Origin of the sequence: Chryseobacterium gossypii (genome assembly GCF_041361455.1) — a bacterium.
Lineage (GTDB): Bacteria > Bacteroidota > Bacteroidia > Flavobacteriales > Weeksellaceae > Chryseobacterium > Chryseobacterium gossypii.
The window spans coordinates 57,672-115,342 of record NZ_JBGCUR010000002.1; the positions used below are offsets into that span (position 1 = coordinate 57,672).

Genomic DNA, 57,671 nt, shown 5'->3' on the forward strand with positions numbered 1-57,671 from the left:
CTTTTGCTGTTGCCGTATTCATGTAGCAAAGGTATGGATATCTTTTTGTTTAGACAAGTCTGTATAATTTATTTTATCAATACTTTTCAGCAGAAATTATAAAGGAATAGATCAGTCCTTTTTGAGCAATCATATTCTCACTGTGCCTCCAATTAATTAAACAATTGCTTAAAATTCAAAGGAGTCAGGCTTGTTTTCTTTTTAAAGAGCTTGTTAAAGGATTGTGAATGCTCAAACCCTAAATGGTAGGCCACTTCTGAGACGGAAAAATCAGTGGTGGTAAGATATTCTTTAGCCTTTTCGATCAGTTTTTCATGAATATGCTGCTGAGCGTTCTGTCCTGTAAGACTTCTCAACATATCGCTTAAATAATGGGAGGACAGATTGAGTTGCGAAGCCAGGAACTCTACGGTAGGAAGCCCCTTCGTCAAAGTCTCCTGTTTATTGAAATATTCGTCCAGCAGATGTTCCATCCTGGTAAGCAGATCATTGTTTACTATTTTTCTGGTAATGAACTGTCTTTTATAGAAACGGTTGCTATAATTGAGTAAAACCTCAATGTAAGAAATGATCACATCCTGGCTGATCTCATCAATGGGAGTATTAAGCTCATCGCGGATATTATTCAAAAGGCCTACAATAATGTTTTTCTCTTTTTCAGACAAGTGCAGGGCTTCATTGGTATCGTAAGAAAAGAAACCGTATTTTCTGATTGTCTTGGCCAGAGGATAGGTTCTGAAAAAGTCAGGATGGATAAGCAATGTGTATCCGTAGTATTCAGCATTCTCTTCAGTGGACAATATCTGGTTGGGAGCAGTAAACATCATTCCGCCTTCATTGAAATCATAATAGCCCTGACCATATCCTATTTTGCCGTTTTCAGAATACTTATAGGAGATCTTATAAAAATTCAGAATAAAATTTCTGCTCAGCATTTCTTTATTCACTTTCATCTGGGTATTATCGATCAGGCTGATCAGGGGGTGAAGAGGTTTAGGAACATGCAGAATATTATGCAGATCCGATATGGAGGAAATCTTAAAAGGAACATTTTCTTTCTTTTCCATGATATAAAGATATTGATTTTGAAAAAGCAGTACAACTAACAGCTGTACTGCCTGAATAAGTATGACTAAATAAATTGTTTTCCAAATTCTTTTCTGAAAGCTTCAGCTCCCAGTTCCAGACGCTGCGCATACAAGGCTTTTGCATCTTCACCGGCAATATATCTCAGCTGGTTTTTCCCATCTGTGGCCGCTTCATATACCACTCCGGCAATAAGTCCGGCTTCCGAGGCACCGTCCATCATATGATCCGTATTGGAAAACATGGTATTCATCATGGATTCATATTCCGGATGGGTTCCCGTATCCAGAGAGCGGCTTATGAAGTCTGTTTTGATGCCTCCCGGAGAGACAGTCTTCACATCAATCCCAAGTTTATTAAGCTCAAATGCCAAACTTTCGCTCCAACCTTCCAAAGCCCATTTTGTAGCATGATAGGTTGAGCTTAAAGGAAAGGCGATCAGTCCTCCGATGGAAGTAGTCGTGATGAACATTCCTTTTCTTTTTTCCCGGAAATAAGGAATAAAAGCTTTTGTGACACGGATCACTCCCAGCAAATTGGTATCCAGCTGTCTTAATATCTGATCATCAGTCAAAGCTTCCAGAGGACCTATCAGGCCATATCCCGCATTGTTGAAGACCACGTCAATATCACTGATTTCAAGTGCTTTTGCGGCTGCCGACTGTATCTGCTCCAGGTTGGTAACATCCAAAGGCAATACGGTTACATTCTCTAATTTCGTAAGTTCAGTTTCTGATTCCGGATTTCGCATGGTGGCAATTACACTCCATCCCTGGCTTTGAAATAGTTTTGCGGTAGCCTTCCCTAAGCCTGTTGAAGCACCGGTTATGAAAATTGTTCTCATTTTTTATTGTTTAAATTACAGGACAAAGGTCTGATTTAAGAGAAAATATCAAGTTGCCAAAACGGATTATAATGTAGCCAAAATGAAAAGACCACCACATTCAAAAAACCGATAAGTTCTCTTATCGGTTAAAAAAAACAAAAATTGATATGGATATGATTGGATATGTGTTTTTTTAGATCTTATTCAATATTGATTTTGACAAGACAAATTTATATTTATTTAGACTTAATAAAAATAATATAAGTCATGACATTTATCAGTTTACCTATATTTTTACAAAAATCCATTTTTAAATGTCAGAATAAGATACTGCAATAATAACACAATTTACTTTTTTGAAAATTCTCCGAAATGCCAGAGGATACCCGAAGGATCATGCACAAAACATTCTTTTCCCCAGGGCATTGTTCTTACCGGCGTGAGCCTTACCTTTTCATATTTCAGGGGAAGATCAAGGGAAACGAGCTCCTGCCAGAATTTGTCCGTATCTTCAACTTCTGCAAAAATCATGGTATTGTCTGCCCAGTCTTTTATATAGGCATCCTGCAGATAGAATGAAATTTCATTCTTACTGAATAATGAAAGTCTCGGTTCCAAAATAGCTTCTTCAAATCCCAAATCTTTGTAAAAGCGTCTGCTGATCTCAAAGTTTTCTGCTCCTATGAAAGGTCTGATTGATCGTAAGTTCTGCTTCATTTTAAATATCATTAAAAAGCCCATAGAATTTACTACAGGCTGCTGTTTATAAAACTATTACTGTTTACGGTCAACTACAATCCTGTCCGGCCTGTTTGCAATATCCCAGGCTGTTGTGAAGATGAGCTGAACCCGTTTCTCCAGTAAGGAGTAGTCGATCTTTTCCACATCATCAGTAGGCTTATGATAATCCTCATGGATTCCGTCAAAGAAAAAAGCTACGGGGATGTTATTCTTGGCAAAATTATAATGATCCGATCTGTAATACAGCCTGTCAGGATCGTTGGGATCATCATACTTATAATTCAGCTCCAGATTATTGGTTTTTTTATTTGCCGCTTCGTTGATCTGTTTCAATTGAGAGCTCAGCATATCGGATCCTATCACATAGACATAGTTTTTGCCCCTGTTTTCAGGATCGTCCCGGCCGATCATGTCTATATTCAGATCTACAACCGTATTGACCAGTGGAAATACAGGATGGTCCGTATAATATTCCGAGCCAAACAATCCATGCTCTTCTCCCGTCACATGGAGAAACAAAACTGATCTTTTGGGCCCGTTTCCGTTTTTTTTAGCATGTTGAAATGCCTTTGCAATCTCCATTACGGCAACCGTTCCGCTTCCGTCATCATCCGCTCCGTTATAGACCACACCATTCTTCATGCCTACATGATCATAATGGGCAGAGACCACAACAATTTCATCGGGTTTTTCGGTACCTTCAATGAATGCCAGGATATTTTCTGAGTCGGGAAGATTGCCGCCACCCCTCTGCTTCATAAAGTCAGCCGGTACTTTCTGATAGTACGAGCCCAAAGCTTGTGGGTAGGAAATGCCAAGGCTTTTATAATAATTTACGATATACTCTCCTGCTTTTTTCTGTCCCGGGCTGCCGGTATCCCTTCCCTCCATCTCGTCAGAAGCGATGACATAGAGGTTTTTCTTCAGATCATTGGCATCGATCTTCTTATAGGCGGATAAAAAAGCTTTATTGCCTTTTATTTCAGCTGTTCCAGTCCGGACCATTCCTTTTTCAGTAATCCCGGCTGTTCCACAGGCTGTCAATATGGCAACAGAAAATAGTGGAATAAGTAATTTTCTCATTTTTTCGGATAATTTGTTTAAAAGTAACAAAAATTATTTAATTATTAAGAAATTGTTATTTTTCATATATTTGATATAAATGCCTGCTGATGGAAAAAATTTACGGGTTTACACATTATTCTTTTTTTACCGAAATGTCTGAGCTTGCCTCGAAGCATAATAGCTTCGACCTGTCTCTCGGGTTACCGGATTTCGATATAGATGAGCGGCTAAAATATTATCTGAAAGAATCCGTGGATTCAGGCAATCACCATTATGAACCCCTGGCAGGAAATCCCCTGTTGATAGAAAATATCATTAAGTACAATTCCAGGAGAAAAAACAGCATCATCCTTAAAAAAGAGGAGATAAGTATTGTACCATGTGCAACCTTTGCTTTATATACTTCACTGAAATCCATTTTAAATCAGGGGGATGAGGTTATTGTGATACAGCCTTCTTACTATACCTACGGGCCCTCCATTGTAATGAACGGAGGAAAACCCGTCTATTATGATCTCGATAAGGATTTTGCCATAAACTGGGAAAAACTGCAAAATTGCATTTCGCCGAAAACACGAGCCATCATTGTTAATTCCCCTCAGAACCCTACGGGGAAATTATGGATGCAATCAGACTGGGACCAGCTATATGAACTCGTCAAAAACCGGGAAATTTATCTGGTATCTGAGGAAATCTACGATACCTATTATTATGACGGGCTTGAGCATTACAGCTCATTCCTTCACCCGGAATTAAGAAAAAGGACCTTTTGCATTTTTTCATTCGGTAAGATGTTTCATTGTACGGGCTGGAAGATAAGCTACTTATTAGCTCCGGAAGATCTTACGGCAAGGTTCAGATGCCATCAGCAATATATTTCCTATAGTGCCAATGCGCCGGCTCAATATGCCGTGGCTAAGTACCTGGAAGTTTTCGATCCTGCCCTGAATCAAAGACTGATGCAGGCTAAAAGAGATATTTTTAACGAATTGATTACGGAAACTCCCCTGCAGGTTGAGCATAAAAGCCAGGGAAGTGTTTTTCAGGTGGTCAATTTCAGAAACGTTTCCAAGACCATGAGTGATGTAGAATTCTCAAGGTGGCTCACCACCGAAAAAAAGGTTTCCTGCCTGCCGTTGTCAGCCTTTTATAATTCCAGACAGGATTCTGATTATATCCGGTTCAGTTTTGCCAAAAAAGATGAAGTCATCATTCAGGCTCTGGAACATCTAAAGAAAAACCTGTAATAAAAAAGCACCGCTTTGCGGTGCTGTATATTTATTTATAATGCAAGGACCCTGACATCGATCCTCCTGTTTTTCGCTTTACATTCATCTGTGTCGTTGGCTTCACAGACCGGATACTGGGAGCCATAGCCTTCTGCTTCCACCCTGTCTCCCGTTATGCCCATCTCCAGCAATTTAAGTTTCGCTGTCTGGGCTCTTAAGTTAGAAAGCTTACGGTTACTCTCTTCATTACCCGTATTATCCGTATAGCCTCCCAGTTTAATCCTGAGATCGGGATAAGCTTTCATAATTTCTGCGAGATTGTTAAGCTGCGCTTCCGATCCGGGTTTCAGATCACTCGATCCGGACTGGAAATAAAGGTTTTCTATAGTATACCAGTTATTCGGGTCCAGGAGAATCTGGTCCTTCTTTTTGATCGCGTTATACATCTGATATAGTTGGCTTCCATCTCCCATGGAAATGGTCTTGCCTCCTTTAAGTTTTATTTCCTGCATATTCCCTGTGTCATATACAAAATCTCCGTTTTCATTCAGATGACCTTTTACTTCTTTTGTAATAAGAACTGCTGCCAGGTCTTCATTGCTTTGCGTAGAATAAGTCGCTGATGCACCTGTAAGGCTTTCTATCTTTGCCTTTCTGTTCGCTTCAATTTTGTCCTTATGGAGAACCGCCAGTGTAGGAGCGATTACTAATGAAACAATAGACATCAGCTTGATCAGGATATTCATGGAAGGCCCCGAAGTATCTTTAAACGGATCTCCTACCGTATCTCCTGTTACAGAAGCTTTATGGGGATCTGAACCTTTGTAATAGGTCTGCCCGTTGATATCAACTCCTTTCTCGAAAGATTTCTTGGCATTGTCCCATGCTCCTCCGGCATTGTTCTGGAACATCCCCATCAAAACACCACTCACCGTGGCGCCTGCCAGAAAGCCTCCAAGCACTTCCGGCCCGAAAATAAACCCGATCAGGAGGGGTGAAATAATGGCAATCGCTCCCGGAAGCATCATTTTTCTTATGGAGGCATCCGTGGAGATCGCAACACATTTTTCATATTCAGGTACACCTTTCCCTTCTAAAATTCCCGGTATTTCACGGAACTGCCGTCTTACTTCTTCCACCATAGCCATAGCAGCCTGGCCAACCGCAGTGATGGCCAGAGAAGAAAATATGAACGGGATCATACCTCCTATGAACAGTCCGGCTAGGACATCAGCCCTGTAAATATCGATCCCGTCGATGCCTGCAATCCCCACGAAGGCGGCAAATAATGCTAAAGCCGTTAAGGCGGCAGAAGCAATGGCAAAGCCTTTTCCCGTTGCAGCGGTAGTATTGCCTACAGCGTCTAAAATATCTGTTTTCTCACGCACTTCTTTCGGTAATTCACTCATTTCTGCAATTCCTCCCGCGTTATCCGCGATCGGTCCGAAGGCATCAATAGCCAATTGCATTGCCGTAGTGGCCATCATCCCCGCAGCAGCGATAGCAACTCCGTACAGCCCCGCACACAGGTAAGATCCATAGATTCCACCTGCTAACACGATAATCGGCAATAAGGTGGATTCCATACCTACGGAAAGCCCCCCGATAATGTTCGTGGCATGCCCTGTAGAAGATTGCCTAACAATACTTGAAACAGGTCTCTTGCCCATTGCCGTATAATATTCTGTAATGATGCTCATTAAGGTGCCTACTACCAATCCTACCATAATAGATCCGAAAACACCCATTTTAGAGAATTCATGTCCTCTTAGGACCATGGTTTCCGGTAAAAGGTAGGTTACCAAAAAATATGACGCTATGGCCGTGATTACAATACTGCCCCAGTTCCCCAGGTTTAAAGCATTTTGAACACTCGAAGTGGATGAGTCTTCGTTGTCATTGATTCTGACAAAAAAGGTCCCTATGATTGAAAAAATGATCCCTGTTCCGGCAATCAGCATTGGTAAAAGAATAGGCGCAAAGCCTCCGAAAGAGTCATCGGAAATAGTCTCTCTTCCCAACACCATAGTGGCCAGAACCGTAGCTACGTAAGATCCGAACAGGTCAGCGCCCATCCCGGCTACATCTCCTACATTATCCCCTACATTATCGGCAATTGTTGCCGGATTTCTGGGATCATCCTCCGGAATGCCCGCTTCCACTTTACCCACCAGGTCCGCTCCTACATCGGCAGCCTTCGTATAAATCCCGCCGCCAACCCTGGCAAAAAGGGCTATAGACTCGGCACCTAATGAAAAGCCTGTCAGGATTTCAATGGTTCTTTCCATTTCGTGGGAATCTACGGTTGAATCCGGAGCAAAGATCTGTCTGATAATTAAAAAGAGGGCTCCTAACCCCAAAACAGCCAGTCCTGCTACCCCCATTCCCATCACGGATCCACCGGTAAATGAAACCTTAAGGGCCCTTGAAAGTGAGGTTTTTGCGGCTTCCGCTGTCCGTACATTGGCTTTTGTGGCAATTTTCATACCTATAAAGCCTGCTGAAGCGGAAAAAATAGCGCCTACAACAAAAGCGATTCCGATGCTCCAATGGGAGTTCGGGTTGCTCATTCCCATCACCGCCAGCAAAACAGCTACAATCACTACGAAATAGGTTAAAATCCTGTACTCGGCCTTTAAGAAAGCCATAGCACCGTCAGCAATGTGTCCGCTGATAATTTTCATTTTTTCATTTCCGGCATCCTGCCTGCTCACCCAGTTGCTCTGAAGAAAAGTGTAAAGCAAGGCCACGACACCAAAAATAGGTACTAACGCAAATAGATCCATAGTTTAATATTTTGGTAATAGAAAATTAAATATAATAAATAATTCTCATTAAAAAATTAAAAATGTTCTGACTATTTAAAATCTATCAGCCACCCTTTAATAAAGTGCAAAGAAAAAAGGATAAATGAAAACCCATTTATCCTTGTATATTTCGTTCTGTAAGGGAATTATCCCCCGTATTTCTCTGAATAATCCTGTTGCGAAGCTTTGATCACCTGTCTTGCATGCTCAGCTCCATAGATCTCCTGGATTCTGCATTTTGCAGGTTCATCCGGTAAGTTCTTATAGGTCAGGAAGTAATGCATTAATCGTTTAACTTCTGCTTCCGGCAATTCTGAGATATCTCTGAAATGTCCGAATGCATGGTCACCGATCATTACGGCTACGATTTTATCATCAGCCTCACCTCCATCGATCATTTTAAAGCCTCCGATCGGAATAGCTTCCATCAGCAAGCCCCCTGCATGGATATTGTGAGAACTTAGCACGCAGATATCCAGAGGGTCATGATCTCCCATCGTCACATCCTCCGCACCTCTCTCAATGGCCAGTTTCATTACTTCATTGTTACAGTAAGTCCGTGGAACAAAACCGTACAATGCAGGAATGATGTTAGAAAATTTCTGAGGCCTGTCCACCTTCAGGTATCCTGTTTCTTTATCTACTTCATATTTAATGGTATCTGAAGGAACGATTTCCACAAATACGTTGACAACGTTTGGCGCATCTTCTCCTGCAGAAATTCCATGCCACGGATGTGCTTTAAAATTTGGAATCATTATTTATTATTTATTTTTTAAGTTATTATTAAAATTTCTCTTCTTAAATTTTCTATTGTTGTGGCAATATAATCTTCACCGCTCATATAATTCATGATGAATACTGTTTTGAATTCATCCAGGCTCGGATTATTGTTCAGGCTTTCATAGGTTTCATGCAGCAAATCTATTACAGCCATCTTGCAATCCACAATATGTTTCCATGAATTTTTTGTTAAATAAAGCTGTTGTGAAGCATTATACTCAAACTCCTCATTTATTGTCTTTTCCGCGAGAAAAATAAATTCATGAACCGCCAGCCCCTTATCAAACTTCTCGATGAGGTTGGAAGGCTTGATCCTTTCCAGGAATAGCGTCATTCTTTCGTAGGCATGGGCTTTGTTTTCAGAACCGGACTTCACGGTAAGGAGCCTGATCTCCTGATTTTTCAGGTTGATATAAGTATATACAAATTGTCTCAGCAATACCAGAAAGGGAATTGCAATAACTAATGTAAAAGCATAAGGCAGATATCCTGAAAAACTTACCATAATTTTAGGTGGCAAAATTACTAAATATTTCTGAATTATAGCTCATTAAGATGGGCTTTATATAAAAGTATAAACGGCTGCTCATCCTATGAAAATCTTTTGAGGAGCTTGTTCTCCACAAAACTGTAATCATGCAGTTCTGCACCGAAGCTTTTGAAGAATATTTCAATACCACGGATATTGCTTCCCATAAAATCAAATGATCTTTCCCCGATGTAAAGATTGAGGATCCTGTCAATAAGAAAAGATGCCCCGTCTTCATCTTTATAAGCTTCATCATTGATCAGTGCCAGTAAGGACAGCTGCTCCGGTTCTGAGACCAGAACGGCAAGATTGATGAGTGTTTCTCCCGAATAAGCGCCGCAAAGCTTTAGGGATCCGTCAAGGCTAAGAAACCTGAGATAGCTTTTAAACTTCTTAAAGTCCGATTTTTTTGGAAGCCCTTTAAAGTTTTTTTCAATGAACCCAATGCAGTCATCTCCGGCGGTAATCTCCTTATACAAAAGGTGTTGAGCGCATTTAACCGTAGATTTTCTTCCCTTGAAATATCCTTTTCTTCTAAGAGTTGCATAGTCTGAAACCGGTATAATATAATTTTTCCTCTTTTCGAGGTCCGCGGAAAACGTATTTTTATGATTGAAGGAATAAAAGAAAACTCGGTAATTCCTTTTCAAAAATCTCAAGAATTCACCATTCATTTCCCGGTCATCCGTATGGGAAAAAACGCCCAGCTGCTGGCAAAAGAGCGGCATATGAACGAGCTTGACGCCGAATTTGATCTTTATATTCACCGGCATTACCGCTTCATAATCACCATAAACCAGAATATGCCAGTTCCCGGAAAGTTCATCTAAAACTTCCTTTCTTGCATACCAGTTCCTCTGCTCAGATCTTTCCAAGCATTCGGAGTATTTCCTGAAATCGATCTCATTGTACTTTATCTTTCTGATCATAAGAGTCCTTTGTCTGAGAAACTGAAATATGCTTCCTGCGTCACGATCAGATGGTCTAAAAGCTGGATATTCAAAAATACTCCTGCCTCCTTGATCTTGTAGGTGATATTCATATCTTCTTTGCTGGGCTTCAGGCTACCCGAAGGATGGTTATGGGCAATGATAATTCCTGTTGCAAAATGTTCCAGAGCCGTTTTGAATAAAATGCGGACATCAACAATAGACTGGCTTATTCCTCCATGCGTAAGTTGTGAAATATGGATAACCCTGTTACTCTGGTTTAAAAAGACAGCCCAGAATTCTTCAGTCCGCAGGTCTGATAAATGATTTTTTAAAATATTATAGGCATCATCACTATTGGAGATCACAGCCCTGTCAGGGATTTCCTGGCCGGCCCTTCGCCTTCCTATTTCCAGGGCTGTTGCGATAGATACGGCTTTTACTTCACCAATTCCTTTAAATTTCATCAGATCTTTAGCTGAAAGCAGACTCAGCTGGTGCCAGTTGTTATTCACCGAAGCTAAAATCCTCCTGGCCAGTTCTACTGCTGTTTCATCTTTATTGCCGCTTCCCATGATAATAGCCAGCAACTCTGAATCCGAAAGTGAATTTTTGCCTTTAAGCAAAAACTTTTCCCTGGGTCTGTCATCTCGGGCTAAAAATTTGATGGGCATGATAATGATATATTAGAATATTATTGTTTAAGTTAATAAAACGCATATAAAATAACGGGCCGCTCTGATTGATCGATATACCTGGATGTCTGATCAAATGCTTTTCTGGAAAGCATAGGACACCCTAAACTTAGGCATGCGGGAGCCCGAGATTCCCGATCGGGGACACATTCGTAAGAATGGAGCACAATAGCCCTCTGCAAGGCATTGCTGTTTGTACTATCCAGACCTTTTAGCCGATAAGACTTCCCGAATTTACCTGTATAGCTTCCAAGTATCTCATACTTGCCCAATGAAGACTGATAGGAACCTTCTATATTGCTGAATCGCAGAACATCCGAATTAGGGACCACTGATCCTGAGCCATGAGAAACGATGGCACGTTGTAATACCTTATCATGTTTCAGGTCATAAACGAAATAGCGATATTGCCCGGAATGTATCTTAAAGTTGATGAAAATGGCCAGCTCCTGATTATAATGTTCCCTGCCATTCAAATAGCTTTTGATCTCCAAAACCTTTGATTTCGGCAAATAAGTCATCGCTTCCTGCGATTCTGCTTTTGAACAGGAAACGATAAATAGGAACAGTAAGATCAATTGTTTCATCATCAGTGTTGGCTATTCAATAATCATCCCGTCTTTCATCACTAATTTCCGGTCTGTGATTTCCGCCAGGTTCGGGTTATGCGTTACAATAACAAAAGTCTGGTTATATTTATCTCTCAGGTCAAAAAATAATCTGTGCAGGTCATCAGCATTCTTGGAATCCAGATTCCCCGTCGGCTCATCTGCATAAATAATTTTAGGAGAATTGATTAAAGCTCTCGCAACAGCTACTCTCTGTGCTTCACCTCCTGATAGCTGATTGGGCTTGTGATGCAGCCTTTGCTCTATCTTCAGGTCTTCAAATAAAGCATAAGCCTTTTCAATGGCATCTTTTTCATTCGCTCCCGCAATCTTTGTCGGCAGCAATACATTTTCCAGCGCCGTAAATTCAGGCAGCAGCTGATGGAACTGGAATACGAAACCAATATTCTGATTTCTGAATTTGGAAAGCTGTTTATCATTCATGTTGATAAATGATTCTCCCGCAATTGCTATTTCCGTGTTATTTTGCTTAGAGTTGGTAGGCTGGTCCAGGGTGCCCAGGATCTGAAGAAGCGTGGACTTCCCCGCTCCCGACTCTCCCACAATGGATACCACTTCACCTACTTTGATATGAATATCTACTCCTTTTAATACTTCTAAATTTCCATAAGATTTATGGATATTCTTTGCTCTAATCATGATTCAAAAATAGTGAATATAAGTAAACTTCATACAAAGCTACACAACTTTTTTAACCCCGTATTCAATAAATAACGCTTCACATTAATTTTTTAAACCAATTTTTAAAAGTTTAAATACAACATTAATACAAAAGCAAAAAACCTCTCCAATTGAGAGGTTTTTATATTTTGAATATCAATAGAAAATTACAGTAACAAGGTTAATGGATTTTCCAGATAAGTTTTCAGTGTTTGTAAGAATTCAGCACCTGTAGCACCGTCTACCACCCTGTGATCGCATGCCAATGAAAGCTTCATGATATTCCCTACAACGATCTGGCCGTTCTTAACGATAGGTTTTTCAATGATAGCCCCTACTGAAAGAATAGCGGAATTCGGTTGATTGATGATACTTGTAAAGGTCTCGATGCCGAACATCCCCAGGTTTGAGATAGAGAAAGTAGAGCCTTCCATCTCGTTCGCTTTAAGGCCTTTATTTTTAGCCCTTGCAGCCATATCTTTTACTGCAGCAGAAATCTGGGTATAATTCATCTGATCGGTATTCTTAAGAACCGGCACTACCAATCCGTCAGGGATCGCAACAGCTACGCCGATATTGATATTCCCTCTGTGGATGATCTTATCTCCGGCCCAGCTTGAGTTTACCTGCGGATGTTTTCTTAATGCTACCGCAGTAGCTTTAATGATCATATCATTGAAGGAGATTTTTGTATCCGGCAAAGAATTGATCTCTTTTCTCGCTTCAATGGCCTTATCCATATTGATCTCCACCATTAAATAGTAGTGAGGGGCAGAGAATTTACTTTCGGAAAGACGTTTTGCAATAACATTTCTCACCTGTGAGTTTGGAGTCTCGGTATCTTCACCCTGAACGAAATTGAGTGCTACCTGTGCCGCTGCACTTGCTGCCGGAGCAGATGTTGCAGGCTTAGCCTGGGACGGCTGATAGTTTTCAATATCTTTTTTAACGATTCTTCCGTTTTCTCCTGAGCCCTGAATGCTGTGGATATCAACTCCTTTTTCCTGAGCCATTTTTTTGGCTAAAGGCGAGATCGCAACTCTTTCCGAAGATGAGGAACTGGCAGCAGGAGCCTGTTTTTCTTCGGTTTTGGCCGCAGCTTTCTGTTCTGCCGGTTTTTCTTCGGTTTTGGCTGCCGGTTTTGCTGCTCCTACATTGGAAACATCAGTTCCCTCAGGACCTATGATTGCTAATACTGAATCTACCGGGGCGGCTCCTCCTTCTTCTACTCCCTGTTTTAGCAATACTCCGTTAAATTCAGATTCAAAATCCTGAACGGCCTTATCTGTTTCGATTTCTGCCAGAAGATCTCCTTCTTTCACAGTATCACCCACATTTTTATGCCATTTCGCTACTTTCCCTTCCGTCATGGTATCGGAAAGACGAGGCATTGTAATCACTTCCACGCCAGCCGGAACTTCAGCAGTGGTCTGTTCTACGCTGGACGCATTATTCTCCGTTTTATTTTCCTCCTCTGTTTTCTTCTCTTCTGAGTCTCCGGCTGAAGGTGCCTTCCCACCGGTCAATCCGGAAATATCTTCTCCTTCATTCCCGATAATTGCCAAAACAGAGTCTACAGCAGCTGCACCTCCTTCTTCCACGCCAACATATAGTAGAGTTCCTTCTACCTCAGATTCAAAATCCTGAACCGCTTTATCGGTTTCAATTTCAGCTAAAATATCTCCTTCTTTTACCTTATCTCCTACTTTTTTATGCCATTTTGCCACTTTCCCTTCCGTCATGGTATCGGAAAGACGAGGCATTGTAATTACTTCTGCCATAATTTTATCGTTAATTTGTTAATGTGATGATGTGATGATAACTTAAAAAGTGAAAATATACTTAACACATCAGCATATCCTCCCATCAGCAAATTGTTTTTAATTTTCTAATTTATCTAAGAACGGATAATCTTCCTGTGCATAAACATATTCATAAATCTTCTTCGCATCAGGATAAGGAGAATTTTCCATAAAGTCCACACATTCTTCAACAAAGTCTCTGGATTTGTTATCCATAGCTTCCAGCTCTTCTTCAGTAGCCCAGTTATTGGCTAAAATTCTTTGTTTTACCAGTTCGATCGGATCATCATTCTTGTGGATGGCAACCTCCTCCTTAGTTCTGTAAGGCTCGGCGTCAGACATGGAGTGACCTCTGTAACGGTATGTTCTTGCCTCGATAAATGTAGGACCGTCACCTCTTCTTGCTCTTTCGATGGCCTCATAAGCAGCTTCCGCTACTTTCTCAGGATCCATGGCATCTACAGGAAGGCTAGGCATTTCATACCCCAATCCTAACTTATAGATATCCTCGTGATTAGCCGTTCTTTTCACAGAAGTTCCCATTGCGTACTGGTTGTTCTCCACAACGAATACCACAGGAAGCTTCCAGTTCATTGCCATGTTGAAAGTTTCATGCAATGAGCCTTGTCTGGCGGCACCATCTCCGAAGAAACAGATATTTACGGCTTTTCTGTCGAAATATTTATCAGCAAAAGCTATTCCCGCTCCTAAAGGAATCTGTCCTCCAACAATACCATGTCCGCCATAAAAACGGTGCTCTTTGCTGAAAATGTGCATAGATCCGCCCATACCTCCTGACGTTCCTGTTGCCTTTCCGCAAAGCTCAGCCATGATTCTTTTAGGATCTACTCCCATAGCCATTGGATGAATGTGGCATCTGTAAGCAGTAATCATACTATCTTTGGTCATATCCATTGCATGCGTGAAGCCGGCAGGTATAGCCTCCTGACCGTTATACAAATGTAAAAAACCTCTGATTTTTTGTTTTAGGTAAAGAGAACGGCATTTATCTTCAAACCTTCTCCACATTGTCATATCTTCATACCACTTCAGGTATACCTCTTTAGAAAATTCTTTCATGTGTTAGCTCTTGCTTATTTATTATGAAATAGTTGAGCAAAATTATAAAAAAAACTTTGTTTTTATTGTATTCATAAATTGTTTTTTTAGTTATAATATTATCTTTGAATTTTAAACTTAAGCATGCCGGAAAAACAATCCATATTTGTTCATAAAATTTCCAGATTTATCTCTGATTTTTTTAATCCGTTAGTTTCTCTGTTTATATTTTTCCTGTACATGAGCATCCGGAAATATTCCTTCACGGATTCCCTTTATTACTTTCTTCCCATATTGCTGATGGTTATATTGCCGGTAATCATCTGGCTGGTATGGAATGTAAAAACGGGAAGATATACGAATATGGATGTTTCCAACCGTGTCCAGAGGAAGAGCTTGTACATCTTCCTTCTCGCATGTATTATTACTTATCTGGTCTTTAATTATCTCAGCAAAGGGTATATTGATCTTGTCATGTTGTTCATCCTTATTTTACTTATTGCCTTACAGATCAGCAATTTTTTCATTAAAAGCTCAATGCATACTGCCTTCAATGGTTTTGTAGCGGCCTTATTTTTTGCTTTGGACTGGGGCATGGGGCTTGTCTGGCTGGGAATAACAGCCCTGGTAGGGATTACAAGGGTGATCCTGAAAAGGCATACGGTAAAAGAAGTATTAATGGGAGCCGGAATCACTTTTGTGGTATCCATTATTTATCTATATTGCAATATACAATTTCAACACTAATATGATATGAAGATCAATCATCTTACCTCTGCAGAAGAGAGCCTCATGAGGTTGTTCTGGCAGCTGGGTTCATTCTACCTCAAAGATATTATGGAACAGCATCCCGAGCCCAAACCTCACCAGAATACAGTTTCCACCTACCTTAAAATATTGGTTGAAAAAGGTTATCTGGCTACTGAAAAGGAAGGCCGGATTTTTAAATATTCCACTATCGTTCCTTTTGATGAGTACAAAAAATTTTTACTGAAAGAGCTCACCCATACCTTCTTTAATGATTCAGGAAAAGAAATTCTGGAATTTTTATTCAATGAAAACCTGATCTCACAGGATGACTTAAAAGGTTTTTTCGATCTTAAAATTGAACTGAAGCCTGCAAAGAGCAAAGTACCTGATCTTGAGTATGCCAACGAAATCCTGCATCCTAAAAAAAAGAAAAAAGGCAAGGACAAGAAAAAGAAAAACAAACAGAAAAAGACCAGCTGAGATAATCTATAAAACACCAGATCATGAAAGCCAAGTTCCGGGAAATCTTAACCCGGGTAAATGAAACTATTTTCCGCTACCCGATGGTTCTCTTAATGGCTATGCTGGCTTCAGCAGGAGCTATATGCATGTTTGAAAACAATCATGCTAAGGAAAGCTTTTTTATTTATTCCAAATTCACCATTTGCACGTGTCTCGGGATTTCTTTAATGTTTGCCTTAAAAATGCTTTCGCAAAGAATCGGAAAAAGCCTTCTTCTTGAAATAGCGGGAATAGCTTTCCTCATCATATTCTATTTCGTTTTACCTGCACAACAAAAAGACTTTACCGAAGTTTACGGATATATGATCGCCGTCACACTCCTGTTATCCCACCTGCTGGTTTCGTTCATTCCGTTTCTAAGCAGAGATAAAGAGCTTAATTTCTGGCAATACAATAAGAACCTTTTTATCAATATTTTTCTGACTGGGATTTTCACGGGGGTTCTTACGGGTGGTGTAGAGCTGGCTATTTTAGCGGTCGACAAACTGTTTGATCTGAATCTTGGTGACCGATCATATACCGATACCTTTTATGTTCTGGCCATATTCGGAAGCTCTTTTATATTTTCATTGTTCAACGAAAACGGGCTTAGCCATCTTGAAAAGGACGGAAATTATCCTGTAATCCTAAAATTCTTTACCCAGTTCATTTTAATCCCTCTTCTTATCATTTATGCCATTATTCTTTACTTCTACTCCTTCAGGATTTTGATCAGCTGGCAGCTGCCAAGAGGCTGGGTTTCCTATCTTGTGCTTGCTTACAGTATTGTGGGGATCATGGCTTTGCTGCTCGTATATCCGTTGAAAGGCCAAAACACAAAATCCTGGGTTAAAATATTTTCAAAAGTATTTTATTATACGGCCATTCCTCTGATCATTCTCCTTTTTACAGCCATTTTTACAAGAATTCTGGCCTATGGATATACCGAACCTAGGTATTTTGTCCTGTTGCTTGCATTATGGCTTCTGAATATAGTCATCTACTTCATGTTCAACAGAAAGGCAAGCCTCAGATTTATCCCTGTTAGTTTGTTTCTGTTTGGCCTATTCTCTTTAATCTTCCCTTATTTCAATGCTTTCAGCGTTGCCAATAGGAGCCAGAAAAGTGAACTGATAAAGCTTTTGGACGAAAAACAACTGCTGGATAATGGTAAGATCAACTTTCAGAAAAAGGTTACCGATACAGTTGCTGATGAAGTTGCCGATAAATTTCACTTTCTTTCGGAAAGGAAGCAGTATAAATTTTTATTTGGTCTCATAGAGGCTGGCAAACAGGAAAAAATAGCTCAAAGCCTCAAATCTGATGAACCTTCAGATCTAAGATACAATGTACTCCGTGCATTTACCAATATCAGCAGAACAAGCAGTCCGAAATATGAAATAATGACCCTGGAATCTGAAAAAAAGACTGTTGATATCGAAGGTTATGAGTATCTGATTATGTTCCGCAATTATGCTAATGAGGAAAGAAAAATCAATGACGACCGGTTAAAAATTATAGAGGATGATAAAAATACGGTTTTAAAAATCATGCTTAATTCAAAGGAAGAAGCAGACTTCACCCCGGCTATCCAAAAACTTTTCCGGGATAACGGGAATAAGGCCGGATATATGAAGGTTCCTGAAATTTCCTGGGAAAAGGATCTGGGGAAATACCATCTTAAAATATTCTTCCCGTATATCTCCATGGATAAAAATCCTTACAATAAAAGCGGAATTGTGACTTATGATAACGCGATACTTATGATCAGGGAAAAATGAAATAAAAAAAGCGGCTGAAAAGCCGCTTATATTTTTTACCAACGACTTCCGCCGCCACGGTTATTACTACCATAGCCTCCGCTTCTGTTGTTTCCGTAACTTCCTCTGCTGTTATTACTGAAACTTCTTTTTGGCTTCTCCTCTCTTGGTTTAGCTTCAGAAACGTTTAATACTTTTCCGTTAAATTCTCTCTGATTAAGAGCTTCGATAGCCTGTTGGCCTTCTTCATCTTCCATTTCGATGAAACCGAAACCTCTGGAACGACCAGTTTCTTTGTCTGTAATAATCTTAGCAGAAGAAACTTCTCCAAATTCTGAAAATAGATCCTGCAACTCGTACTCTTTCGTTGCGTAATTGATGTTAGAAACAAAAATGTTCATTTTAAAAAAAATTAAAAAATTAATAAAGATTTGGTATATAAAAGAAAAACAACATAAAGAATGAACAAATATTGATTCCAAATATAAACTACTGCAAGATACGATTAAAAATCTCATATCAAAGCTTTTTTTTCAATATTATGTTAATTTATTTTTTTTCTGCCCGCCAAATCCGTTTGTACTGCGGGGTTGCAGGTATTCCGTTTAAATGTTATATTTAGGTTAAAATTTGGAATAATGAAACAGCATACCACCAACTATAAGAACACCTTTATTGAAGTGGCGGAGGACTGTCCGGTCTCAATGGCACAGATTCCGCCGGAAAAGAATGTAAAAACACTGGCCAACCTTCAGTATGAAATGATTTCTAAAAATCCTTACCGGTATTCTTCCGATGATATCATCTTTGAATGTCATTCCATAAAAAATGATATCTCTGAAAGTGAGAAAACTGAAGAGAGAAACAGGTTCTTCTCAAAAGGACAGGCCTGCCTGCGGGCTTCGCCGCTAGCGAAAAGATACGGCTTTGGAATCCATCATGATCAGGGAGGAAGAGTGGCCCTTATCCGATGGAAAGTGAAGACTATCAAAAATTTCTGACCGACGATTCCGTTACGAAAATAAAGGCCATGCGATCTAAAAGAAAATAATTGAAGAAATAAATAATCCTTTTCAGATAAGTAAATCTGATCCCTTCTTAAAACATGCTTTTAAGCCTTAAATTTGCACATAAATTATAAAAGATGAATTACCATACCAGAAAATGGGTAAAACCAGAAGACCTGAATCCCAATCATTCGCTCTTCGGGGGAAGATTATTACAATGGATTGATGAAGAAGCCGCACTCTATGCGATCATTCAGCTCGAAAACACAAAAGTTGTCACTAAATTCATTTCCGAGATCAACTTTGTAAGCTCAGCAAAACAGGGTGACATCATTGAAATCGGTATTGAAGTTTCCAAATTCGGCTCCACTTCCCTGACACTGAAGTGTGAGGTAAGAAATAAGATGACACGGCAGACCATTATTACCGTAGATAAAATTGTAATGGTAAATCTTGATGAAAACGGAAATCCTACTCCACATGGCAAAACACAGGTAGAATTTGTAAAAGACCGTTTAAACAAATCACTATGAAGATCTTTATCAAAAATATGGTTTGCAACAGATGCATCTCTGCTGTCGAAACTATTTTTAATAATGCCGGCATTACGCTGAAATCCATCGGCCTTGGTGAAGTTGAGACCGTCTCTGATCTTGCGGATGAAGATCTCCGGGGCATTGAAAAGCAATTGCTGGAGACAGGCTTTGAAAGAATAAAAGATTCCGCCCGCCAGCTTATTGAAAAAATCAAGAACCTGATCATCATGAAGATCAGTGAGCAGGATATTGATGAAAACTTTTTGCTGTCCGAATTTCTGAGCTCAAAGCTTCATAAAGATTACAGTGCACTGTCGAAAACCTTTTCACAGAATGAGAACATTACATTGGAACAGTTTTTCATCCTTCAGAAGATTGAAAAAGTAAAGGAACTGTTTCTGTACAATGAGTTTACCCTCACAGAAATTGCCGGGAAACTGGGATACAGGAGTGTTCAGCATTTATCTTCACAATTCCGGAACAGCACCGGCTTTACCCCTACCGAATTCAAGAAGCTCAAAGTGCATAACCGAAAGCCGTTAGATCAGGTTTAAATTTCCGGTTATAGAGCATCCTTTTCGTATATACTTCATATAAGATTAAAAACAACGTTTAAATGCTTTAAAACTGAATTTTATAACTATTATCCTTAAATTTATAACACGCTTAGATATCCATTTTGGAAATTTGTAGTATAAATTGAAGGAATCATGGAACAACAATATAAAATACTAGGAATGACCTGCTCCGGCTGTCAGAAGAAGATTTCGGAAAAACTGAACAGCATTGAAGGCATACAAGCGGATATCAATCTTGAGACCGGCACTGCAACGATCACTTCCGGAAAAGAAATCCGGCTTTCAGCATTGAACAAAGCTTTGGAAGAGATCGGAAATTACAGACTTGAAGATCCTGCTGATCCCGGAAAAGCTTTTATCAAGCCTCAGGACAGGATATCTCCTTCATCCGTTTACTATTGTCCGATGGAATGCGAGGGCGATAAAGTCTATTTCCAGCAAGGTAAAAGATGCTCGGTCTGTAATATGTACTTAGTGCCTATAGAAGAAAAGCTGGCAAAGGACCCCAATCATAAGCCTGCTTATTCTCCCTCCAACCTCCCGGAAAACTTTAAGGATAATATCGGAAAATATTATTGCCCGATGTTCTGTGAGGGGGATAAGGTGTATGCCGAAAAAGGAGATTGCCCGGTTTGCCATATGCATCTGGAAAAAATCACGGAAGACCTGGTTACAAATTCAGCTTCCCATCACCATCACCATCATCATTCTCATGATCACCATCATGCGCCGGCCAAGATTACAGACGAAATGGCAGGGAGATATTATTGCCCGATGTACTGTGAAGGTGACAAAACCTATGACAGCAATGTAGGATGCCCGGTTTGCGGAATGGATCTGGTAAAGTATCCGGAAAAAAGAACGGCAAAATATACCTGCCCGATGCATCCCGAGATCATCCGTGATGAACCGGGAAGCTGCCCTATCTGTGGAATGGATCTGGTAAAAATACCGGACACCGGTGCTGATGAAGAAGATGAAACCTATAATATATTGAAAAGGAAATTCATTATTTCCCTGGTATTCACCATTCCGGTTTTTATACTTTCCATGGGGGGAATGCTGATTCGTTTTCCTTTTTCACATACAACACAGGGTATAATTGAATTAATACTTACCCTGCCGGTCCTGTTCTATTCCGGCTGGTTTCTGATGAAAAGAGGCTGGGTTTCATTTAAAACCTGGAATCTGAATATGTTCAGCCTGATCGCCCTGGGAGTTGCAGCAGCCTTTATCTTTAGCCTTGCAGCATTAGCCTTTCCCGGCATGATTCCTCATGAAATCCGGGGACATAATCATGAAGCTCCTTTATACTTTGAAGCAGTATGTGTCATCCTGACGCTCGTCATTTTAGGGCAACTGATGGAAGCGGCAGCCCACAAAAAAACAGGAAATGCCATCCGGGAGCTGATGAATCTTTCTCCGGACGAGGCCAACCTCATAGTAAACGGGGAAGAAAAAAAAGTCCCACTTTCACATGTTAAGATCGGGGATCTTCTAAAAGTAAAGCCGGGGGAAAAGATTCCGGTTGACGGCAAAATCACAGACGGAAACTCTTTGGTAGACGAAAGCATGATTACAGGAGAGCCTGTTCCTGTAGAAAAGAATATTGGCGACAGGGTATCTTCGGGAACCATCAACGGAAACCGGATTTTTGTAATGAAAGCTGAAAAAGTGGGTGATGAAACCCTTCTTTCACAGATCATCAAAATGGTCAACGAAGCCAGCCGAAGCAAGGCTCCGATACAAAAACTGACGGATAAAGTTTCTAAAATCTTTGTTCCTGCTGTTATTTTTATTGCTGTCCTTACATTTATATGCTGGCAGCTTTTGGGTCCCGAAGGGCAAAAAACCTTATTCGCTTTCGTAAATGCCGTTGCCGTTCTTATCGTGGCCTGTCCCTGTGCTTTAGGGCTGGCAACGCCTATGTCCCTGATGGTGGGTATTGGTAAAGGCGCTAAAAACGGAATCCTGATCAAAAATGCGGAGGCCCTTGAACAGATGAACAAGGTAAATGTTTTAATTACCGATAAAACCGGAACTTTAACGGAGGGAAGACCATCAGCAGAACATATAGAAACCACCGACGGACAAGAGAAAAGCAAAGTTTTAAAACTGGCCTACTCATTGAACCAGAATTCGGAGCATCCTTTATCCAATGCTGTTATAAAAAGGGCTAAAGATGAGAATATCACTCCTGAAAAAGTAGAAGGTTTTGAAAATATTTCAGGAAAAGGTGTTAAAGGAAATATCAATGGAGAAACCGTTTACCTCGGTAATGAGAGCCTGCTGGTCTCAAACCGGATCACAATTCCTGAAAACCTGAAGCGGAAAGCTGTGGAAGTACAGTCAGGAGCCCACACCGTTTCTTATGTTGCCCAGGGTAATGAAGTTCTCGGCTTCATCAGCTTTACGGACAAGATCAAGGAAAGCTCCAGGCAGGCTGTTCAACAACTGCTGAAAGAAGGAATAGATATCATTATGATGACCGGTGACAATGAGCATACCGCAAAAGCAGTTGCAAGGGAACTGGGAATCAGGCATTTCAAAGCCAATTGCCATCCTGAGGATAAGCTGAATGAAGTAAAAAAGCTACAGAAAGAAGGTAAAATCGTTGCCATGACCGGTGACGGGATCAATGATTCCCCAGCCCTGGCCCAGGCCAATATCGGCATAGCAATGGGTACCGGAACGGATGTAGCCATTGAAAGCTCGGAAATAACCCTTCTGAAAGGAGATATCCTGGGGGTTGCCAAAGCCAGACTGCTAAGTGAAAAGCTCTTAAAAAACATCAAAGAGAATCTGTTCTTCGCATTCATCTATAATGTTCTGGGGGTTCCGGTTGCGGCAGGATTATTGTATCCATTTTTCGGGATACTTTTATCCCCAATGATAGCTGCTGCCGCCATGAGCTTCAGCTCCCTCTCAGTGATCCTGAATTCGTTACGGCTGAATTCCGTGGATCTGGATATTAATAAGCAAGATAACTCGCTATGAAAAAAGAAGGTCTTTACATTGGATGTTCAGGTTTTTACAACAACGACTGGAAGGGATTCTTTTATCCCGAAGGCGCTAAAGGTAAAGACTTTCTTACCTTATATTCACAAAAATTCAATGCCGTGGAGATCAATTCCACATTTTACAGGAACCCCACTTCCAAAACCCTTGCCAAATGGACCGAGGAAACACCGGATCATTTCAGGTTCTTCATTAAGATCCCAAGGGCCATTTCACACATGAAGCGCCTGGAAAACTGCAAGGAAGAAATCTCCGGGTTCTGTGATCATATCAGTAGCAACATTCAGGAAAAATTATCCGGATTCCTCTACCAGTTTCCCGCTTCATTCAGAAACACCCCGGAGAACATAGAGCGGATCCTGGCCAATCTGGACTTTAACTTTTTAAATGTGGTTGAGTTCCGCCATGAGTCCTGGTGGACTGAAGACATTTTTAACATTTTAAAGGATAATGAGATTGTTTTCCCGGGAGTGAGCTTTCCGGGAAATCTTCCGGAGACTGTGATTGAAAACCATCCGGAAGTATTGTATTACAGACTTCATGGTAAACCGGTTCTCTATAAATCCGAATATGCTGAAAAGTTTCTCGACCATCTGTCAGCCAGGATACAACAGGCGGGCAAAAAGAAGTCCTTTATATTTTTTAATAATACCTGGGGCAATGCAGCCATAAAAAATGCCCTCTATTTAAAGAATATCTTACATAAAAAAACTGATCATTAAAATCTCCTTAAAAATTAAATATGCTGATAAAATTGGCACATGATTTGTTAACAATATTTTGTATTTTTTAACAATTTTTAACATTAATTCCTGTTACATTTTATGAGAAAAAATTTTGCGGAGAAGTCACGGAAAATGGCTTTTCTAGGGATGTTTGCATTGGTGAGTGCAACTTCAATTCTATTCAACGGCTGTGACCAGAAAAAGAACAACCCACCATTAAAAAAAGTGGTCCCCCAACAGCATCCCGTCGCAAAAGAAGCCCCCGAAATGTCCGAAACCGACATTGAGCTCATACCATCGGATAAAAGAGTTATTTATCTTACCTTTGACGACGGGCCCAATAAGGGAACTGAAAGTCTCTTAAAAATCCTGCATAAAAGGAAGGTCTGCGCCACAGCTTTCCTGGTCGGAAAACATGCCTACGGCAGCAAAAAACAAAAAGATGACCTGGAGCTTTTAAGGAAAGATCCTTTAATTGAGCTGGCCAATCACAGCTTTACCCATGCCCATAACCGATATACAGACTTTTATAAAAATCCTGATGCGGTGGTACATGATTTCGATACCGCTAAAGACAGCTTAAAGCTATATGATAAAATCGCAAGAACACCGGGAAGAAATATCTGGAGGCTCAGCAACATAAACGCTACTGATATCAAAAGCTCGGCAGAGGCTGCTGATCAACTGAAAAAAGCAGGATACAGGGTCATAGGCTGGGATCTGGAATGGAAGCCTACCGATAAAATGGCGTTAAAAGGGAACCATGAGGCGATGCTGAAAAAGGTGGACAGCATATTTTTCAATGACCTTGAAAAAACTTCAAGACATCTGGTTTTTCTTACCCATGACCAGTATCTGACGGATACCGACTCTATTAATGAGCTGGATCAGTTCATCGAAAAGCTGCAGAAAAGCAACCGCTTTGTATTTAAGAAAATCTCGGAGTACCCTAAAATCAATGAGATCCTGAACTGATCTTTCATAATACCTTGGTTTTTGGCATTAAAATCCGGAAATTTGCAATCATGAGTATCAAAGAAAATTATACCAATATAAAAAAACAGCTTCCCGAAAACGTAGAGCTGGTAGCTGTTTCAAAGACACACCCTGTTTCAGCAATTCTGGAGGTCTATGACCTGGGACAGAGGGTTTTCGGAGAAAACAAAGTACAGGAACTGCTGGAAAAACACCCTCTCCTGCCCCAAGATATACAATGGCATCTTATCGGTCATTTACAGACCAATAAGGTAAAGTATATTGCTGAATTCATAGATACCATCCAAAGTGTGGACTCTGAGAGGCTATTGGCAGAGATCAATAAAGAAGCCGGAAAACACCAGCGGAAAATCAAAGTGTTGCTCCAGGTGAAAATTGCCGAAGAGGACAGCAAGTTCGGACTGGAAATCAGCGAGGCCCGGAACCTGTTTGAAAAATGCATGAACCGAGAGTTTCCACATATTGAAGTTACCGGGCTGATGGGAATGGCAACATTTACTGATGACAAAGAACAGATCCGGAAAGAATTTTTAACGCTAAAAGAGGTTTTTGATGAATTAAATCAACTAAAACAGCTGAAAACATTATCAATGGGAATGAGTGATGATTTCCCGATCGCGATTGAATGTGGCGCTAATTCAGTAAGGGTAGGTTCGGCAATTTTCGGGCAAAGGGATTATTCAAAATAAAAGATTTAGGTATGATTTTTGCTAATAATTCAATCAAAAATTTCTAAATTTGCAACTATGCAAAAAATCCTTATTGTAGAAGACGAAAAAGCAATCTCGGGAGTACTTCACAGTATTCTTTCTGACGAACTTACCGATTATGAATTTGTTATCGCCGAAGATGGCCTGGAAGGTTACAAGCAAGTGGAAAAAGAAGACTTTGCGCTGGTAATTTCAGACATCAAGATGCCGAAACTTTCAGGTACTGAGCTGTTGAAACAAAGCCTGGCACTGAAACCGGACATCACCTTCATCATGATCTCAGGCCATGCGGATATTGATTCTGCCGTATCCTGCCTGAAAGAAGGGGCGTATGATTTCATTTCAAAACCCATTGACATCAACAGGCTGATAACCAGTGTAAAGAACGCGTTGGCTAAAGAATATCTGAAGAAAGAAAACAAAACCCTCCAAACTGAAAATAAAACTCTGAAGAAGAAGGTAAGCAAAAAATACCAGATGATCGGTGAATCCCCTGCTTTAAAAAAAATCCAGGACATGATCGATAAGGTTGCTGCCTCTGATGCCAGAGTTTTGATTACGGGGCCAAACGGTGCAGGAAAAGAACTGGTAGCTCATGCCATTCACAATCAAAGTGACCGTGCCAAAGGCCCTATGGTAGAGGTAAACTGTGCAGCAATTCCGTCTGAACTGATTGAGTCTGAGCTTTTCGGACATGTAAAGGGGTCATTTACAGGCGCTATTAAGGATAAGCAGGGTAAATTTGAGCAGGCAACAGGAGGTACAATCTTCCTTGATGAGATCGGAGACATGAGCCTGATTGCACAGGCCAAGGTGCTGAGAGCGTTACAGGAAAGCAAAGTATCACCTGTGGGAAGTGATAAGGAAATAAAGGTAGACGTAAGGGTTCTTGCCGCAACAAACAAAAACATGCAGACTGAAATTGAAGCCGGAAGATTCAGGGAGGACCTTTATCACAGACTTTCCGTAATTGAAATTTATGTTCCGCCATTGGATGAAAGGAAGGAAGATATCAAATTACTGGTAGAGCATTTTGCAGGCCTGATTGCCGATGAGCACGGTACTGCTGTGAAAAAATTTGATGATAAGGCTATTGAGGCGCTTAAAGCGCTTTCCTGGACCGGAAATATCAGAGAATTAAGAAACGTTGTGGAAAGATTGATTATACTTGGCGGGAACACGGTTTCTGCGGAAGATGTTGCAAGTTTTGTAAGGAAATGATTAAATTATTAATTAAAACATATAAAAATTTGCAGTATTGTTACTGCAAATTTTTTTTTAAAACTATATGAGCTTTTTAAATAAACACTATACTCAGGAATGTCTGAAACTGGCTCTTCCCGTAATGCTCACGCAGGTAGGTCAGGTTTCTGTGAATCTGTTCGATAATATCATCGTTGGAAAACTGCTGGGTGCCGATGCGCTGGCCTCCGTATCATTGGGGAACGCCGTATTTTTTTCGATGTTTGTTCTGGCATTAGGGTTTTCTTTTGCCATCCCGCCATTGGTTTCCGAAGCCCATTCTCAGGAAGATCATAAAACCATCAATTCAGTTTTCAGCCACGGATTTATTATTAATATTTCCGTAGGGATTATTCTGATGGTCATTTTATTTTTAGGGATGCCGCTGCTCCGCCATTCAGGACAGCCGGCCAAGATCATTCCTGATACCGTGGACTTTTTAAGCATCATGGCGATAAGCATTATTCCGTTCATGGCTTTCCAGACCCTGAGGGAAGTCTCTGAAGGCCTGTCTTATACGATAGGAGTTACAAAGGCGACGATCATTGCCAATATCATCAATATCGTTTTAAATTATGTTTTCATCAAAGGATTGTTCGGGATTCCGCCCATGGGGGTAAAAGGCTCCGCTCTGGCAAGCCTCATTGCCAGGATTTTCATGGTGGTATTCCTTTATTTTGTTCTTTTGCATGAGAAAAAAACGAAACGTTATATCCAGGATTTTTCCTTAAAGGTTCAGATATTTTCGAAGATAATGTTTGATAAGATGATCAGACTGGGATTGCCAACGGCCTTACAGATGTTTTTTGAGGTAACTGCCTTTGCCGGGGCCGCCTTTATCTGCGGTCTGATTTCCGCTCATGATATCGCTTCCCATCAGATCGCACTCAGTATGGCTTCGTTCACCTTCAACCTGTGTGTTGGGTTCAGTGTGGCGTCAACGGTAATGATCGGGAGAAAGCTTGGTGAACGTAATTTTGTAGAGCTGAGAAAGGTTGGGATCAATAATCTGAAGATCGCCTTTATTTTTATGAGCGTCTGCGGAATCATTTTTATTCTGGGCAGAAATTTCCTCCCTACGTTTTTCACTAAAAAAGAGGAAGTTGAGGTAATCACCTTAGCCTCCAAATTATTGATTATCGCGGCACTGTTCCAGCTTTCAGACGGAATCCAGGTAACGGCCCTGGGAACATTGAGAGGTTTGCAGGATGTAAAGATACCTTCTATTTATACGTTCATTGCCTATTGGCTGGTCACCATCCCATTAGGCTATTTTCTGTGCGTCACTTTACAGATGGGAGCTTTCGGAATGTGGATTGCCTTAGGTTTGGGGCTTACGGTTTCTGCTGTTTTCCTGGTAAAAAGGTTCCTGAATATGTCCGCCAGAAGGATAAGACAAAATGCATAATAATCCGGCCTGAAATCAGGCCGGTATTTTTTTTGGGTCCGGATCGATCTAGCTTAAGCTTTTCAATGCCCTGTTCAGGCTTCTTACCGTAACTCCCAGATAGGCGGCCATATCTTCTTTTGAAATTTCCATTCCAAGCCTGGACTGCAGCTTAAGCAGTTTTGCCAAACTATGTTCCGTAGTATAAAGCTGCTGATACGATGCCCGGCTGGAAGTATTCACGATGCGTTCGGTAAAAACATCCAGCAACAGATTATTCAGAACCAGGTCGTTCTTAAGTAAAGATGTGAAATACGGCAGGGAAATCGCGTATACTGTAGTATCTGCCATGGCTTCAATACTGCATAAGCAGGGAATATTCCTGATCAGTTCCGTTTCGCCAACGATCTCTCCTCTTCCCAAAAACTCCACAATATATTCTTTTTCATTTTCTTCAACAAAAAAGCACTTCGTGATCCCTTCCCGGATCAGCATCACCCTGGGCAGCGGTTCATTTTGTGTCAGTAACCTTTCTCCTTTGGAGAATGACCTTATGATGATATCTTCTTTACGGTTCTGCTTTTCGTAAAGTTCATTGAAATAATTCAAAAAAGTCTGATTGGTTCGTAGCATAATATGTACCGGGACAAATGTCCTTTTCTGATGTATTTTTTATCTTGAATTTTGCCGGTAAAAATTACAAAATAAAATGGATACTATAACAACTATTGCTTTTGATGCTGATGATACGCTATGGATGAATGAAGCCTACTTCCAGAAAGCTGAAAAGGAGTTTTGCTCTCTTCTTGAAGACTACATGCCACAACATTCCGTTTCGCAGGAACTTTTTAAAACCGAAATGCGGAATTTAGCTCTGTATGGTTACGGGGTAAAGGGTTTTATACTTTGTATGCTGGAAACCGCAGACAGAATCTCCGCAGGTACGGCCCCGTTTCAATTGATCACTAAGATCATAGAGCTGGGAAAAGAGCTGCTCCAGAAGCCGGTCCAACTCCTCGATGGGGTGCCCGAAACACTGGAAAGCCTGAAAGGAAGATACAGACTGGTAATTGCTACCAAAGGTGATCTGCTGGATCAGGAACGGAAACTGAAAAAATCAGGATTACAGGATCATTTTCATCATATAGAAATCATGAGTGACAAAAAAGAAGATGATTACAAAAAGTTGTTAAGGCACCTGGATTGCAGACCTGAAAATTTTCTGATGATCGGCAATTCAATAAAGTCAGATATTTTACCTGTACTGGAGATCGGAGGATATACCGCCCATATCCCCTATTATCTGACCTGGGCCCATGAGCATATGGAGCACAGCCTGCAACATGCCCGGTATACAGAATTGAAGAGTATAAATGAGATCATCCATAAACTTTCTCTGTAATGTGGCTGTATGCCGCCTCAAAGCAAACAGTATATCTTCTGATATTTTTTAGCAATGGCAGAACCGTTTCTGCTATACAGAACAAAAAAAGCTGCCTTTTCGGGGCAGCTTACTTATATTTTATTCCTGGATTACCAGTCTGATGCTCTTTTTCTTTTTTCGATCATACGGTCAACCGAAATTTTGCCGGCCCCAAAGGCCATCAGCAGTAAGTAGACAGACAGATAAATAAGGCTCAGCTCTTTCGTTTTAAAGGGGTCTGCACTATGCACCACAAAACCTGCAATAATCATGGTGAAAATCAGGAATCCTAACGCAACTCTTGTAAACAGGCCTAAAATAAGAAGTATTGAACAAACAAACTCAGCAAATACCGTAAGGATCAGAGATATCTGAGGACCTAAGCCTAAAAAATCGAAGAATTCAATTTTTTCACCTTCCAATAAGGTCAGGAGTTTCGGAAATCCGTGAGACAACATAGAAAAACCAATAAAAACTCTCACAATTAACAAAATAATATCCCTGAATACTGTAGTAGATTTTGAGTTAAAATAGTTCATTCATGAAAATTTTATAATAAATATAATAAAAATCTTTTATTACAACGGTAAGTATTGCTTTTTTAGTCTATCGGTAACCAAAGTTTTTAAGGTCGCGCTCATTTTTGCGCCAGTCTTTTTTCACTTTTACAAAAAGGTTCAGATGTATTTTTTTAGCAAAAAACTTCTCAAGATCAAGTCTGGCTTCTGTTCCCACTTTTTTAATCGCCTCCCCTTTATGGCCGATCAGGATTCCTTTCTGGGTATCTCTCTCAACATATATGATAGAGTCTATAAAGATAATTCCTTCTTTTTCCTTAAACTGTTCCGTCACTACTTCTACGGAATAAGGAATCTCTTTATCGTAATTCAGGAGGATCTTTTCCCGGATCGCTTCATTCACAAAAAACCTTTCTGGCTTATCCGTAAACTGATCTTTGTCGTAATACGGTGGATTTTCCGGCAATAGGGATTTTATTTTAGGCAGGATAATATCTGTATTAAAGGCATTCAGGGCAGAAATAGGAAGTATCTCGGCCTTCGGGATCCTGTTATGCCATTCTTCCACCAGCTTTTCAAGGCCTTCCTGATCGGTCTGGTCTATTTTATTCAGCAATAATAAGACTGGTACAGGAATCTTATTCAGTTTTTCAATCAAAAATTCTGAAGGTTCGGTTTTATCGGTAACATCTACAATGAACAGAAAAACATCGGCATCCTGCAAAGAATCCTTCACAAAATCCATCATTTTCTCCTGAAGACCATATTTAGGGTCCAATACTCCCGGAGTATCCGAAAATACAATCTGCAGATCATCTTCATTATAGATTCCAAAAATCCTGTGACGTGTGGTCTGGGCCTTTTGTGTAACAATTGCCAGCTTCTCTCCCATCAACTGATTCAGTAAGGTAGATTTTCCGGCATTAGGCTTACCAACTATGTTTACAAATCCCGCTTTATGCATATCATTATATTATGAACGCAAAGTTAGTAAACAAAAATGTATTTAAGGGACAAAAGCTTGATAAATCCAATGAAAAGCAGATACCGGATTTTTAATTACTTTACTGAATTTTTATGGACCAGTTTTGCCGGGAATGTTACTCTCTTTCCGTCAGCTGTATAGTTATTGATCTGGCGGTCAAGCAATTTTACGGCTTCTTCCGCCATTTCGGTAAGGGGCTGCTGAACATAGCTGATCTCTTTCGGAAAAAGCTGGTAGGCTTCGGTTTCATCGAAAGCAACCACCGAGACGTCATTCGGAACCCTGATATTGTTCTTTAAAAGGTACTTTAATCCGGCGATCCCCAGCTTATTGCTGGAAAAGTATATGGCCGTTCTTTTGGAGAGGTTTAGGTTTTCTTTTAATCCTGAAAAAACTTCCTGCTCAATATGATGAATGCCTGTCAATATTTTTTTCAGACAGGTCCCCGTTGATTTCACTCTTCTGTCAAAGCCTTCCTGCCGGTCTAAGAGATGTGGCAATGCTGTATCATACCCCACATAAATTATTTCATCAAAATTTTTCCGGATCAGGATATCGCAGATATGTTCGGAGATTTCTGAATTATTGATCATCACGCCCGGAATATTTATATTCTTAAGATACCTGTCAATGGTAATAACGGGATATTCTTCATTGACAAGCCGGATAATGGCCTCCTCTGAGTTTGCCACCGGAGCCACGATCATCCCGTCCACCTGCTGTTCAGAAAAAAGCTCTGTAAGTTTTTTGAATTTTTCAGGGTTTTCATCAGAACTTCCTATCAGCAGGGAGTAGCCCAGCTTCATGGCTTCATCTTCGATACATCTTGCGATATTTGAATAAAAGTCATTGGATATGTCAGCTACAATAAGCCCGATCAGCCTGGTTTTATTCATTTTCAGGCTTCTGGCTATTTTATTCGGAGTATAATTAATGGTTTTAGCGGTTTCAATGATCTTTTTCTTGGTGGCATCACTGATTCTGCTTCCTTCTTTTTTATTAAGAACATAGGAAACCGTTGCAACGGATACCCCTACGATCCTCGCAATATCTTTTATGGAAGCTCTTTTCATGGTTATTTTTTTCGTACAAAGTATTCTATAAAATGCAAAAAAACAAGAGTCTTATTTTTTGGGTCGTTTCCGAAAAAATTATATTTTCGCAACTTTTTTCAGCTTTCTTGTCTTTAGTTTAATATTATGGAAAACAAATATATAACTATAAATTATTCCAGCAATTAGCCGGATAACAATTAAAAACATCAACTTAAGTGCATTTTTTGATTAAACACTTACATTACGAATTTAAAGTTTATTTCATTTAAACGTTAAAAACTGATAATTTTGGATTCATCTAAGTCACACTTATGAATATAGACCAAATTCTCAACGCCATACATCCGCTGCCGGAAAATTCCCGCGAAAACCTGAAGAAATACATCACCGAAGTTAACTACCCGAAACATCATGAACTGATGGAGGCTTATAAAATTGTCCCTCATATTTATTTTATAAAGAAAGGAATTGTACGGGCCTATGCTTCTACCCGGGATACTAATGACATCACTTTCTGGTTCGGAAGCGAGGGGGAAGCCGTTATTTCAATGAAAAGCTATGTGGAGGGCCAACCCGGCTATGAAAGCATTGAACTTTTGGAGAACTGTGAATTGTATCAGCTGGAAACCGTAAGGCTTAAAGAGCTTTTTAACAGGGATATCCATATTGCCAACTGGGGCAGGAAGTTTGCAGAAAGGGAATTGGTCCGCACCGAAGAACTGATTATCTCCAGGCAGTTCAAAACAGCTACGGAACGTTATAAGGATCTGTTAAGGGATAAACCTCATTTGCTGAAAAGAGTCCAGCTGGGGCACATTGCCTCTTATCTTGGCATAACCCAGGTAAGCTTAAGCAGAATCCGGGCGGAAATAAAGTAATGATTATCATTTTTTAACAATTGTAAAATTTTGTTTCCTTTTAAATATGCACCTTTGCAACAATAAATGATCAGAAATGAATTGGGTTATTTTAATTATTGCAGGATTATTTGAAGTGGCTTTCGCATCGTGCCTGGCCAAAGTAAAGGAGACATCGGGTACCGAAATGTACTACTGGTTCGCCGGCTTTCTGGTTTCTTTAACGGTGAGTATGCTTTTGCTTATCAAAGCTACCCAGACCCTGCCCATAGGAACAGCTTATGCTGTATGGACCGGAATCGGGGCGGTAGGAACAGCCCTGATGGGAATTTTCTTTTTTAAGGATCCGGTAAGCTTCTGGAGGATCTTTTTCATCATAACCTTAATCGGATCTGTGGTGGGGTTGAAAGCCGTTTCTCATTAACAGATATAAATCAAAACGTCTCCGGATGCGGAGACGTTTTTATCTATCTTTAAAAACTACAGGCAGTATCTCATTTTTTCTTAACCCGTACTTTTTGATTTCTTCCTCCGAGAATTTCCGGGAATAGAAATTTGGTTCTGTCCGGAAGCCGGCTTTTCTCAGACGATCAAAATAATCCATTCCATACCAGCGTACATGGTCATACTGTCCGAAGTGCTTCTGTCGTTCCTTAGGATCCTTAATGGTAAAATCTTCGTAGGTTTTTTCCAGCGAGTTCTTCATAGGAACCTGAAAGATCCCCCAGCCTCCCGGCCTCATTACCCTGTAAAGTTCACTCATTGCCCTGGCATCATCTTCAATATGCTCCAGAACATGGTTACAAAAAACAATATCAAAGCTTTCATCAGCAAAGGGCAGATCCAGCACATCCGCTTTTATATCTACAATAGGAGAATACAGGTCTGCCGAGATATAATCCAGATTCCTCATCCTCTTGAACTTTCTTAAAAATTCCTGCTCTGGGGCTATATGCAGAACTTTATAATTCTTTATAAAAAAATCAGTCTCATTCTGCAGATACAGCCACATCTGGCGGTGCCTTTCAAGGCTTAGGGTTCCCGGTGACAAGGCATTCTCTCTCTGCCTGCCGTATCCGTACGGCAGGAATTTCCGGTAAGATCTGCCGTCAATGGGATCAAAAAACTGATCACCTTTGAAGAACCGGTAAATAAGCGGTCTGGCCCATATGCTCATCTTGATAAGCACCGGACGCGGGATTTTATTTAATAGAAGCTTGGTTACTTTTTTCATCAAAAGTCCATTTGGAAAGGCTTCTCTTCATCACTTTCGATGCCCAGGGCCTCGTAAATATACTGGAATGTGGAAAGAAGCACGGGTTTTCCGTTGATAACCGCCACATCATGCTCGAAATGTGCGGAAGGCTGGTTGTCTAAAGTCGTAACCGTCCACCCGTCGTCATGGAATTTTACTTTTTCTGTTCCCAGGTTGATCATCGGCTCAATGGCAATAGCCAATCCGTCTTTAATTACTTTTCCGCTTCCCTGTCTTCCATAGTTCGGAACCTGCGGATCTTCATGCATTTTTCTTCCGAGGCCATGCCCTACCAGTTCTCTCACCACTCCATAGCCTTCTTTTTCACAATAGGATTGTATGGCATGGGAAATATCACCGATCCTTTTTCCACGGATACACTGCTCGATTCCCTTATACAGGGATTCCTTCGTTACCTTCAAAAGTTTTTTCACTTCCGGTTTTACTTCTCCGATTTCAAAGGTATAGGCATGATCGCCTACAAATCCGTTCAGGATAACTCCACAGTCTACAGAAAGCACATCTCCTTCTTTCACCACCTCATTGTTGGGAAAGCCATGAACCACCTGCTCATTGGGAGAAATGCATAATGAATTCGGGAAACCTCCGTAGCCCAGGAATGCAGGCTCGGCACCGTGGTCTTTGATAAATTCATAAGCCAGTTTATCTAAATGCAAAGTCGTAATTCCAGGTTTGATTTCCTTGGCTAACATCCCCAGGGTTTTAGAGACAAGACGTGCGCTTTGCTTCATCAGACGAAGTTCGTCTATCGTTTTTAATTGAATCATTTCTATTTAGGTTAGATTTTAGAGATCAGAAGGCTAATCTATCCCAAACCGGTCAAAATGAAATGGGACCATCTTCTCACTCTAAATTTATCGGATAACCGGAGCTGAAGGTTAAAAATGCCATTAAGCAAATATTAACTTCCAATTCCTTTTACCAGAATAATCCTTTTTTCTTTTCTTTTTTCAGTTTGGAATAGGCCAGGACTTCTTTTCCTTCCACTCGGAACTCTATTCTTTCCTGGATGATGTTGTAGATCTCTCCCCAGCCCGGGAATCCGCCCAGATTCCGGTCATCAATAAACCAGTCCGCATCCAGTTTTCTGGATTGTGTTTCAGGATCGAAAACTTCTCCTTCAAAACTTGAGTTTACAGCATAAAATTCTATTCCGTTCTGTCTGCAAAATTCTACAGCTTCATCCAGGGTTTTTCCGTGTCTGTACGTCCAGAGAATCAGCCTGTAACCTTCCGCCTGTAATCTTTTTAAGGTTTCAAAAGCGAAAATTTTCGGCTTTCCAATTGCCGGATAAGCATCATCAACAATAGTTCCGTCAAAGTCAACAGCAATTTTCTTGTTGTTCATCATTTTCGAATGTAATTTAGAAGTGCAAAGATACAAATAAAAAAAGTGCCAAAAATCATTGGCACCTTAGTTTTATCATTTTATGACCTGTACGGATCTAACTTTTCACCCAGCTGAACTGGAACTGCTGATCAGGAGTAGAAACCCTGTCCGTAATTTTCTGCAACCTTGCGGGAAGCTTCATCAGGTATTCCTGGGCTTTTTCAGCTTTTTCCGTAAGGCCCTTGATATGCTCGATCTTCCATTCATCCAACAGGTCTTTCAGAATATTGATATAGTCATGCCCTGTGTACACCATACATCTCTGGGCCGCATCTGAGAAATGCTCCCAAAGCTCTCCTACCTTCTGGCCGGATTGTCTCATCAGGTGGGCAGGCATTACGATCTTTTTACGCATCATATCTTCAAATGCCAGAATCATTTCAGAAGGGTCTATTTCAAGGATCTTGGCCACGAAATGTTTATAGGCCTTAGCATGTCTTGCCTCATCTGCCGCGATCACACCGCACATTTTAGCCAGCTTCGTATTCCCTGACTGTTTTGCCAGTGTCCCCACTCTCCTGTGGGAAATGTTGGTCGCCGTTTCCTGGAAACTGGTGTAAATAAAGTTTCTGTAAGGATCCATGCTGGTTCCAAGATCAAAACCGTCATTGATCAGATATTGGGTAGTGATCTCCACTTCCCTCATATTTACTCTTCCGCAAAGGTAAAGGTACTTATTCAACAGGTCTCCGTGCCTGTTCTCTTCCGCTGTCCAGGCTCTTACCCAATTTACCCATCCTACTTTTTCTTCCTGATTAATTCCTTCCACACCCATCAGCCATGATTCATAAGATGGCAATGCTTCTTCCGTAATACAGTCCCCGATAAGGGTAACAAATAAATCGTAAGGCATTTCGCGGGCAAAGGTCTGAATTTCTTCTAAATCGTATTTGAAGTTTTCGCTTGAAGGATCGGGAAGCATGTCAGAAGGTTGCCAGATCTTCTCAATCGGCGTTAAAAATTTTTCCAGAAAAGAACCTACTTCCTTTTCCAAAATTCCCATTACTTCTTTCCTAACAAGCTTTTGATACATTATAACTATTTAATTTTTAATTTACAAAGATATGATTTATTATTTTAAGCATAACAATTATCGTGCCTGACATAAATCATAATGATATACCGATATCAAGATCATAACGGTATTTTTATACTATTATTATTAATTACTGATTTCAGCTGACTAAAATATCGCCGGTCATTACTGCCGGAATCTCTATTCCCATTACTTTTAAAATAGTCGGGGCCACATCACCCAGTTTTCCTGATCTCAGGTTCCAGGTATGATCCTTATCCATTACGATGAACGGAACCAGATTGGTTGAATGCTGGGTATTCGGGGTACCGTCCGGATTGATCATCACATCGGAATTTCCGTGGTCTGCCAGAATAAAAACTGCATAACCGTGTTCATAGGCCGTGGCAGCTACTTTTTCGATACATTGATCAACGGTCTCTGCCGCTTTTACGGCCGCCGAGAATACTCCTGTATGGCCTACCATATCCGTATTAGCAAAATTCAGGCAGATAAAATCTGCCGTTTCTTTTTCAAGTTCCGGAATAATGGCATTGGTAATATCATATGCGGACATTTCGGGTTTCAGATCATAAGTGGGAACATCCTTCGGGCTTGGGCAAAGTAACCTCCTTTCTCCTATGAACTCCTGTTCCCTGCCTCCTGAAAAGAAAAATGTCACATGCGGATACTTTTCCGTTTCGGCGATCCTGATCTGGGTCTTTCCGTTTCTTTCAAGGACCTCACCCATGGTTTCTTTCAATACTTCATCATCAAAAACCACTTTTACATCATGGAATGTCTTATCATAGTTCGTTAAAGTGATATAATACAGATCCAGCTTCCTCATAAAAAATTCCGGAAAATCCTGTTGGGAAAGCACTTCTGTGATCTCTCTTCCCCGGTCTGTACGGAAATTGAAGCAGATGACCACATCATGGTCCACAATCTTGGCTACCGGAACCACATTTCCTGTAGCAGTGGTTTTCATTAAAATTATAGGTTTTAAAAACTCGTCGGTCACATTGGCATCATAAGAAGCTTTAACAGCGGCCACAGCGGCCGTAGTCTGAAGGCCAACGCCTTCCACCAGGGCATCGTAAGCCAGCTTCACCCGTTCCCATCTCTTATCTCTGTCCATGGCGTAATATCTTCCTACAATGGTGGCCAGTTTTCCCGTAGTGGCTTCCATATGTCTCTGAAGCTCTTCAATGAAGCCTATTCCCGAATGCGGATCACAGTCTCTGCCATCCGTGAAGGCATGAACGAAAACGTTTTCATTTAATCCGAAGTTTTTGGCTGCCGTTAGCAGGCCTTTCAAATGGTTGATATGAGAGTGCACTCCTCCATTGGAGACCAGTCCTATGAAATGTATTTTTTTATTTTCTCTTCTGGCATATTCAAAAGCATCCTGGATCACTTTTTCCTGTCCTAAGGTACCGTTTTCAACAGCCATATTCAGTTTAACCAGATTTTGGTAAACCACCCGGCCTGCCCCCAGATTCATATGCCCTACCTCAGAATTTCCCATTTGCCCGGCAGGAAGCCCTACGGCTAAACCGCTTGCTTCAAGGGTGGTATGCGGAAATTTTTTATAACAGCTGTCTATGAAGGGTGTATTGGCTTGATCTATGGCTGAAACGTCCGGATTTGTTCCCAATCCCCATCCGTCAAGGATGGCTAATATTGCTTTTTTCGACATCTTGTAAACTTTTGTGTTACAAATTTATCTATTTTGGAATGAATTTAGGACTCTGCCGGCCTTAAATTTTAATTAAAGTAATACATGTCCTTAAAAAGCAGACTTTAATCATAAATTGTAACATCTGCCATAAAGCTGCTTCAACGGTTTTTTCGGAGTATTCTTAAAGAAAGTATTTTAATTCCATCTGGCTATCTGGTATCTTTTTTAATATAGGGATCTAAAAAGCCGCTTTCCTTCAAAAATATATATGGATCTTCTATATTGAGAATATTATAGACTGCTTTATGCTTATCTGCCTGTTTATTAAAATACATCTCTACAATCTTATACCCCATCCAATATCCAAGGTCGTTCGGTCTGTCATCTTTTTTGCTGGTTTCATACAGCCAATCCTGATAATCATTTCCTTTCATTTTCGTAACAAATTCCTTACAGAGTTTTTCCAAATGATTTTCACCATACTTATATGCTTTATTGGTAATGATCTCACCTGATACAAATTCACTGATAAAATCAGCACCGCCTTCATTTAATGATTGCCTGAGTAAGGTATCGTCTCCTTTTATATTTTGCTGAAAATGGACCAGCTCATGGGCAATAAGCCCGGTAATCCCATTAAGGTCGGTAAGCATTTCTGTTCCTATGATAATTCCGTCCTTAGAAACTGTTCCGCCCGAATTGAAACGTCCGTAGACAAAGTAAACGGGTGGGAATTTCGCTTCGGGATACCAATATTTCAGGGCACTGTATATTGCCTTCACTCTTTTTTCCTTCGCTGCAATTTCCTTTAAGACATCTTTACTTTTCAGATAATCTTCTTTTCTCTTTTTTACCATTGAGAAAAGAGAATCTGCATTAATAATCCTGTATTCCATAAAACCTTTTACTCCGGGAGAACCATTGTCAATATATTCTTTGAAAGGATTTCCTTTAGACTTGTCTATATTGTTATAAGCCTTCCAGAAACCGTCAACATCCTTCATTTCAAAAACGGCATTTAAAGGATCACCGGAAAAAGCTACCTGTCCATACGCTTTACTAAAGCCCAGTATGGTAACCACCAGCATAAAAATGTAATTAGTTTTTATTTTCATATCTAAATATAATTGGTTGAATATAACATTTGAAACATAAAAATATTACTTTTGAAGCATACATATATCATTCAGGCTATCGCATTTATTATTAATTTTGCTGTATGGATTTAAGAGATCAACTTAAGAACCTTTTTCCTGATCATGAGGAGCAGGATTTTGAAATGCCTGAAGAGGAGTTCAGGCAGAAGGAGCCTTTGGTATGCAAATTTGAAAAAAAAGGCAGAAACGGAAAGCCCGTAACTCTTATCGAAGGCTGGGAAGGCAGCGATGAGGAGCTTAAAAAAATTTCAAAAAAAATAAAAACCACTTTAGGCATAGGAGGATCTGAAAAAGACGGCGTTATCATTATTCAGGGAGATAACCGTGACAAAATCATGGAAATCCTGAAAGAAATGGGCTATAAGACCAAAAGGGTCGGCGGATGATCAGAAATAAATCTGGGTTTCCGGCATCAGTGCTTTCAGTTTCTCAACAGTAGTTTTTTTGATGGGATTCCCCGTCAGAATCAATGTTTTAAGATATTTCAGCTGTGAAATTTCCGTTGGGAGATCCTTCAGTCCATTATGAGCCAGATTCAGGCTGACGATGTTCTTCAATCCTTTTATTTTAGATGGGATTTCCCTGATATTATTCTGGCTTACGTTTAGAAATTCAAGATTTTTTAACCGGAACAGGCTTTCGGGCAGCTTTACTATACCATTCTGCTGTAATTCAAGGTATTTCAGCTGTTCCGGAAATTCAAGATCCCCGAGATCATTGATCTGATTGGCAGAAAGGTTTAAGGATCTCAAACTTTTTATCCTGTCAAGATGTTCAGAAATGAAGCTGATCTGGTTTCCCTGCAAATTAATCTCCTCCAGTGCCGGAATCTCCATCAGGGCTTCAGGAAAGACATTAAGGTTATTGGCATCAAGATGGATCGCCTTCAGGTTTTGCAGTTTTGCAATATTGGGATTAATATCCGTAAGGCTGTTCAGACTTATGGAAAGGCTCTTAAGCTTTTTAAGATCACCGATCCCGTCGGGGATAAATTTGATGCTGTTTTGGCTTGCATTTAATATTTCAAGCTCTTTCAGGGTAAAGATTTCCTGATCCATTTTTTCCAGCTTATTTTCCATAAGATTCAGGAAAAACAGGGAATCTAATGTCCTGATCTGCGGGGGGACGTTGAACAGTCCCTTACCTCTGAAGCTCATGCTGTAAACGGTTTTTCCGCTGCTCAAAGCGGCTTCAATACTGGTATAGGTAGGGTATTTCACAGGATCAATCTGAGCCTTGCCCAGAAAAAGGAAAAAAACGGATATAGCAACGAAATTTTTTCTCATATATAAGAAGCTACCGGCAATACAATTACCGGTAGCCATGAAAATTATTAATTATTATTTTTTAAGAAGCTTTACTGTTTTCTGGAAACCATCTGCTTCGATATTCAATATTAGCACCCGTGATGCTTCAAGCTGTGAAGTGAAATCCAGATCCAGGGATTTATTTGAGCCTTCAAATTTCCTGTTGTAAACGATCTTACCATCCATGCTGTAAGCTGTCACTGAAATATTTTTCAATTCTTTAGAGGCATTGACCTTCACGATCCCTGAAGTAGGATTTGGAGCTACAGTAACCGTATTTTCCGCATTCTGGTCAATAGTTCCCAATGAGCCGTTGGTACCTAAGTTATCTTTTAAGGCAATCACAATGGTAGCAGATTTCCCTCTGTAGTCAATGGTATTTCCTGTGGCATCCACATCCGTAGAAATTGTTGCGTCCGGATGCTGGATAGAGAAGAAACCAAATTTATGGTCAGGAGTGAATGTAAGCCCTGTTGGCTCTGCTCCAGCCGGCATAGAAGCGAAAAGTCTTACTTTTGGATTTGCCTGTGTATGATCCGGAGCTACTACCCAGATGTAGTTTTTACCACCATCTTGTAATACCCAAAGATTTCCTAACTCGTCAAAAGTAAGGTTATCATTTCCGTCTCCCCAGGCTTCAGACTTTACGCCTTGTGCCGTGTTGAAAGAATATACTGTAGAAAGTCCGCCAACGAAGGTCTCAACCTGTGACAATGTAGCACCGTCGTCCTTCATTCTGTACACTTTGTTTAAGCCTTTAGCGGTAAAATAAACTTTGCCATCGATAGGGCTGATATCTACGTCTTCCACTCCGTTGAAAGAAGTACCCCCTAATGTTTGGGCTAAAGCTGCCGTATTGTTTTGATCCGCCTGCGTTTTATTCGGGATCTGGATCCATTCTCCCGTTGTAGCTACAGGATCCCCATTGCTTAGTCCCTGATCCAGTTTCAGAACATAAAGGTTTCCTGAAGAAAGGTCGTTAGGAGTATCCATCACATATTTGTAAACCATATGGGTTCCGCCATCTTCTCCAAAATAAGCAACTGTTCCTGCATTATTGATCACTACATTCTCATGGTTCATGATTCCCATCTGCCAAAGTTTTCCTTTGGTTCCGTTCGTATTCTGAGATACAACCTGAGCGGTAGCAGGATCAATCTCTACCAGCCATCCGTAATCTTTATACCCATCATTATTCACATCACCGGAAGTGGTCTGCTCTTCTGCCGTAACCACCGTTCCCCATGGAGTAATACCGCCTGAGCAGTTCCTGATGGTTTGCACCAGACTAGGGTCTGAAAAGCCTACTGCTCTTGATCTTGTCAGCTGCCATAGTTTTGTAGAGGCATTATAATTGATCTCAGCCATGGTAACCCCTCCCGGATTGGTCTCATGGTTCACGGAAAGGTAACCATCCACAGAGCTTCCGTTTTTAGCCACATAAGCTGTGAAATCATTTTGTCCACCTACCAGACCGCCTCCCTCTGTATAATTATCTCCTTCTTTCAGAATCAGCTGATATCTGTGCTCTGCCGGGATAATTAATTTATTGGTCTGCGAAGTAGGAACAATAGAAGTAAAGCAACTGATATGAGCTGCATTGCAGGTAACCGGATTAGTTGTATTGGTTGTTGTTTTAAGATAGGCATCAATTCTCAGATCCGAGCTTGCCGTACCCCTGTTGTGCAATTCAATGGAAATTCTGTTGGTTCCATTTACAAATTTTGATTTCGGGATAGAAAATATATTATAAACGCTTTCTGCTGCCCCGTCTATGGTTGTGCTTGACCACGTATTGAAAGTAATGGTTCCCGCAGGCATATTGTCTCTCGCTACCTCTTCCCCGTTCAGATATACCACGATTCCGTCATCTCTCATAATTCCCAGCTCCATCGTATCGCTAAGGTCAGACAGGTTCACATTGAAATCTTTGGCAAAGTAAGCCGTTACAAGCCCGGTATTGAGGGTTGTGGTAACAGGATCTCCGTAGCCTAACGGTCCGTTTCCGGTGGACCAGGCAGAAACATCAAAATTAGCATCTTTCCATTGATCAACCTGAGCCTGGTTGCTATCGTTATACCTCCATGCAGAGTTTTTGTTAAAGATGAATGTCTGGGCCTGGAATGCGGAAACCGACATTAACGCAAGAACTGCAACTGTTAGTAGTTTTCTTTTCATTTTATATTTTGATTTATTAGACAATGCAAAGCTATTTTTTTGTTATCAGGACTTTATTAATAGTGTTTTAAATAAGCGAAGGCCAATGTTAAAAAATCAACAACCCAATGTTAAGTGAATTAACTTATTGTTAATTTGAATAAATTCAGCCTAACATCAGGCTTTATCCAATACAGCGTTATTCTTATTACCGCTTCTGAACCGGGTTTTATTTTGCTTTGCTGATATCCGTAAGTGATCTCATAAAGGCAATAATCTGCCTGATCTCGGTTTTTGTTAAATGTAGCTTATCCGGCGGAAGGGTTTGATTTTTCATTTTCAGTCCCAGGCCTTCTCCCCCACCTTCATTATAAAATTCAAGGACCTCTTCCAGGGTATTGAAGGCACCATTGTGGAAATAGGGCTTCGTAAGATCTATATTCCTGACAGTCATAGTTTTGAATGAATTTTCGTATATCCAGGAATTTTCTTTTTTCACCGGGCTGTTGATCCTTCCTTTATCAGTATCCAGCTCTATCGGAGACTGGCTTACCGGCTTTTTGGTGATTCCCAGCACTTCGGATTCGTTTTCGTTATAAAATGGCGGAACAAGGCCTGAGAAATGAGGTGCAAAGTGGCATGTCGCGCAATTAGCTTTTCCCATAAACAGGTTGAATCCTTTTTTAACGTCATCAGCTATTTCTTTTTCATTTCTCATAAAGCGGTCAAAATCGCTGTCAAAGGAATACAGGGAAGCAACATAAGAGCTCAGCGCCTTTGAAAATTTTTCTTTACTAATCTCCCCGTTACCGAAAGCCGCCCGAAAAGCTTTTTTATATTCCGGCTTTGCTTTTAATTTTTTTATGATACTTTCATAGCTGGTATTAAACTCTTCTTCATTATAGATAACGTGCTCGGCCTGCTGCTCGATATAGAAGGCACGCATATCATAGAAAAATCTTTTGGCAAACACGGCATTGTACAGGGAAGGCGAATTTCTCAGCACGGTCTTCCCCTCAACATTGCTCTGGGATTTTGCTTTAAGATCGGTAAAGGCATTTTCAGGCAAATGGCAGGTTGCACAGCTCATCTTACCGTTATCACTCAAATTCTGATCATAAAAAATAGCTTTTCCCAGGCTTCTCAGATCCGCATTATCTTCGGAAGGCTTCAGCAGGGTATAGAAATAGGGATCCAGAAAATCGCTGCTGAAAAGATCCGTGCTTTTTACATTCCATCCGGAAAAGGCTTTCAGGTCATCCGTTCTGCCATCCCATTTCCCTAATTCTTCATACAGAGGCTGAATATACTTTTTATAAAATTCAATTCTGTCAAAAGCTTCAAAATCGGTGTTCTTAGAAAGATAGCTGATCCCTTCCGTCAAAATAGCGTTAGCCTTCTCTATATCATAATTTTTAAAGTAGGGATCGTCATTGATATATTTTTTCATTCCTGTGAAGGCGTGACCGGCCTCTTCGGAGGTATTTAACGAACCCGGCGTATCAAATCCGGTAACTCCCAAAGTATAAATCCTTATCAGCTCTATACGTAGCGGTAATGTCTTATTGTTTCCCCGGCTTAATCCGTTTTTTACCGCACTCAGATAAAAACCCGCGTAGCTGTTATACAGGAAACCCGTAATCTCTCTGATCTTTTCTTTCTGCTCCGGTGCCTCTTCAGAAAATACAAGCTCGTCCAGAACCTGCAATCCTTCCGGTGGTAAGGTATATGCTGAAGTGCCGGCCGCCTCTATATGAAACAAAGGGGCTGCATTAAGGTGCGTTTTTGTAAATTCAGGATAATGATAGGCAATATAAAATTCGATCTCTTTAAAAGAATTTCTGGTATTGCTCAGGGATTCCCGTAACTGAGCAAGAGAAAGCTTATCCTCCGCAAACCGGTCTACATCTGATCTCAGCTGGTCCAGTTTATCTTTAAAATCAGTCAGTCCCCGGTTGATTACCGTGTTTTCACTTTTCGTACCTTCATCAACGGGATTGAATGACATTACTGCAAAGCCTGCCAGCAGGATAACAACAAATAATGGATAAAGCCTCATGAAATTTTTTGAGCTCAAAACTACCATTCATACATTATTTTAAATTTAAATTTGAATTAAATAATGTTTACATTTTATTTTATGGGATTTTTATTAATTTTAAATGCCAAACTAACTCATCATACTAAGATGCTGAAGAGTATTGGAAGAGGGTTACACAATCATGAAAATTAAAATAGGATGAAAATCAAATTATTGCCGGTTCACTCAGACGGGCTACCGGACCTTATAGGGACTACTGTAATGGAGCTCATGTCTTCTCCTTAGAAAACTATTTTTATCAATTAAAAAATTAATTTATGCTTAATAAACTTTCAGCTTCAGAGCTGGTATTGAACGATGACGGGAGTGTTTACCATTTGAATCTTCTGCCTGAAGATATTGCTGATAAGATTATTCTTGTGGGCGATCCTGACCGGGTGCCGAAAGTTTCCGGATATTTTGACAAAATTGAAATCAGAAAAAATAAAAGGGAATTTTACACACATACAGGAATACTGCGCGGGGAAAGAATTACCGTAATGTCCACCGGTATCGGGACTGAAAATATTGATATCGTGATGAATGAGCTGGATGCCCTGGTCAATATAGATCTAAAAAACAAGGAGTTCAAAACCACGCATACCTCGCTGGAACTTTTCCGAATGGGAACCTGCGGGAGTGTAAACCCGGATGTTCAGGTAGACCAAATGCTGGTAACACAAAATGTTGTAGGATTGGACGGATTGATGCATTTCTATCAGGATTATGCATTTGAAAACGAATTTTCAAAAAATTTCCTTGAAAAATTCCCTTATGAGAAAATAAAGCCGATGCTTTATTTCGCAGACTGGGCAGAAGATATCGCCCATTATTATAAGGATGCCAGATATCATGGCAATACGGCCACCTTTCCGGGATTCTACGCTCCACAGGGAAGACAGCTCCGCCTGAAAGCCGTGGATGATCGGTTCCTGGAGACCCTGAATGATCTGGGGATCACCAATTTTGAAATGGAAACCTCCGCAATATATGCACTTTCCAAGCTGCTGGGCCATAAAGCCATTACCGTAAACAACGTAATTGCCAACAGGAGGCGTGGAGAGTTCTCAGCAGATCATCATGCTTCGGAGAAGAATCTTATTGAATGGGTGCTTGAAAGAATTATACGATAGCGATCAGAATAACCAGGGATTTCAATTTGAAATCCCTTTTTCTTACTTTTTATTTCTGGTAAAACAGCTTTCAATATGATCGTTAACCATTCCTGTTGCCTGCATATGGGCATAAACCACTGTAGATCCCATAAATTTGAAACCTCTTTTCTTAAGATCTTTTGCCAGCGCGTCAGAAATCTCAGTAGTAGCCGGCACGTCTTTCAGGGTTTTTGGATTATTATTTATCGGCCTTCCTCCTACAAAATCCCAGATATATTTTGAAAAGCTTCCGAATTTCTCCTGAATTTCCAGGAATTTCCGGGCATTGGTGATCGTTGCCAAAATCTTGAGCCTGTTACGGATAATGCCGGGATTCTGCATCAGCTCTTCTACCTTTTCATCAGAATAGCCTGCTATTTTTTTATAATCGAATTGGTCAAATGCCTGACGGAAATCTTCTCTTTTTGTAAGAATGGTATACCAGCTCAGCCCGGCCTGAAAACTCTCCAGAATTAAAAATTCAAAAATTTTATGGTCGTCATATACAGGTTTCCCCCATTCCTCGTCATGATATTTCCTGTACAAATCGTCTTTTTCGCACCAGCCACAACGTATTTTCTCCATAATTGTGAATGATTATTTGCTTAAAGATAAACATTGAATGGAAAAATATAGCAAAAGATTATGAAAATTTTAACAGTGTACCACAATTTTAGGAATGTTTATTGTTAATTTAATATCAACACAAAAATCTTTATTATGAAAAATTCAGAATACAACAAAGCTGAAAATGCTGTAGACAAAGCAAAATGGAAAATTAATGAACTGGCAGACAAAGCTAAAGATTATATCAATGAAAGAAGGGCCAATGATGAGGAAGCCAGCCAGGAAGATTGGTTTGACAGAGTGAAAGCCAATGTCTCCGAAGCATGGGAAGACATTAAAGACAAGGCCAACGATGCATGGGAAAAAACTAAAGATGCCGCTGAAGATGTAAAAGCGGAATGGAATAAAAAAACCAATTAATTCAGTCAAATAAATATTTTCAAGAAAAACGGAGCCTTTTTATACGGGGCTCCGTTTTTTATTATGCGGTAAGGACAAATATTGCTACATTTGTACTTAAAATAAACATTAAAAAATTATGTCATACGGTTTACTTAAAGGCAAAAAAGGAATCATTTTTGGAGCTCTTAACGAACAATCTATAGCCTGGAAGGTTGCAGAAAGGTGTCATGAAGAAGGAGCCGAATTTATCTTGTCAAACGCTCCTATTGCCATGAGAATGGGAGAACTGAATGCTTTAGCTGAAAAAACCGGTTCTGAAGTAATAGGTGCAGATGCAACCTCAATGGAAGATCTGGAAAAACTTTTTGATGCAGCTGTGGCCAAATTCGGGAAAATAGATTTTATCCTTCATTCCATAGGGATGTCTGTAAATGTAAGAAAAGGGAAACACTATACTGAAATGAACTACGACTGGCTGGAAAAAGGATGGGACGTTTCCGCCGTTTCTTTTCATAAAGTAATGCGGGTGGCATGGGAAAAAGACTGTATGAACGAATGGGGAAGCATCCTGGCACTTACTTATATCGCTGCCCAAAGAACTTTCGCCGACTATAACGACATGGCTGATAATAAAGCATATCTGGAAAGCATTACCAGAACATTCGGATACTACTGGGGAGAAAGAAAAGTCAGAGTAAATACCATTTCACAATCTCCTACGCCTACTACCGCGGGTAGCGGTGTAAAAGGTTTCGGAGGCTTCCTGGGATATGCCGAGGATATGTCGCCTCTGGGAAATGCTACAGCTCTTGACTGTGCCAACTATTGTGTAAGCATGTTCTCTGATCTTACCAGAAAAGTAACCATGCAGAACCTTTTCCATGACGGGGGCTTCAGCAGCACCGGTGTCACTCAAAAAGTAATTGACAAGTACGATCTGAACAAATAATCCGAGATTATTTATGGATAAAATCAAATCGGCGGGCTCTTTGAGCCCGCCGATTTTCAATAAAACTGTTAATATGAAGCTTATAAAATTACAGTCTGTATAGAGTGTGCGGGTGCTGAAATCTTTGCAGCCATTCCTTCGATCCAGAGGTTGGTATCTATATCGTTATCCGACCCATTCATAATAACCGTTACCAACTGACCGTTCTCGTTCATAAATGAAGTAGAGATCAAACCTGAGGTATTGACAGAGCTTCCTACTCTGTAAGCATTAGGTTTTATATATTTGGAAACGTGCCCTATATAATAATATTCATAGGTATAATGTACCTCTCCTGTTTTGGTATCTGCAATAACAGGCGCAAAGCAGAAGTTTCCGACATGGTTCGGCCCTCCTGTTTCATCTAGGAGTACATTCCAGTCCGTCCACAGGGAGGTTCCCCTGTTAAAATCGTTGATCATATTTTTTCCGTAAAGCTCTCCTAGACTCACATCTTCAAGCCTGGACATGGTGAATACCTCTTTGCAGCCTTCTGTAAAGGCAAGAAATTTATCCGGGAAAGCCCTGTAAGTTTCCATTACATTGTCAAACAGCTGGGTCTTGTTATGCCAGGTTTCATACCAGTGGTAAGCGATCCCGGAAGCGTACTTAGAAGTTTCCGGATCACTTAAGGTAGTAGTGGCCCTCTGGTATATCAGATCCCGGTTATGGTCCCAGATCATTACTTTTTTATCTTTATATCCGTTCTTCCATAGGGTCGGGCCCAGGTTATTCTTCAGGAAAGTTCCTTCTTCTTCGGCTGTATACAGGCACGATTCCCAGGTTTGTTTGGCCATAGCCTCATTCTGAACAGTCAGTCCCCAGATCTTAATGCCTCTTTTCTCATATTCCCTGATAAACTTTACATAATAATCTGCCCACGTCTGGTAATACTGTTTTTCCAGCTTTCCGCCATTCAGCATGTCTTTATTGGTTTTCATCCAGGCGGGCGGGCTCCAGGGTGAAAAGTAAAGCTTAAAATCGCTTCCTATTGATTTCTGCGCTTCCCGGATCATGGGAATTTTATATTTTTCATCATGGGCTATGGAAAATGATTTCAATGAAGTATCATTATCTTCCACATAAGTATAAGAATCACTTGAAAAGTCACAGGAATTCATATTGGTCCGTACAACCGTATATCCCAGCCCATTTTTACCGTAATAGGCCTCTATGATCTCCCTCTGCCTGTCTTTGGGCAATTTATAAAATGTTTCAGCGGCAGCATCCGTAATGGCACCCCCGATCCCGATCAGCTTCTGATATTTAAAATCAGGATCAACAAATATACTGGCCTCATTTTCTTTAGGCTGATCGAATTTTTCAAATTTCACAGTTCCTTTATCTGCCAGCTTTTCGTTGTTTTTGGCATTGGTAACGATCACTCTGGCTGTCCTGCCTGCATTTTTTTTCCAGAAGCTCTGCGCATTGATATTGGACATCAATCCTATAGCAAAACAACTTATGATCAGTTTTTTACAAACGTTATTTTTATAATTTTCCTTGTATTTATGAATCTTTGATTTCATGTTTTTTCTTTCTGTTTTCCCCATAAACTGATTGCCTTATTTATTCTGATAAACCCTTACATAATCTATATAGAACTTTTGAGGAAAAATGTTGTCATCAATACCTTCTTTTCCGCCCCAAAAACCTCCTACCGCCAGGTTCAGAATGATATAATAAGGCTGGTCAAAAGGCCAGGCTCCATAAGTTTTCTCTTTATTCTCATAGGTAAAATACTTTATATCATCCACGTAAACGTCAATTTTTTCGGGAGTCCAGTCTGCTTTATACACATGGAACTTCTCACTTGCATCCTTTACGATCAGGGTATCTGTTTTTTGGGTTCCTATTTTATGATTGTATTTTTGGGTATGGACAGAAGCATGAATATATCCCTGGTTGAAACCCACATGCTCCATAATATCCAGCTCCCCGTCATCCGGCCATTTTTTCATGTTCTCACTCATCATCCAGATGGCAGGCCATGTGCCGCGGCCTTTAGGGAGCTTTGCTCTCACTTCCACCGTTCCATACTGAAATGAGAATTTACCTTTTGTTAAAAGTCTTGCAGAGGTATATTTCCTGTTTTCCCAGTTTTCTTTTCTGGCTTCAATAATAAGATGGCCTTTCTCAACTCTTGCGTTATCCAGGCGGTTTCTGGTGTAAAACTGGTCTTCATTATTTCCGTAACCATGTCCTCCTACATCATAATTCCATTTAGATGAATCCGGCAACCCCTTGTAATCAAATTCATCACTCCAGATCAGTTTTCTGCCGGAATCCGGCCGGCTGCTTGAAACACAGCTTATGGACGTCAGAGCCAATATCCCTCCTAAAAGCAAATAAGTAAAACAATAAGTTTTGATTTTCATGATGCTACTATTTAATCCAGTTAATTCTTTTGGTCTGAACATCCTGGGAATTTGTTCCCACCATAATATCAAACTCACCGCCTTCCCAGTCATAATTCAATTGATCGTCGTAGAATTTCAAATCTTCCGGGGTCAGCCTAAAGGTCACTGTTTTTGTTTCTCCCTTTCTGATAAATACTTTTTGGAAGCCTTTCAGTTCTTTTACGGGTCTTACCACTTTTCCGAACAAATCCCTGATATAAAGCTGAATCACTTCTTCACCATCGTATTTTCCGGTGTTGGATACATTCACACTGATATTCAACACCTGGTTTCCTTTAAGGCTGGTAGAGCTTAATGTCATCTCCGAATATTTGAAGGTGGTATAGCTCAAGCCATATCCGAACGGAAATTTAGGATCATTATCGAGGTCAATGTAAGCTGAAACATAATTTCTGTCTGTATTGTTCTTTGCCGGTCTTCCGGTGTTGTAGTGGTTGTAGTAGACCGGGATCTGTCCTTCGGACCTCGGAAAACTCATCGGCAGTTTTCCTCCCGGGTTGGTAGCACCGAAGAGTACATCCGCAATAGAATTTCCCGCTTCTGTCCCAAGCCACCAGGTATACATGATTGCAGGGATATTATCTGCAGCCCAATTGAAGATCAGGGGACGCCCTGCATTGATCATCAGAACAATCGGCTTTCCGGTTTTGGCAACTTCTTTTAACAGTTCTTCCTGAACTCCGGTAAAATGAATATTGCTACGGCTTTTAGCTTCACCGCTCATGGCATGCCCTTCTCCTAAAGTCATAATCACAACATCCGCTTTTTTTGCTGTTTCCACTGCTTCTGCAAACATGGATCTGTCCTGGTCATCAACATTGCATCCTTTTGCATATAGTAATGTTGAGTTCTTATCCAGCTGATTTCTGATTCCGTCGAACTGAGTGACAATTCTCTGAGCGTCATCCTTAAATGCTATCGACCAAAAGCCATGATTCGCCGTAGTCTCTTTCCCGAAAGGCCCGATTAAAGCTATTGTTTTTGTTGATTTTGAAAGCGGAAGAATATTTCCCTGGTTCTTTAAAAGAACAATGCTTTTGGAACCGAACTCTCTTCCGAACTTTCTGTTTTCCATATTATTGGTCTGTGCCTTCTGTCTTTTTTCATTGCTAAATTTGAAAGGATCATCAAACAATCCCATTTCAAACTTTTTGGTCAGAATCCGCCTTGCTGCATCGTCAATAAACTTCATATCCACTTTTCCTTCCTGGACCAGCTTAGGCAATTCCGCCATATAGGCATGGCTTTCCATGTCCATATCACTTCCTGCCAGTATCGCCCTTTCCGCCGCTTCTTTTTTATCCCTGGCATAGCCGTGGGGCACCATTTCCCCTATGCTTCCCCAATCTGAAACTACGAAGCCCCCGAAGTTCCATTTGCCTTTCAACAGATCTCTTAAAATATATTTGTTGGCGGTTGCCGGAATCCCGTTGATATCATTGAAGGAATTCATGAAGGTGGCCACCCCGGCTTCAGCTGCTGCTTTGAACGGAGGGAGATAAGTTTCATTCAGTTGTCTTAAGCTCATATCCACAGAATTGTAATCTCTGCCGCCCACAGCTGCCCCATATGCCGCAAAGTGTTTCGCGCAGGCCATGATGGCATCAATATTTCCAAGGCCTTTTCCCTGAAAGCCCCTGATCCTTGCTAAGCCTATCTGAGTTCCCAGGTAGGTATCCTCTCCTGACCCTTCCATCACTCTTCCCCATCTCGGATCCCTTGCTACATCAACCATCGGTGCAAATGTCCAGTGGTTCCCATAAGCAGATGCTTCCGTTGCGGCAATCCTTTCCGACTTTTCAATCAGATCTAAATCCCAGCTTGCTGCCTGGCCGAGATTAACCGGAAATGTAGTCCTGTATCCATGAATCACATCCTGGCCGAACAATAAAGGAATCTTCAGGCGGGACTGCAATGCCAGCTTCTGAAAGGAACGGGTTTCTTCGGCTCCGGCTACATTGAGCATAGAACCTACCTTTCCTTTCTTTATTTCTTCCAGAACGGTAGCTGAATTTGAATTCTGCGGTCCGGTTGCATATTCAAATCCGCTGTACTGGACCAGCTGGCCCACTTTTTCTTCCAGGGTCATTTTAGCAAGAAGCTCAGAAACTTTCTGATCGATGGTTTTCTGCCCGTAAACATTTATTCCAAATGCTGAGAACAGTAATAAGAAATAAATTCTTCTCATGATTTTCATTTAAAAGATATAAGTCGCTGTAGAATTTCCCGGGATGGTTACAGGAGCTATTTTCTGATTATATTTGATATTAAAATTCTTATCTGCCGTGTTACCGTTCTGCACTATCAGAACCGTTTTTCCTGCCGGTGTTCTGAACGCTACCGTAGAAAGATTGTCAGCCTGCGTTGAAGCTATTCTCTCTGAATTTGCCGGAACAAATTTGGACGCGTGGGCGATGATATAGTAAGCAACATTTTTATCATAGCTGCTTCCTCCCGTAATGGTAACCGCTCCTTTACATTGTGTACATCCGCCCGGTGTATGAGGACCGAAAGATGCGTCATTTGCTACATTCCATTCCAGAGCGGTCTTGCTCCAGTTCCTCATTGAGCCTATGATGACATTTTTAGTGTGCCAGCCAAGATCTCCTGAGAAATCCCCTGTAGAACTCGTCCATTGCTCCGTAAAATAAACATTTTTATTGGGGAACAGATTGTGAACATTCCCTAATGCAGAAATATCTCCTGCATACAAATGGAAAGCCGAGCCGTCTACAAAGGAATTGGCTGCAGCATCATTAAGAATACTCAACGGATACACGATATTATCACAATTATGATCGTAGACAATAATTTTTGTGCTGATACTGGCTGTCTGAAAAGCTGGTCCCAAATGGTTCTTGATAAAAGTTGTCTGATCCGCGGCCGTCATATACATGCTTGGGTTATTTCCCGGATGTAAAGGTTCATTTTGAGGCGTTATTGCATGGATCCTGATTCCCTGCTCCTGCATAGCCTGTATATATTTCACAAAATATCTGGCATACACATCATAATATTCCGGTTTCAGGCTTCCGCCGATGCTATTCCCGTTGTCTTTCATCCAGACCGGAGCAGACCATGGAGTAGCCAAAATCTTAATATCAGGATTAATGAGCAGAATGTCTTTCAGCATCTGGACAAGCGCCTGATCTTTTGCCAGACTGAACTGTGAAAGGCTGAGATCTGTTTGACCTGCAGGTACATCATCATAAGAAAATACTTCACTGTTAAGATCCGAAGCTCCAATGCTGATCCTGAGATAGTTTACCGCTATTCCCGAATTTCCAAAGAGGTCATTCAACAGTTCCAGCCTTTTGGATGGTGTAAGCTGGTTAATCACCTGCACACTGCCTCCGGTAAGCGTATACCCGAAGCCGTCCACGGTCTGATAAACCTGTGAAGGATCTATCTCTATAATTGAATTGGTATTGGCAGCCGAAGAAAAATACGCGGTATTCTGCTGCTGAAGCTTTACAGACTGGTCTCCTTTTGTTAGCCATATCTGAACCGGATCTCCCGTAGCGTTACCATTTTCCGGATTCTCATTATTGGAAATAACTGAGGATGTATTACTGCACCCCAAAAAAGAAAGAAGTGCTACACCGCAAAGTGCAGCACTTCTAATAAAGAAACTATATGAATATTGTAATTTCATATTTTAAAATATTATTACGTACAGGGTTCTATATTTCGCACGAAATTCAGCTGTATTATATCGTAACTGTTCTGACTACCTAATACAGCTACCTTTAGTCTGATTCCCGGGTCTGCTTATGCTAACATCCAACATTCCGTGCTTAAATATACTAAACTATCCTTTGTACTCTAAAAATAATTTAATATCCAGGGTTCTGGTGTAAAGCTGTATTGGTGAGCTCATTGAAAGGAATTGGCAAAATTTCGTTTTTACCGGCCTGAAATCCTCTCGAACCTAATTTTGCAGGAGCATCACCCCATCTTACCAAGTCGAACCAACGATGTCCTTCACCTGCTAATTCTCTTCTCCTTTCATCTTTAATAGCCTGCATAGAAACAGGTACTGATGGTAAACCTACTCTTTCTCTTACTGCATCCAGTAAGGCCTGAGCCCTTGCACCCGAGCCTCCCAAAGCTTCTGCCTCCATTAAATAAGTGTCTGCTAATCTTATAGCAATATAATTCTGACGGAAATTCAGCTCAGTGGCACCCGGCAAATCAGAAACATCTGTAGTTCTAGGTAAGTATTTATTTAAAAAATATCCTGTATCCTTATAAGCCGGAGAATAAGTTACTTTACCTTCCTGAACATATTTTTTGGCATTAAAGATTGTTGCATCCAAACGAGGATCCCCTTGCATAAAATTGAATAAATCTTCTGTAGCCGGATTAAATGACCATCCTGAATATATGCTTGGTGCATCATTCGGAGTAACATCTGTAAGTTTGTATGACCTGATTCCCACCATTACACAAATACTATTGCCTTCATCTTTTCCCTGGCCCCAGAAGCCCCAGTCCGCATTACTTTTATTAGTATGCATTACTTCTAAGATTGATTCTGTAGTAAATTTGTTATCTACTTTCCATAAATCAGCATAGTTTGATACTAGTTTATACCCATACTGGCTTGTTTCTCCCGGCGTTCCGTTTACCATTTCAAGCTGGGCTGCCGCTTGACTGTATTTTTTGTCATATAGATAAATTTTACCAAGAATCGCACGGGCTGTTCCCTGGGTAATCCTTCCTTTTTCTGTTGCTGCCGTAACGGTCATCGGAAGGTCATCAACAGAGGCAAGAATATCCGATTCTATCTGCGCATAAACATCTTCTGGTTTAGCCTGAGGAATGTTATAATAATCATCCGTTGTTTTAATCGTTTGTAAAATCAATGGAATATTTTTAAACATTCTTACCAGTTCAAAATAATATAATGATCTTAAAACCTTAGCCTCTGCAATAAATCTTTTTCTTGTCTGGTCATTCATATCAGCATTCGGAATTCTTTCAATCAAAAGGTTTGCCCTTGCAATTCCCTGATAGTAATCCCTCCAATAGCTTGGAGGCATGATTACCGGATTTATACTATAGCTGGCAAAACCCTGAATCCCCGCTCCATCTGTGGAACTTCCTCCACCGGAATAGAAATCATCTGAAGCCGCATTAAAGAATGTAACCATATTCTCAAATCCTCCAGAGTATTTTCTCAGAAGATCATAAGTAGCAACCAGTCCCGAGAATGCCTGTTCTTCATTCCTGAAATAATTTTCTGAATCGAAAGTTCCCGTATTTTTTACATCTTCCAGATTACTATCATTACAGGCTACAGAACCTAAACTGAAACCGGCCAATAATAAAACCGTTACACTTTTATATATAAATCTTTTATTTTTCATTTTTCTTTTTAATTAAAATTGAACATTAGCACCAAAAAGGAAAGTTCTTGCTTGCGGATAATAAGCCCTATCTATACCGAACGTGTCACCGCCTGCAATTTCAGGATCATAGCCTGTATATTTTGTAAAGGTTACGAGATTCTCACCTGTGATATAGAATCTTATCTTACTGGCTCCTATATATTCTGAAACGTTCTTTGGTAACGTATAGCCTACCTGTACCAGCTTCAGACGTAGATAGCTTCCATCCTGTAGATAATAATCAGACATCCTTGTGAAGTTTTGATTTGGATCATCCATAGTTACTCTCGGAGTTGAATTCGAAGTTCCTTCACCAGTCCATCTGTCCAATATGGCAGTTTGATAATTTGCATAATTGATATCCAATCTTCTCAGTCCCTGGAATATCTTGTTTCCTGCCTGTCCCTGAGCAAATACCATAATATCAAAATTTTTATAGTTCATATTCAAGGTGAACCCAAAAGTGTATTTAGGCAAAGAATTTCCTAGGTAAACATAGTCATTTTCATCAATTTTACCATCTCCGTTCGCATCAAATCTTTTAAAGTCTCCCGGTTTTGCATTAGGCTGGATCAATTGTCCGTTACTGTTTGTATACGCATTAATTTCTGCCTGATTTTGGAAAATACCTATATTTTGGTATCCGAAGAAAGATCCGTAAGGGTAATTCAGCTGTAGCCTTGAAACATTGCCCATCGACTGGAATGAAGCAAAATTCACATAAGGCTTGTCATCTTCTAATCTTGTAATTTCATTCTTTAAATATGAAAAGTTACCATTAGCAGAGAATCCGAAATCTCCCCAGTTCTTTTTATACCCCAAACTTACTTCTATCCCTTTATTGTTCATATCACCGATATTTCTCCAAGGGTTTGTACTTAATCCCAAGTATCCCGGGATTTCCACTTGTCTCAAGATATCTGTTGTCTTCTTCTGATAAAGATCCACCGTCAAATCAAAATTCCTGAATAATTTCAGGTCAGCAGCAATGTTAAATTGCGCTGTCCTTTCCCATTTCAGGTCAGGATTTTCAAGTGTGCTCGGTGCATAACCAATATGAATATTGTTATCTCCGAAGGTATAGTTACTACCCGGAACCAGGAAATTGGCAAATTTGAAATCATCAATCGCATCATTTCCTAAAACACCATAACCTCCTCTTAATTTTAAACTATTTACAACATTATTCTGTGGCCAGAAATTTTCATTGGATACATTCCAACCCAAGGACATGGCCGGGAAATTTCCCCAGTGGTGATTAGGCCCGAATTTAGAAGACCCATCTCTACGAATAGTTCCGGTGAAAAGATATTTATTCTGATAGTCGTATACTACCCTTGCAAAATAGGATGCCTTGTGGGTATGCTTTCCATCCCAGGCATTTGTACTTCTGTTTGCCTGCGGAATCTCAAAATTAAATGATGCATCTTCCCAATTATTGACAGGAAGATTAGTATAGGTAACATTCTGCCCTGAAGAAATATTATATTCATAATATCCCTGTCCCAATAAAACATTCAAACTATGATCTCCAAACTTATTTTGATAAGTCAATGTATTTTCAGTACTCCATTCAAACTTCTTTTCATTCTGTCTGAATAAACTGTTAAATGTATCATTCTTATATGATGGGCTTAAATAAAATAAAGGTGTGAAGCCCTGTTGTCCCCAATAAGAAAGCTTACCATTAACACTGGTCTTAAAATTAAAGTGTTTCAAAAACTTAAGATCTGCAAATACATTAGCGACAAAATCATCAGACCAGTTGTATCTTCCCAGCTGGGTTTGTTTGAA

At 40.4% G+C, this 57,671-nt stretch carries 54 protein-coding genes and 1 pseudogene (2 of these 55 cut by a window edge); 20 read left to right on the forward strand and 35 right to left on the reverse strand.

Annotation, left to right across the window (positions count from 1 at the left end; genetic code table 11):
* The 5 genes from ABMQ40_RS02600 to ABMQ40_RS02620 all read right to left on the reverse strand — a co-directional run.
* Positions 1-22: the start of a TetR/AcrR family transcriptional regulator gene (locus tag ABMQ40_RS02600; protein WP_370896242.1), read on the reverse strand. Its footprint begins 536 nt before the window's first position; only the first 22 of its 558 coding nucleotides appear in the window; it begins with the start codon at positions 20-22; its stop codon lies beyond the left edge, outside the window.
* A gap of 130 nt (positions 23-152) precedes the next feature.
* Complete coding sequence (locus tag ABMQ40_RS02605) at positions 153-1,067, reverse strand: helix-turn-helix domain-containing protein (protein WP_370896244.1); 915 nt, start codon at positions 1,065-1,067, stop codon at positions 153-155.
* 65 nt (positions 1,068-1,132) lie between these two features.
* A complete protein-coding gene (locus tag ABMQ40_RS02610) occupies positions 1,133-1,930 on the reverse strand; it encodes an SDR family oxidoreductase (protein WP_370896246.1) in 798 nt (265 codons plus the stop codon).
* Positions 1,931-2,260: 330 nt separating this feature from the next.
* Positions 2,261-2,629, reverse strand: coding sequence for a VOC family protein (locus ABMQ40_RS02615; RefSeq protein ID WP_370896248.1), 369 nt, complete (start codon positions 2,627-2,629; stop codon positions 2,261-2,263).
* A gap of 57 nt (positions 2,630-2,686) precedes the next feature.
* The gene (locus tag ABMQ40_RS02620) at positions 2,687-3,736 is read right to left on the reverse strand and encodes a M28 family metallopeptidase (RefSeq protein WP_370896250.1); all 1,050 of its coding nucleotides are present in this window, start codon (positions 3,734-3,736) and stop codon (positions 2,687-2,689) included.
* An 89-nt stretch (positions 3,737-3,825) separates the two neighbouring features.
* On the opposite strand from ABMQ40_RS02620, the gene ABMQ40_RS02625 reads away from it, so the two are divergent.
* Complete coding sequence (locus tag ABMQ40_RS02625; RefSeq protein WP_370896252.1) at positions 3,826-4,965, forward strand: aminotransferase class I/II-fold pyridoxal phosphate-dependent enzyme; 1,140 nt, start codon at positions 3,826-3,828, stop codon at positions 4,963-4,965.
* 35 nt (positions 4,966-5,000) lie between these two features.
* Here the strand turns inward: ABMQ40_RS02625 and ABMQ40_RS02630 are convergent, their stop codons facing one another.
* The 9 genes from ABMQ40_RS02630 to pdhA all read right to left on the reverse strand — a co-directional run bounded on the left by ABMQ40_RS02630 (position 5,001) and on the right by pdhA (position 14,861).
* Positions 5,001-7,733: a sodium-translocating pyrophosphatase gene (locus tag ABMQ40_RS02630; protein ID WP_370896254.1), complete on the reverse strand. Its 2,733-nt coding sequence runs from the start codon at positions 7,731-7,733 to the stop codon at positions 5,001-5,003.
* A 167-nt stretch (positions 7,734-7,900) separates the two neighbouring features.
* The gene (locus ABMQ40_RS02635) at positions 7,901-8,512 is read right to left on the reverse strand and encodes an inorganic pyrophosphatase (protein ID WP_370896256.1); all 612 of its coding nucleotides are present in this window, start codon (positions 8,510-8,512) and stop codon (positions 7,901-7,903) included.
* A 17-nt stretch (positions 8,513-8,529) separates the two neighbouring features.
* Positions 8,530-9,042 carry a DUF7935 family protein gene (locus ABMQ40_RS02640; RefSeq protein WP_370896258.1) on the reverse strand — a complete coding sequence of 171 codons (513 nt, stop codon included), beginning with the start codon at positions 9,040-9,042 and terminating at the stop codon, positions 8,530-8,532.
* Positions 9,043-9,128: 86 nt separating this feature from the next.
* Entirely contained in the window at positions 9,129-9,995 is an 867-nt protein-coding gene (locus ABMQ40_RS02645) for a hypothetical protein (protein WP_370896260.1), read from the reverse strand.
* Positions 9,992-10,669 (reverse strand): RadC family protein, encoded by a 678-nt coding sequence (gene radC, locus ABMQ40_RS02650; protein ID WP_370896262.1) that lies wholly within the window; start codon positions 10,667-10,669, stop codon positions 9,992-9,994. The genes ABMQ40_RS02645 and radC overlap by 4 nt, the downstream gene beginning before the upstream one ends.
* Positions 10,670-10,701: 32 nt before the next feature.
* Positions 10,702-11,280, reverse strand: coding sequence for a murein L,D-transpeptidase catalytic domain-containing protein (locus tag ABMQ40_RS02655; RefSeq protein ID WP_370896264.1), 579 nt, complete (start codon positions 11,278-11,280; stop codon positions 10,702-10,704).
* 9 nt (positions 11,281-11,289) lie between these two features.
* Complete coding sequence (locus ABMQ40_RS02660) at positions 11,290-11,958, reverse strand: ABC transporter ATP-binding protein (protein WP_370896266.1); 669 nt, start codon at positions 11,956-11,958, stop codon at positions 11,290-11,292.
* Positions 11,959-12,146: 188 nt separating this feature from the next.
* On the reverse strand, positions 12,147-13,760 hold the full coding sequence (locus ABMQ40_RS02665; protein ID WP_370896268.1) for a dihydrolipoyl dehydrogenase family protein: 1,614 nt from the start codon (positions 13,758-13,760) through the stop codon (positions 12,147-12,149).
* Between the two features lie 99 nt (positions 13,761-13,859).
* Entirely contained in the window at positions 13,860-14,861 is a 1,002-nt protein-coding gene (gene pdhA, locus ABMQ40_RS02670; RefSeq protein ID WP_370896270.1) for a pyruvate dehydrogenase (acetyl-transferring) E1 component subunit alpha, read from the reverse strand.
* Positions 14,862-15,080: 219 nt separating this feature from the next.
* Between pdhA and ABMQ40_RS02675 the strand changes: the two genes are divergently transcribed.
* Genes ABMQ40_RS02675 through ABMQ40_RS02685 form a run of 3 tightly spaced genes read left to right on the forward strand, consistent with a single transcriptional unit; the run spans position 15,081 to position 17,872 of the window.
* A complete protein-coding gene (locus ABMQ40_RS02675) occupies positions 15,081-15,587 on the forward strand; it encodes an ABC transporter permease (protein WP_370896272.1) in 507 nt (168 codons plus the stop codon).
* 6 nt (positions 15,588-15,593) lie between these two features.
* Positions 15,594-16,070 carry a BlaI/MecI/CopY family transcriptional regulator gene (locus ABMQ40_RS02680; protein ID WP_370896274.1) on the forward strand — a complete coding sequence of 159 codons (477 nt, stop codon included), beginning with the start codon at positions 15,594-15,596 and terminating at the stop codon, positions 16,068-16,070.
* A gap of 23 nt (positions 16,071-16,093) precedes the next feature.
* Positions 16,094-17,872, forward strand: a complete 1,779-nt coding sequence (locus ABMQ40_RS02685) for a DUF4153 domain-containing protein (RefSeq protein WP_370896276.1) — start codon at positions 16,094-16,096, stop codon at positions 17,870-17,872.
* Between the two features lie 35 nt (positions 17,873-17,907).
* Here ABMQ40_RS02685 and rbp read toward each other — a convergent pair whose 3' ends face one another.
* On the reverse strand, positions 17,908-18,252 hold the full coding sequence (gene rbp, locus ABMQ40_RS02690) for an RNA-binding regulator (RefSeq protein WP_370896278.1): 345 nt from the start codon (positions 18,250-18,252) through the stop codon (positions 17,908-17,910).
* A gap of 303 nt (positions 18,253-18,555) precedes the next feature.
* On the opposite strand from rbp, the pseudogene ABMQ40_RS02695 reads away from it, so the two are divergent.
* The 9 genes and pseudogenes from ABMQ40_RS02695 (at position 18,556) to ABMQ40_RS02735 (ending at position 28,071) form a co-directional block, all read left to right on the forward strand.
* Positions 18,556-18,902, forward strand: a pseudogene (locus tag ABMQ40_RS02695) (DUF6157 family protein).
* 93 nt (positions 18,903-18,995) lie between these two features.
* The gene (locus ABMQ40_RS02700; RefSeq protein ID WP_370896280.1) at positions 18,996-19,391 is read left to right on the forward strand and encodes an acyl-CoA thioesterase; all 396 of its coding nucleotides are present in this window, start codon (positions 18,996-18,998) and stop codon (positions 19,389-19,391) included.
* Positions 19,388-19,948 carry a helix-turn-helix domain-containing protein gene (locus ABMQ40_RS02705; RefSeq protein ID WP_370896282.1) on the forward strand — a complete coding sequence of 187 codons (561 nt, stop codon included), beginning with the start codon at positions 19,388-19,390 and terminating at the stop codon, positions 19,946-19,948. The genes ABMQ40_RS02700 and ABMQ40_RS02705 overlap by 4 nt, the downstream gene beginning before the upstream one ends.
* 156 nt (positions 19,949-20,104) lie before the next feature.
* Positions 20,105-22,969 carry a heavy metal translocating P-type ATPase gene (locus ABMQ40_RS02710; RefSeq protein ID WP_370896284.1) on the forward strand — a complete coding sequence of 955 codons (2,865 nt, stop codon included), beginning with the start codon at positions 20,105-20,107 and terminating at the stop codon, positions 22,967-22,969.
* Positions 22,966-23,712, forward strand: coding sequence for a DUF72 domain-containing protein (locus tag ABMQ40_RS02715; RefSeq protein WP_370896286.1), 747 nt, complete (start codon positions 22,966-22,968; stop codon positions 23,710-23,712). Before ABMQ40_RS02710 ends, ABMQ40_RS02715 begins: the two co-directional genes overlap by 4 nt.
* Positions 23,713-23,814: 102 nt before the next feature.
* Positions 23,815-24,690, forward strand: coding sequence for a polysaccharide deacetylase family protein (locus ABMQ40_RS02720; RefSeq protein ID WP_370896288.1), 876 nt, complete (start codon positions 23,815-23,817; stop codon positions 24,688-24,690).
* A gap of 50 nt (positions 24,691-24,740) precedes the next feature.
* Positions 24,741-25,400, forward strand: coding sequence for a YggS family pyridoxal phosphate-dependent enzyme (locus tag ABMQ40_RS02725; protein ID WP_370896290.1), 660 nt, complete (start codon positions 24,741-24,743; stop codon positions 25,398-25,400).
* 57 nt (positions 25,401-25,457) lie between these two features.
* Positions 25,458-26,642, forward strand: coding sequence for a sigma-54-dependent transcriptional regulator (locus ABMQ40_RS02730; protein ID WP_370896292.1), 1,185 nt, complete (start codon positions 25,458-25,460; stop codon positions 26,640-26,642).
* 67 nt (positions 26,643-26,709) lie between these two features.
* Positions 26,710-28,071, forward strand: a complete 1,362-nt coding sequence (locus ABMQ40_RS02735) for an MATE family efflux transporter (protein WP_370896294.1) — start codon at positions 26,710-26,712, stop codon at positions 28,069-28,071.
* Between the two features lie 48 nt (positions 28,072-28,119).
* Here the strand turns inward: ABMQ40_RS02735 and ABMQ40_RS02740 are convergent, their stop codons facing one another.
* Positions 28,120-28,683, reverse strand: a complete 564-nt coding sequence (locus tag ABMQ40_RS02740) for a Crp/Fnr family transcriptional regulator (protein ID WP_370896296.1) — start codon at positions 28,681-28,683, stop codon at positions 28,120-28,122.
* A 76-nt stretch (positions 28,684-28,759) separates the two neighbouring features.
* Here ABMQ40_RS02740 and ABMQ40_RS02745 point away from each other — a divergent pair, with 76 nt between their 5' ends.
* Complete coding sequence (locus ABMQ40_RS02745) at positions 28,760-29,452, forward strand: HAD family hydrolase (protein ID WP_370896297.1); 693 nt, start codon at positions 28,760-28,762, stop codon at positions 29,450-29,452.
* Between the two features lie 131 nt (positions 29,453-29,583).
* On the opposite strand, the gene ABMQ40_RS02750 is transcribed toward ABMQ40_RS02745, so the two are convergent.
* The 3 genes from ABMQ40_RS02750 to ABMQ40_RS02760 all read right to left on the reverse strand — a co-directional run bounded on the left by ABMQ40_RS02750 (position 29,584) and on the right by ABMQ40_RS02760 (position 32,049).
* Positions 29,584-30,012, reverse strand: coding sequence for a DoxX family protein (locus ABMQ40_RS02750; protein ID WP_370896299.1), 429 nt, complete (start codon positions 30,010-30,012; stop codon positions 29,584-29,586).
* Positions 30,013-30,079: 67 nt separating this feature from the next.
* Positions 30,080-30,955, reverse strand: a complete 876-nt coding sequence (era, locus tag ABMQ40_RS02755; protein WP_370896301.1) for a GTPase Era — start codon at positions 30,953-30,955, stop codon at positions 30,080-30,082.
* Between the two features lie 95 nt (positions 30,956-31,050).
* Positions 31,051-32,049 (reverse strand): LacI family DNA-binding transcriptional regulator, encoded by a 999-nt coding sequence (locus ABMQ40_RS02760; protein ID WP_370896303.1) that lies wholly within the window; start codon positions 32,047-32,049, stop codon positions 31,051-31,053.
* A 293-nt stretch (positions 32,050-32,342) separates the two neighbouring features.
* Here ABMQ40_RS02760 and ABMQ40_RS02765 point away from each other — a divergent pair, with 293 nt between their 5' ends.
* Positions 32,343-32,909: a Crp/Fnr family transcriptional regulator gene (locus tag ABMQ40_RS02765; protein WP_370896304.1), complete on the forward strand. Its 567-nt coding sequence runs from the start codon at positions 32,343-32,345 to the stop codon at positions 32,907-32,909.
* 76 nt (positions 32,910-32,985) lie between these two features.
* The gene (locus ABMQ40_RS02770) at positions 32,986-33,312 is read left to right on the forward strand and encodes a DMT family transporter (RefSeq protein ID WP_370896306.1); all 327 of its coding nucleotides are present in this window, start codon (positions 32,986-32,988) and stop codon (positions 33,310-33,312) included.
* 39 nt (positions 33,313-33,351) lie between these two features.
* Here the strand turns inward: ABMQ40_RS02770 and ABMQ40_RS02775 are convergent, their stop codons facing one another.
* The 6 genes from ABMQ40_RS02775 to ABMQ40_RS02800 all read right to left on the reverse strand — a co-directional run bounded on the left by ABMQ40_RS02775 (position 33,352) and on the right by ABMQ40_RS02800 (position 39,367).
* Positions 33,352-34,122: a class I SAM-dependent methyltransferase gene (locus ABMQ40_RS02775; protein WP_370896308.1), complete on the reverse strand. Its 771-nt coding sequence runs from the start codon at positions 34,120-34,122 to the stop codon at positions 33,352-33,354.
* The gene (map, locus tag ABMQ40_RS02780) at positions 34,122-34,931 is read right to left on the reverse strand and encodes a type I methionyl aminopeptidase (RefSeq protein WP_370896310.1); all 810 of its coding nucleotides are present in this window, start codon (positions 34,929-34,931) and stop codon (positions 34,122-34,124) included. Before map ends, ABMQ40_RS02775 begins: the two co-directional genes overlap by 1 nt.
* Positions 34,932-35,082: 151 nt before the next feature.
* Positions 35,083-35,514 carry a BT0820 family HAD-type phosphatase gene (locus ABMQ40_RS02785; RefSeq protein WP_370896312.1) on the reverse strand — a complete coding sequence of 144 codons (432 nt, stop codon included), beginning with the start codon at positions 35,512-35,514 and terminating at the stop codon, positions 35,083-35,085.
* Between the two features lie 94 nt (positions 35,515-35,608).
* Complete coding sequence (locus ABMQ40_RS02790) at positions 35,609-36,586, reverse strand: acyl-ACP desaturase (protein ID WP_370896314.1); 978 nt, start codon at positions 36,584-36,586, stop codon at positions 35,609-35,611.
* A 142-nt stretch (positions 36,587-36,728) separates the two neighbouring features.
* On the reverse strand, positions 36,729-38,270 hold the full coding sequence (gene gpmI, locus ABMQ40_RS02795) for a 2,3-bisphosphoglycerate-independent phosphoglycerate mutase (protein WP_370896316.1): 1,542 nt from the start codon (positions 38,268-38,270) through the stop codon (positions 36,729-36,731).
* A 191-nt stretch (positions 38,271-38,461) separates the two neighbouring features.
* Positions 38,462-39,367: a DUF2268 domain-containing putative Zn-dependent protease gene (locus tag ABMQ40_RS02800; RefSeq protein WP_370896318.1), complete on the reverse strand. Its 906-nt coding sequence runs from the start codon at positions 39,365-39,367 to the stop codon at positions 38,462-38,464.
* 104 nt (positions 39,368-39,471) lie between these two features.
* On the opposite strand from ABMQ40_RS02800, the gene ABMQ40_RS02805 reads away from it, so the two are divergent.
* The gene (locus tag ABMQ40_RS02805) at positions 39,472-39,795 is read left to right on the forward strand and encodes a translation initiation factor (RefSeq protein ID WP_370896320.1); all 324 of its coding nucleotides are present in this window, start codon (positions 39,472-39,474) and stop codon (positions 39,793-39,795) included.
* Here the strand turns inward: ABMQ40_RS02805 and ABMQ40_RS02810 are convergent, their stop codons facing one another.
* The 3 genes from ABMQ40_RS02810 to ABMQ40_RS02820 form a co-directional block, all read right to left on the reverse strand.
* Complete coding sequence (locus ABMQ40_RS02810; RefSeq protein ID WP_370896322.1) at positions 39,796-40,695, reverse strand: leucine-rich repeat domain-containing protein; 900 nt, start codon at positions 40,693-40,695, stop codon at positions 39,796-39,798.
* Positions 40,696-40,749: 54 nt separating this feature from the next.
* The gene (locus ABMQ40_RS02815; protein WP_370896324.1) at positions 40,750-42,894 is read right to left on the reverse strand and encodes an alkaline phosphatase PhoX; all 2,145 of its coding nucleotides are present in this window, start codon (positions 42,892-42,894) and stop codon (positions 40,750-40,752) included.
* A 208-nt stretch (positions 42,895-43,102) separates the two neighbouring features.
* Entirely contained in the window at positions 43,103-44,932 is a 1,830-nt protein-coding gene (locus ABMQ40_RS02820) for a cytochrome-c peroxidase (protein ID WP_370896326.1), read from the reverse strand.
* A 299-nt stretch (positions 44,933-45,231) separates the two neighbouring features.
* On the opposite strand from ABMQ40_RS02820, the gene ABMQ40_RS02825 reads away from it, so the two are divergent.
* The gene (locus tag ABMQ40_RS02825; protein ID WP_370896328.1) at positions 45,232-46,086 is read left to right on the forward strand and encodes a nucleoside phosphorylase; all 855 of its coding nucleotides are present in this window, start codon (positions 45,232-45,234) and stop codon (positions 46,084-46,086) included.
* Between the two features lie 42 nt (positions 46,087-46,128).
* Here ABMQ40_RS02825 and ABMQ40_RS02830 read toward each other — a convergent pair whose 3' ends face one another.
* Positions 46,129-46,692: a DNA-3-methyladenine glycosylase I gene (locus ABMQ40_RS02830; protein ID WP_370896330.1), complete on the reverse strand. Its 564-nt coding sequence runs from the start codon at positions 46,690-46,692 to the stop codon at positions 46,129-46,131.
* Positions 46,693-46,827: 135 nt separating this feature from the next.
* Here ABMQ40_RS02830 and ABMQ40_RS02835 point away from each other — a divergent pair, with 135 nt between their 5' ends.
* Both ABMQ40_RS02835 and ABMQ40_RS02840 read left to right on the forward strand, forming a co-directional pair.
* Positions 46,828-47,094 (forward strand): hypothetical protein, encoded by a 267-nt coding sequence (locus ABMQ40_RS02835; RefSeq protein WP_370896332.1) that lies wholly within the window; start codon positions 46,828-46,830, stop codon positions 47,092-47,094.
* Between the two features lie 118 nt (positions 47,095-47,212).
* Positions 47,213-48,025, forward strand: a complete 813-nt coding sequence (locus ABMQ40_RS02840; RefSeq protein ID WP_370896334.1) for an enoyl-ACP reductase FabI — start codon at positions 47,213-47,215, stop codon at positions 48,023-48,025.
* A gap of 80 nt (positions 48,026-48,105) precedes the next feature.
* On the opposite strand, the gene ABMQ40_RS02845 is transcribed toward ABMQ40_RS02840, so the two are convergent.
* From ABMQ40_RS02845 to ABMQ40_RS02870, 6 genes are all read right to left on the reverse strand, one after another.
* Entirely contained in the window at positions 48,106-49,593 is a 1,488-nt protein-coding gene (locus ABMQ40_RS02845) for a glycoside hydrolase family 30 protein (protein WP_370896336.1), read from the reverse strand.
* A gap of 36 nt (positions 49,594-49,629) precedes the next feature.
* The gene (locus ABMQ40_RS02850; RefSeq protein WP_370896338.1) at positions 49,630-50,442 is read right to left on the reverse strand and encodes a glycoside hydrolase family 16 protein; all 813 of its coding nucleotides are present in this window, start codon (positions 50,440-50,442) and stop codon (positions 49,630-49,632) included.
* A gap of 7 nt (positions 50,443-50,449) precedes the next feature.
* On the reverse strand, positions 50,450-52,672 hold the full coding sequence (bglX, locus tag ABMQ40_RS02855) for a beta-glucosidase BglX (RefSeq protein WP_370896340.1): 2,223 nt from the start codon (positions 52,670-52,672) through the stop codon (positions 50,450-50,452).
* A gap of 9 nt (positions 52,673-52,681) precedes the next feature.
* Positions 52,682-54,139 carry a glycoside hydrolase family 30 protein gene (locus ABMQ40_RS02860; RefSeq protein ID WP_370896342.1) on the reverse strand — a complete coding sequence of 486 codons (1,458 nt, stop codon included), beginning with the start codon at positions 54,137-54,139 and terminating at the stop codon, positions 52,682-52,684.
* Positions 54,140-54,320: 181 nt separating this feature from the next.
* On the reverse strand, positions 54,321-55,856 hold the full coding sequence (locus ABMQ40_RS02865) for a RagB/SusD family nutrient uptake outer membrane protein (protein WP_370896344.1): 1,536 nt from the start codon (positions 55,854-55,856) through the stop codon (positions 54,321-54,323).
* A 12-nt stretch (positions 55,857-55,868) separates the two neighbouring features.
* Positions 55,869-57,671, reverse strand: partial view of a SusC/RagA family TonB-linked outer membrane protein gene (locus tag ABMQ40_RS02870; protein WP_370896346.1) — the 3' portion only. 1,107 nt of this gene lie beyond the right edge of the window; 1,803 of the gene's 2,910 nt are visible here — the last part of the coding sequence; the start codon falls outside the window, past its right edge — the gene reads right to left on this strand; its stop codon occupies positions 55,869-55,871.

What these genes read in the sequence shown, in the direction of transcription:
- ABMQ40_RS02745 (WP_370896297.1), top strand. Translation starts at nt 28,760, where the DNA reads ATGGATACTATAACAACTATTGCTTTTGATGCTGATGATACGCTATGG.
- ABMQ40_RS02845 (WP_370896336.1), bottom strand. Translation starts at nt 49,593, where the DNA reads ATGAAATCAAAGATTCATAAATACAAGGAAAATTATAAAAATAACGTT.
- ABMQ40_RS02830 (WP_370896330.1), bottom strand. Translation starts at nt 46,692, where the DNA reads ATGGAGAAAATACGTTGTGGCTGGTGCGAAAAAGACGATTTGTACAGG.
- ABMQ40_RS02685 (WP_370896276.1), top strand. Translation starts at nt 16,094, where the DNA reads ATGAAAGCCAAGTTCCGGGAAATCTTAACCCGGGTAAATGAAACTATT.
- ABMQ40_RS02700 (WP_370896280.1), top strand. Translation starts at nt 18,996, where the DNA reads ATGAATTACCATACCAGAAAATGGGTAAAACCAGAAGACCTGAATCCC.
- ABMQ40_RS02625 (WP_370896252.1), top strand. Translation starts at nt 3,826, where the DNA reads ATGGAAAAAATTTACGGGTTTACACATTATTCTTTTTTTACCGAAATG.
- ABMQ40_RS02865 (WP_370896344.1), bottom strand. Translation starts at nt 55,856, where the DNA reads ATGAAAAATAAAAGATTTATATATAAAAGTGTAACGGTTTTATTATTG.
- ABMQ40_RS02730 (WP_370896292.1), top strand. Translation starts at nt 25,458, where the DNA reads ATGCAAAAAATCCTTATTGTAGAAGACGAAAAAGCAATCTCGGGAGTA.
- map (WP_370896310.1), bottom strand. Translation starts at nt 34,931, where the DNA reads ATGATTCAATTAAAAACGATAGACGAACTTCGTCTGATGAAGCAAAGC.
- ABMQ40_RS02720 (WP_370896288.1), top strand. Translation starts at nt 23,815, where the DNA reads ATGAGAAAAAATTTTGCGGAGAAGTCACGGAAAATGGCTTTTCTAGGG.
- ABMQ40_RS02705 (WP_370896282.1), top strand. Translation starts at nt 19,388, where the DNA reads ATGAAGATCTTTATCAAAAATATGGTTTGCAACAGATGCATCTCTGCT.
- ABMQ40_RS02820 (WP_370896326.1), bottom strand. Translation starts at nt 44,932, where the DNA reads ATGAGGCTTTATCCATTATTTGTTGTTATCCTGCTGGCAGGCTTTGCA.
- gpmI (WP_370896316.1), bottom strand. Translation starts at nt 38,270, where the DNA reads ATGTCGAAAAAAGCAATATTAGCCATCCTTGACGGATGGGGATTGGGA.
- ABMQ40_RS02655 (WP_370896264.1), bottom strand. Translation starts at nt 11,280, where the DNA reads ATGATGAAACAATTGATCTTACTGTTCCTATTTATCGTTTCCTGTTCA.
- ABMQ40_RS02615 (WP_370896248.1), bottom strand. Translation starts at nt 2,629, where the DNA reads ATGAAGCAGAACTTACGATCAATCAGACCTTTCATAGGAGCAGAAAAC.
- ABMQ40_RS02630 (WP_370896254.1), bottom strand. Translation starts at nt 7,733, where the DNA reads ATGGATCTATTTGCGTTAGTACCTATTTTTGGTGTCGTGGCCTTGCTT.
- pdhA (WP_370896270.1), bottom strand. Translation starts at nt 14,861, where the DNA reads ATGAAAGAATTTTCTAAAGAGGTATACCTGAAGTGGTATGAAGATATG.
- radC (WP_370896262.1), bottom strand. Translation starts at nt 10,669, where the DNA reads ATGCCCATCAAATTTTTAGCCCGAGATGACAGACCCAGGGAAAAGTTT.
- ABMQ40_RS02815 (WP_370896324.1), bottom strand. Translation starts at nt 42,894, where the DNA reads ATGAAAAGAAAACTACTAACAGTTGCAGTTCTTGCGTTAATGTCGGTT.
- ABMQ40_RS02805 (WP_370896320.1), top strand. Translation starts at nt 39,472, where the DNA reads ATGGATTTAAGAGATCAACTTAAGAACCTTTTTCCTGATCATGAGGAG.
- ABMQ40_RS02760 (WP_370896303.1), bottom strand. Translation starts at nt 32,049, where the DNA reads ATGAAAAGAGCTTCCATAAAAGATATTGCGAGGATCGTAGGGGTATCC.
- ABMQ40_RS02725 (WP_370896290.1), top strand. Translation starts at nt 24,741, where the DNA reads ATGAGTATCAAAGAAAATTATACCAATATAAAAAAACAGCTTCCCGAA.
- ABMQ40_RS02735 (WP_370896294.1), top strand. Translation starts at nt 26,710, where the DNA reads ATGAGCTTTTTAAATAAACACTATACTCAGGAATGTCTGAAACTGGCT.
- ABMQ40_RS02785 (WP_370896312.1), bottom strand. Translation starts at nt 35,514, where the DNA reads ATGATGAACAACAAGAAAATTGCTGTTGACTTTGACGGAACTATTGTT.
- bglX (WP_370896340.1), bottom strand. Translation starts at nt 52,672, where the DNA reads ATGAGAAGAATTTATTTCTTATTACTGTTCTCAGCATTTGGAATAAAT.
- ABMQ40_RS02680 (WP_370896274.1), top strand. Translation starts at nt 15,594, where the DNA reads ATGAAGATCAATCATCTTACCTCTGCAGAAGAGAGCCTCATGAGGTTG.
- ABMQ40_RS02770 (WP_370896306.1), top strand. Translation starts at nt 32,986, where the DNA reads ATGAATTGGGTTATTTTAATTATTGCAGGATTATTTGAAGTGGCTTTC.
- ABMQ40_RS02860 (WP_370896342.1), bottom strand. Translation starts at nt 54,139, where the DNA reads ATGAAATTACAATATTCATATAGTTTCTTTATTAGAAGTGCTGCACTT.
- ABMQ40_RS02750 (WP_370896299.1), bottom strand. Translation starts at nt 30,012, where the DNA reads ATGAACTATTTTAACTCAAAATCTACTACAGTATTCAGGGATATTATT.
- era (WP_370896301.1), bottom strand. Translation starts at nt 30,955, where the DNA reads ATGCATAAAGCGGGATTTGTAAACATAGTTGGTAAGCCTAATGCCGGA.
- ABMQ40_RS02810 (WP_370896322.1), bottom strand. Translation starts at nt 40,695, where the DNA reads ATGAGAAAAAATTTCGTTGCTATATCCGTTTTTTTCCTTTTTCTGGGC.
- ABMQ40_RS02620 (WP_370896250.1), bottom strand. Translation starts at nt 3,736, where the DNA reads ATGAGAAAATTACTTATTCCACTATTTTCTGTTGCCATATTGACAGCC.
- ABMQ40_RS02635 (WP_370896256.1), bottom strand. Translation starts at nt 8,512, where the DNA reads ATGATTCCAAATTTTAAAGCACATCCGTGGCATGGAATTTCTGCAGGA.
- ABMQ40_RS02610 (WP_370896246.1), bottom strand. Translation starts at nt 1,930, where the DNA reads ATGAGAACAATTTTCATAACCGGTGCTTCAACAGGCTTAGGGAAGGCT.
- ABMQ40_RS02640 (WP_370896258.1), bottom strand. Translation starts at nt 9,042, where the DNA reads ATGGTAAGTTTTTCAGGATATCTGCCTTATGCTTTTACATTAGTTATT.
- ABMQ40_RS02850 (WP_370896338.1), bottom strand. Translation starts at nt 50,442, where the DNA reads ATGAAAATCAAAACTTATTGTTTTACTTATTTGCTTTTAGGAGGGATA.
- ABMQ40_RS02715 (WP_370896286.1), top strand. Translation starts at nt 22,966, where the DNA reads ATGAAAAAAGAAGGTCTTTACATTGGATGTTCAGGTTTTTACAACAAC.
- ABMQ40_RS02740 (WP_370896296.1), bottom strand. Translation starts at nt 28,683, where the DNA reads ATGCTACGAACCAATCAGACTTTTTTGAATTATTTCAATGAACTTTAC.
- ABMQ40_RS02840 (WP_370896334.1), top strand. Translation starts at nt 47,213, where the DNA reads ATGTCATACGGTTTACTTAAAGGCAAAAAAGGAATCATTTTTGGAGCT.
- ABMQ40_RS02675 (WP_370896272.1), top strand. Translation starts at nt 15,081, where the DNA reads ATGAGCATCCGGAAATATTCCTTCACGGATTCCCTTTATTACTTTCTT.
- ABMQ40_RS02645 (WP_370896260.1), bottom strand. Translation starts at nt 9,995, where the DNA reads ATGATCAGAAAGATAAAGTACAATGAGATCGATTTCAGGAAATACTCC.
- ABMQ40_RS02775 (WP_370896308.1), bottom strand. Translation starts at nt 34,122, where the DNA reads ATGAAAAAAGTAACCAAGCTTCTATTAAATAAAATCCCGCGTCCGGTG.
- ABMQ40_RS02765 (WP_370896304.1), top strand. Translation starts at nt 32,343, where the DNA reads ATGAATATAGACCAAATTCTCAACGCCATACATCCGCTGCCGGAAAAT.
- ABMQ40_RS02800 (WP_370896318.1), bottom strand. Translation starts at nt 39,367, where the DNA reads ATGAAAATAAAAACTAATTACATTTTTATGCTGGTGGTTACCATACTG.
- ABMQ40_RS02835 (WP_370896332.1), top strand. Translation starts at nt 46,828, where the DNA reads ATGAAAAATTCAGAATACAACAAAGCTGAAAATGCTGTAGACAAAGCA.
- ABMQ40_RS02605 (WP_370896244.1), bottom strand. Translation starts at nt 1,067, where the DNA reads ATGGAAAAGAAAGAAAATGTTCCTTTTAAGATTTCCTCCATATCGGAT.
- ABMQ40_RS02710 (WP_370896284.1), top strand. Translation starts at nt 20,105, where the DNA reads ATGGAACAACAATATAAAATACTAGGAATGACCTGCTCCGGCTGTCAG.
- ABMQ40_RS02660 (WP_370896266.1), bottom strand. Translation starts at nt 11,958, where the DNA reads ATGATTAGAGCAAAGAATATCCATAAATCTTATGGAAATTTAGAAGTA.
- ABMQ40_RS02825 (WP_370896328.1), top strand. Translation starts at nt 45,232, where the DNA reads ATGCTTAATAAACTTTCAGCTTCAGAGCTGGTATTGAACGATGACGGG.
- ABMQ40_RS02790 (WP_370896314.1), bottom strand. Translation starts at nt 36,586, where the DNA reads ATGTATCAAAAGCTTGTTAGGAAAGAAGTAATGGGAATTTTGGAAAAG.
- rbp (WP_370896278.1), bottom strand. Translation starts at nt 18,252, where the DNA reads ATGAACATTTTTGTTTCTAACATCAATTACGCAACGAAAGAGTACGAG.
- ABMQ40_RS02665 (WP_370896268.1), bottom strand. Translation starts at nt 13,760, where the DNA reads ATGGCAGAAGTAATTACAATGCCTCGTCTTTCCGATACCATGACGGAA.